The organism is Actinospineispora spinosispora DSM 44797 (genome assembly GCF_000429025.1).
Lineage (GTDB): Bacteria > Actinomycetota > Actinomycetes > Mycobacteriales > Pseudonocardiaceae > Pseudonocardia > Pseudonocardia spinosispora.
Genome location: NZ_AUBB01000017.1, coordinates 269,157 through 326,827 on the forward strand (window position 1 = coordinate 269,157; position 57,671 = coordinate 326,827).

41 protein-coding genes (1 of these 41 only partly in view) are annotated in these 57,671 nt (G+C 70.0%); 27 read left to right on the forward strand and 14 right to left on the reverse strand.

Annotated elements, in window-relative coordinates; translation table 11 throughout:
• Positions 1-417: 417 nt before the first annotated feature.
• Positions 418-987, reverse strand: a complete 570-nt coding sequence (locus tag G406_RS0107425) for a CGNR zinc finger domain-containing protein (RefSeq protein WP_156934712.1) — start codon at positions 985-987, stop codon at positions 418-420.
• 77 nt (positions 988-1,064) lie between these two features.
• Here G406_RS0107425 and G406_RS0107430 point away from each other — a divergent pair, with 77 nt between their 5' ends.
• From G406_RS0107430 to G406_RS0107450, 5 genes are all read left to right on the forward strand, one after another.
• Positions 1,065-1,472 carry a carboxymuconolactone decarboxylase family protein gene (locus G406_RS0107430; RefSeq protein ID WP_028933359.1) on the forward strand — a complete coding sequence of 136 codons (408 nt, stop codon included), beginning with the start codon at positions 1,065-1,067 and terminating at the stop codon, positions 1,470-1,472.
• Positions 1,469-2,389, forward strand: coding sequence for a phosphotriesterase family protein (locus G406_RS0107435; protein WP_028933360.1), 921 nt, complete (start codon positions 1,469-1,471; stop codon positions 2,387-2,389). The genes G406_RS0107430 and G406_RS0107435 overlap by 4 nt, the downstream gene beginning before the upstream one ends.
• 261 nt (positions 2,390-2,650) lie before the next feature.
• A complete protein-coding gene (locus tag G406_RS0107440; protein WP_028933361.1) occupies positions 2,651-8,299 on the forward strand; it encodes an ATP-binding protein in 5,649 nt (1,882 codons plus the stop codon).
• Between the two features lie 323 nt (positions 8,300-8,622).
• Complete coding sequence (locus G406_RS0107445) at positions 8,623-9,276, forward strand: GntR family transcriptional regulator (RefSeq protein WP_281172404.1); 654 nt, start codon at positions 8,623-8,625, stop codon at positions 9,274-9,276.
• Positions 9,273-10,475 (forward strand): MFS transporter, encoded by a 1,203-nt coding sequence (locus G406_RS0107450; RefSeq protein WP_028933363.1) that lies wholly within the window; start codon positions 9,273-9,275, stop codon positions 10,473-10,475. The genes G406_RS0107445 and G406_RS0107450 overlap by 4 nt, the downstream gene beginning before the upstream one ends.
• Here G406_RS0107450 and G406_RS0107455 read toward each other — a convergent pair.
• A complete protein-coding gene (locus tag G406_RS0107455; protein ID WP_028933364.1) occupies positions 10,453-11,487 on the reverse strand; it encodes a magnesium and cobalt transport protein CorA in 1,035 nt (344 codons plus the stop codon). The genes G406_RS0107450 and G406_RS0107455 overlap by 23 nt on opposite strands.
• A 156-nt stretch (positions 11,488-11,643) precedes the next feature.
• On the opposite strand from G406_RS0107455, the gene G406_RS0107460 reads away from it, so the two are divergent.
• The gene (locus G406_RS0107460; protein WP_028933365.1) at positions 11,644-12,114 is read left to right on the forward strand and encodes a hypothetical protein; all 471 of its coding nucleotides are present in this window, start codon (positions 11,644-11,646) and stop codon (positions 12,112-12,114) included.
• A 112-nt stretch (positions 12,115-12,226) separates the two neighbouring features.
• Here G406_RS0107460 and G406_RS0107465 read toward each other — a convergent pair whose 3' ends face one another.
• The 4 genes from G406_RS0107465 to G406_RS0107480 all read right to left on the reverse strand — a co-directional run bounded on the left by G406_RS0107465 (position 12,227) and on the right by G406_RS0107480 (position 16,447).
• Positions 12,227-12,943, reverse strand: a complete 717-nt coding sequence (locus G406_RS0107465) for an alpha/beta fold hydrolase (protein WP_028933366.1) — start codon at positions 12,941-12,943, stop codon at positions 12,227-12,229.
• Positions 12,944-13,001: 58 nt separating this feature from the next.
• Entirely contained in the window at positions 13,002-13,454 is a 453-nt protein-coding gene (locus tag G406_RS0107470) for a MarR family winged helix-turn-helix transcriptional regulator (RefSeq protein WP_245607039.1), read from the reverse strand.
• Positions 13,455-13,472: 18 nt separating this feature from the next.
• Positions 13,473-15,314: an asparagine synthase (glutamine-hydrolyzing) gene (gene asnB / locus G406_RS0107475; protein WP_028933368.1), complete on the reverse strand. Its 1,842-nt coding sequence runs from the start codon at positions 15,312-15,314 to the stop codon at positions 13,473-13,475.
• 332 nt (positions 15,315-15,646) lie between these two features.
• On the reverse strand, positions 15,647-16,447 hold the full coding sequence (locus tag G406_RS0107480) for a beta-barrel domain-containing protein (RefSeq protein WP_211241058.1): 801 nt from the start codon (positions 16,445-16,447) through the stop codon (positions 15,647-15,649).
• 263 nt (positions 16,448-16,710) lie between these two features.
• Here G406_RS0107480 and G406_RS45180 point away from each other — a divergent pair, with 263 nt between their 5' ends.
• Genes G406_RS45180 through G406_RS0107520 form a run of 8 tightly spaced genes read left to right on the forward strand, consistent with a single transcriptional unit; the run spans position 16,711 to position 26,612 of the window.
• Positions 16,711-17,526: a DeoR/GlpR family DNA-binding transcription regulator gene (locus tag G406_RS45180; protein ID WP_051341761.1), complete on the forward strand. Its 816-nt coding sequence runs from the start codon at positions 16,711-16,713 to the stop codon at positions 17,524-17,526.
• Positions 17,523-19,022 (forward strand): rhamnulokinase, encoded by a 1,500-nt coding sequence (locus G406_RS45185; protein ID WP_037075463.1) that lies wholly within the window; start codon positions 17,523-17,525, stop codon positions 19,020-19,022. Before G406_RS45180 ends, G406_RS45185 begins: the two co-directional genes overlap by 4 nt.
• Positions 19,019-20,065, forward strand: coding sequence for an autoinducer 2 ABC transporter substrate-binding protein (locus G406_RS0107495; protein ID WP_037075464.1), 1,047 nt, complete (start codon positions 19,019-19,021; stop codon positions 20,063-20,065). The genes G406_RS45185 and G406_RS0107495 overlap by 4 nt, the downstream gene beginning before the upstream one ends.
• Positions 20,066-20,076: 11 nt before the next feature.
• Entirely contained in the window at positions 20,077-21,600 is a 1,524-nt protein-coding gene (locus G406_RS0107500) for a sugar ABC transporter ATP-binding protein (protein ID WP_028933371.1), read from the forward strand.
• Positions 21,601-22,602 carry an ABC transporter permease gene (locus G406_RS0107505; RefSeq protein WP_028933372.1) on the forward strand — a complete coding sequence of 334 codons (1,002 nt, stop codon included), beginning with the start codon at positions 21,601-21,603 and terminating at the stop codon, positions 22,600-22,602.
• Complete coding sequence (locus G406_RS0107510) at positions 22,603-23,697, forward strand: ABC transporter permease (protein ID WP_028933373.1); 1,095 nt, start codon at positions 22,603-22,605, stop codon at positions 23,695-23,697.
• A complete protein-coding gene (gene rhaD / locus G406_RS0107515) occupies positions 23,694-25,739 on the forward strand; it encodes a bifunctional rhamnulose-1-phosphate aldolase/short-chain dehydrogenase (protein WP_037075467.1) in 2,046 nt (681 codons plus the stop codon). Before G406_RS0107510 ends, rhaD begins: the two co-directional genes overlap by 4 nt.
• Before the next feature lie 9 nt (positions 25,740-25,748).
• Positions 25,749-26,612 (forward strand): sugar phosphate isomerase/epimerase family protein, encoded by an 864-nt coding sequence (locus G406_RS0107520; protein ID WP_028933375.1) that lies wholly within the window; start codon positions 25,749-25,751, stop codon positions 26,610-26,612.
• Positions 26,613-26,835: 223 nt separating this feature from the next.
• Here the strand turns inward: G406_RS0107520 and G406_RS0107525 are convergent, their stop codons facing one another.
• Positions 26,836-27,411, reverse strand: a complete 576-nt coding sequence (locus G406_RS0107525) for an HD domain-containing protein (RefSeq protein WP_028933376.1) — start codon at positions 27,409-27,411, stop codon at positions 26,836-26,838.
• Positions 27,412-27,426: 15 nt separating this feature from the next.
• Positions 27,427-27,729, reverse strand: a complete 303-nt coding sequence (locus G406_RS45190) for a hypothetical protein (protein WP_051341762.1) — start codon at positions 27,727-27,729, stop codon at positions 27,427-27,429.
• A 1,072-nt stretch (positions 27,730-28,801) separates the two neighbouring features.
• Between G406_RS45190 and G406_RS0107535 the strand changes: the two genes are divergently transcribed.
• The 9 genes from G406_RS0107535 to G406_RS0107575 all read left to right on the forward strand — a co-directional run bounded on the left by G406_RS0107535 (position 28,802) and on the right by G406_RS0107575 (position 48,925).
• Positions 28,802-29,662: an NAD(+)/NADH kinase gene (locus G406_RS0107535; protein ID WP_028933377.1), complete on the forward strand. Its 861-nt coding sequence runs from the start codon at positions 28,802-28,804 to the stop codon at positions 29,660-29,662.
• A 159-nt stretch (positions 29,663-29,821) separates the two neighbouring features.
• Positions 29,822-36,343 (forward strand): type I polyketide synthase, encoded by a 6,522-nt coding sequence (locus tag G406_RS53715; protein ID WP_156934713.1) that lies wholly within the window; start codon positions 29,822-29,824, stop codon positions 36,341-36,343.
• Positions 36,336-41,660 (forward strand): type I polyketide synthase, encoded by a 5,325-nt coding sequence (locus tag G406_RS0107545; protein WP_028933378.1) that lies wholly within the window; start codon positions 36,336-36,338, stop codon positions 41,658-41,660. The genes G406_RS53715 and G406_RS0107545 overlap by 8 nt, the downstream gene beginning before the upstream one ends.
• Entirely contained in the window at positions 41,657-44,938 is a 3,282-nt protein-coding gene (locus G406_RS45200) for a type I polyketide synthase (RefSeq protein WP_051341764.1), read from the forward strand. Before G406_RS0107545 ends, G406_RS45200 begins: the two co-directional genes overlap by 4 nt.
• Entirely contained in the window at positions 44,935-45,594 is a 660-nt protein-coding gene (locus tag G406_RS0107555; RefSeq protein WP_028933379.1) for a glutathione S-transferase family protein, read from the forward strand. The genes G406_RS45200 and G406_RS0107555 overlap by 4 nt, the downstream gene beginning before the upstream one ends.
• Positions 45,591-46,784, forward strand: a complete 1,194-nt coding sequence (locus tag G406_RS0107560; protein ID WP_037075470.1) for a cytochrome P450 family protein — start codon at positions 45,591-45,593, stop codon at positions 46,782-46,784. Before G406_RS0107555 ends, G406_RS0107560 begins: the two co-directional genes overlap by 4 nt.
• Positions 46,781-47,404 carry a hypothetical protein gene (locus G406_RS0107565; RefSeq protein ID WP_028933381.1) on the forward strand — a complete coding sequence of 208 codons (624 nt, stop codon included), beginning with the start codon at positions 46,781-46,783 and terminating at the stop codon, positions 47,402-47,404. The genes G406_RS0107560 and G406_RS0107565 overlap by 4 nt, the downstream gene beginning before the upstream one ends.
• Positions 47,405-47,503: 99 nt before the next feature.
• Entirely contained in the window at positions 47,504-47,977 is a 474-nt protein-coding gene (locus G406_RS45205; RefSeq protein WP_342666195.1) for a histone-like nucleoid-structuring protein Lsr2, read from the forward strand.
• Positions 47,978-48,094: 117 nt separating this feature from the next.
• A complete protein-coding gene (locus tag G406_RS0107575; protein ID WP_156934714.1) occupies positions 48,095-48,925 on the forward strand; it encodes a hypothetical protein in 831 nt (276 codons plus the stop codon).
• 6 nt (positions 48,926-48,931) lie between these two features.
• Here the strand turns inward: G406_RS0107575 and G406_RS0107580 are convergent, their stop codons facing one another.
• The 3 genes from G406_RS0107580 to G406_RS0107590 all read right to left on the reverse strand — a co-directional run bounded on the left by G406_RS0107580 (position 48,932) and on the right by G406_RS0107590 (position 51,998).
• Positions 48,932-49,339, reverse strand: a complete 408-nt coding sequence (locus G406_RS0107580; RefSeq protein WP_028933383.1) for a hypothetical protein — start codon at positions 49,337-49,339, stop codon at positions 48,932-48,934.
• A gap of 105 nt (positions 49,340-49,444) precedes the next feature.
• The gene (locus G406_RS0107585; protein WP_028933384.1) at positions 49,445-50,434 is read right to left on the reverse strand and encodes a helix-turn-helix transcriptional regulator; all 990 of its coding nucleotides are present in this window, start codon (positions 50,432-50,434) and stop codon (positions 49,445-49,447) included.
• A gap of 40 nt (positions 50,435-50,474) precedes the next feature.
• Complete coding sequence (locus G406_RS0107590) at positions 50,475-51,998, reverse strand: HNH endonuclease signature motif containing protein (protein ID WP_156934715.1); 1,524 nt, start codon at positions 51,996-51,998, stop codon at positions 50,475-50,477.
• 530 nt (positions 51,999-52,528) lie between these two features.
• On the opposite strand from G406_RS0107590, the gene G406_RS59300 reads away from it, so the two are divergent.
• Positions 52,529-52,654: a hypothetical protein gene (locus G406_RS59300; RefSeq protein ID WP_281172405.1), complete on the forward strand. Its 126-nt coding sequence runs from the start codon at positions 52,529-52,531 to the stop codon at positions 52,652-52,654.
• 63 nt (positions 52,655-52,717) lie between these two features.
• Here the strand turns inward: G406_RS59300 and G406_RS0107600 are convergent, their stop codons facing one another.
• A complete protein-coding gene (locus G406_RS0107600) occupies positions 52,718-52,918 on the reverse strand; it encodes a hypothetical protein (RefSeq protein ID WP_028933386.1) in 201 nt (66 codons plus the stop codon).
• Positions 52,919-53,068: 150 nt separating this feature from the next.
• Here G406_RS0107600 and G406_RS45210 point away from each other — a divergent pair, with 150 nt between their 5' ends.
• The 3 genes from G406_RS45210 to G406_RS0107615 all read left to right on the forward strand — a co-directional run bounded on the left by G406_RS45210 (position 53,069) and on the right by G406_RS0107615 (position 55,986).
• Complete coding sequence (locus G406_RS45210) at positions 53,069-54,547, forward strand: xylulokinase (protein WP_084215836.1); 1,479 nt, start codon at positions 53,069-53,071, stop codon at positions 54,545-54,547.
• A 58-nt stretch (positions 54,548-54,605) separates the two neighbouring features.
• Positions 54,606-55,490, forward strand: coding sequence for an alpha/beta fold hydrolase (locus G406_RS0107610; protein WP_245607040.1), 885 nt, complete (start codon positions 54,606-54,608; stop codon positions 55,488-55,490).
• A gap of 220 nt (positions 55,491-55,710) precedes the next feature.
• Positions 55,711-55,986, forward strand: coding sequence for a zinc ribbon domain-containing protein (locus tag G406_RS0107615; RefSeq protein WP_245607041.1), 276 nt, complete (start codon positions 55,711-55,713; stop codon positions 55,984-55,986).
• Between the two features lie 4 nt (positions 55,987-55,990).
• Here G406_RS0107615 and rnhA read toward each other — a convergent pair whose 3' ends face one another.
• Together rnhA and G406_RS0107625 are read right to left on the reverse strand one after the other, a co-directional pair.
• Entirely contained in the window at positions 55,991-56,455 is a 465-nt protein-coding gene (rnhA, locus tag G406_RS0107620) for a ribonuclease HI (RefSeq protein WP_028933389.1), read from the reverse strand.
• A 680-nt stretch (positions 56,456-57,135) separates the two neighbouring features.
• Positions 57,136-57,671 carry the 3' portion of an MBL fold metallo-hydrolase gene (locus G406_RS0107625; RefSeq protein ID WP_028933390.1) on the reverse strand. It continues 139 nt past the right edge of the window, so the window shows 536 of its 675 coding nt (coding positions 140-675); its start codon lies off the right edge, out of view; the stop codon is at positions 57,136-57,138.

The window sequence follows — 57,671 nt, forward strand, 5'->3', positions numbered from 1 at the left end:
CTGTCACACGCGTAACGCCCGGGGTGACTTCGCAGAGGCTCATGTCGCGTCGCACATGTTCCAACATCTGCGACGCAACACGTAGCTCTGCGAGGCGTGACAGAAGTGACCGCAGAGACTCCTGGGACTACGTGCACGCGCGAGGGCGCAGCCCAATGCGCAACAACGGCGCCATCGGCCCGCCACCACCTACGGCATGCACGCACACCTGCCCCATCCCCGCGATCCTGGCTAAGCACTTGGCGTGGCCGCCCGCTGTCAACCCTGAAACCTCGCCCCCGAGCCCGTGCAACCAGGAACGAGCGCGAGGCCGGCGCCAGCCGGGGGTTGAGAGCGGGCGGCCACGCCAAGCACACTCAAAAGCCAGCGGGGATGACCACAGCAAGAATCAGCGGGAGTACGCCCTGCCGCCCCGAGTCACTCACCGGCACCGGCACCGGCCTGCTGACGTCGGGCCCGCAGCGCGCGAACCCGTCCCCGGCTGGCGCACGCCGGCGCCGGGCACCAGCGGCGTCGGCCGGTGGGGTCGATGAAGATCCCCTGGCAGTCGTGCTCGGCGCAGACGAGAAGGTCATGGCGCTCCACTCCGGTGAGATGTGAGACCGCCTGACGCACGATCCGTCCGAGCGCTTCAGCGGTGTCGACGGGTGGCCGCCGGAGCAGTGCGTCGCCGGGAGCGAGCCGGACGTCGGCGGGCAGGTCGCTCAACAGCTTGGCCAGTGCGCGGACGGCCACAGCGGGAACCGGCGTGCCGGTGGCTGTCGGGAGCGCCACGGCACGCACCGTCTCCCGAACCGAGACCGCCAGCTCCAGATCCGACGGACCGGGGGAGTGCTCCGGTGCCAGCTCGCAACGGGAGAGCCAGTCGGCCAGCCGCTCCGGTGTGTCGATGCGTTCGATCGGTCGCGCGCTGAAGGTCTGTCCGCTGGTCGCCAGCAGGTTGAGCCAGGTGGCGCCGCAGTCGAACCGGAAGTCCTTGGTGCTCACCAGAAAAGTGTAACGCTTCAGCCGTTACCTGTGTATGGTGTAACGGGTCAAGCGTTACATTGAACAGAGGAGTGAGCGTGGCCGAGAACAACGAGATCTCTCCGGCGGTACTGGACCGGGACGCCGGCTATCGACTGCTGGAGCAGCTGCAGGACGAACAGACCCGCGCCGGTTGGTCGAGCATGCTGGAGAGCCAGGTCCCCGGTTTCGCCGACTGGGTCATCACCGCCCTGTTCGGCGGGACCTACCAGCGTGACGGCCTGTCGCTGCGCGACCGGCAGCTGGTCAACCTCGCGGCACTGACCGCGCTCGGTGGTGTCGACCCTCAGCTCACCGGGCACGTCAGGACCAGCCTCCGGGTCGGGATGTCGAAGCAGGAGATTCTCGAGGTCTTCGTGCACCTCGCCCCCTACATCGGGATGCCGAAGACCCTCGCCGGACTGCGGGTGGCCACGGCGGCCCTGGACGACGAGGCCGGTCGATGAGCACCGTCCGCACGGTTCTCGGTGATGTCGCGCCGGAACAGCTGGGCGTCACCGACGCGCACGACCACCTGTTCCTGCGGATGCCGAGGCTGGCCGGTGAGGAGCTGGACGACCAGGACGCGGCGATCGCCGAACTGGCCGCCTTCCGCGACGCGGGCGGCGACACGGTGATCCACTGGACCCCGCACGGGCTGGGACGCAGGGCCGGTGATCTGGTGGCGGTCTCCGAGGCGGCCGGGGCGCACGTCGTCGCCGCGACCGGTCTTCACCAGGAAGCGCACTACGACCCCCAGCTGCTCGCCGGGCTGCGGTCCGGCCTGGCCGAGCTGTTCGTCACCGAGCTGACCGAGGGCATCGAAGGCGAAGGGCCCGCGACCCCCAGAGCGGGGATGATCAAGGTCGCCGGTGACTTCCACAGCCTCAGTCGGCACACCCGCTGGGTGATGACCGCGGCCGCCGAGGCGCACCGCGAGACGGGCGCGACGATCGGCGTGCACCTGGAACGCGGCACCGCCGCCGCGCTGGTGGTCGACCTGCTCTGCGTCCGGCTGGGCGTGCCCCCGGCCAAGGTCGTGCTCGGCCATCTGAACCGTTCACCCGATCTCGGCATGTACCACGAGGTCGCCGCGGCCGGCGTGTTCCTGGCGTTCGACGGACCGTCCCGGGCCAACCACGAGTCCGACTGGCGCCTGTTCGAGTCGCTGGTCGCGCTGGCCGAGTTCGGTTGCTCCGATCGGTTGTTGTTCGGCGGCGACACCACGACCGCATCGGCCAGGGCCGCCACGGACGGCGGGCCGGGAATGCCGTACCTGCTCAGCACGATGCGCCCGAGGCTGACCAGCGAACTCGGCGAGGACGTGGTGCGGCGGATGATGGTGACCAATCCGGCCAGGGCATTCGCGAACGACTGGAGGTGACCGCGAACTTCACACGCCCACAGTGCCTGCGCGGGGGTGGGGGCATGAGAGCCTTCTCCCCAGCCGGTGAGGGTTGTGGACGAAGGGAGTGACGGCGCTGGGTACCCCTGCGCAAAAACCGTCGTTCAGGGGTGGCCGTCGCCGCCGGATCCGTAGCAACATCACCGGTGACCAGGACAACGTCGACGAGCATCGTGTGCTCGACGGCGAACGAGTGGGCAGTTCAAGTGGGCCCGGCCGGCCAGCGAGGATGAGCACTACATGAGTCAAGGGACCCGATCCGTCTTCCGGCGGCTCGCCATCGTGAACCGGGGCGAGCCGGCGATGCGGCTGATCAACGCCGTGCGCGAGTGGAACGCCGAGGGGAGATCCCCGGTGCGGACCATCGCGGTCTACACGTCGGTCGACCGGGGAGCGATGTTCGTCAGGGAAGCCGACGAGGCGGTGTTGATCGGTCCGGCGGACACCGACGGCGCCACGTTCGGCGTCAACCCGTATCTCGACTACGCCGAGCTGGAGCGAGCGCTGCGTGCCTGCCGTGCGGACGCGGTGTGGCCGGGCTGGGGTTTCGTCTCGGAGAAGGCGGAGTTCGCCGAGCTGTGCGAGCGGCTCGGCATCACCTTCGTCGGCCCGTCCGCCGACGTCATGCGCAGGCTCGGTGACAAGATCGAGTCGAAGCGCCTCGCCGAGCAGGTCGGGGTGCCGCTCGCGGCGTGGAGCGGTGGCCCGGTCGCCGACGTCGCGCAGGCGCGGGAGCACGCGGCGACCATCGGCTATCCGCTGATGGTGAAGGCGACGGCCGGTGGCGGTGGCCGCGGCATCCGTCTGGTGAGGACGGCCGACGAGCTCGACGAGGCGTTCGAGCGGGCCAGCTCGGAGGCGGCCAAGACCGCGGGTGACGCGACCGTGTTCCTGGAGCGGGCGATCCGGGGTGGGCGCCACGTCGAGGTGCAGGTGGTCGCCGACGCCGACGGTGAGGTGTGGACGCTCGGCATCCGTGACTGCAGCGTGCAGCGCCGCAACCAGAAGGTGCTCGAGGAGTCCGCGTCGACCGCGTTGGACGCCGAGCAGGAGACGCTGCTGCGCAGCTCCGCGGCCGCTCTGGCGAAGGCCGCCGGTTACGTGAACGCGGGCACCGTCGAGTTCCTGTACGAGCCGAAGGAACGGCTGCTGTCGTTCCTGGAGGTCAACACCCGCCTGCAGGTCGAGCACCCGGTCACCGAGGTGACGACCGGTGTCGACATCGTCAAGCTGCAGCTGCACGTGGCGTCCGGTGGCACGCTCGCCGAGATCGCGCCGGAGACACCCTCGGCCTCGGGCCACGCGATCGAGGCGCGGCTGACCGCCGAGGACCCGGAGCGCGGGTTCGCGCCGGCGCCCGGGCTGATCGAGCACCTCGTGCTGCCCACCGGGCCGGGCATCCGGGTCGACACCGGCGTGGCGGCGGGCGACGTGATCCCGCCGCAGTACGACTCGATGATCGCCAAGGTCATCGCGTGGGGTCGGGACCGCAACGAGGCACGGGGCAGGCTGCGGCGCGCGCTGCGCCAGACCGCCGCGGTGATCGACGGCGGCACGACGAACAAGGCGTTCCTGCTCGACCTGCTGGACCGCCCCGAGGTGCGCTCCGGCGAGCTGGACACCACGTGGCTGGACACCATGATGGCCGACGGGTACACCCCGCCGCGCCGCCTGGACGTCGCGCTCCTGGCCACCGCCGTGGAGGCGCACGACGCGCACGTCCAGCGCCAGCGCGACCGGCTGTTCAGCTCGGCCGAACGTGGCCGCCCCGAGGTGGGGCACGAGACCTGGCACCAGGTCGACGTGCGTGCCGCGGGGCAGGCCTACCGGCTGCGGGTGGCCAGGACACGGGGCAACCGCTACCGCGTGGTGCTCGACGACCGTGCCGTCGACGTGGACGTCGAGAGCACCGGCCGGTTCGAGCGCAGGCTGACCGTCAACGGTCCCACCGGGGTCGGCGGCGTGCACACCTTCGGCGTGCTCTCGGTCGCGCAGGGCCCCGACTACCTCATCGAGGTGGACGGCGCGGTGCACCGCATCTCCGGTGGCGAGGTCGGACTCGTGCGCGCGCCCGCCCCGGCGATGGTCGTGGCGATTCCGGTCAGCGCGGGTGACCAGGTCGCCGAGGGCGACGTCGTGGCGATCGTCGAGTCGATGAAGCTGGAGACGGCGCTGCGTGCTCCGGTGGCCGGTCTGGTCGCCGAGGTGCTGGTCCCGGCGAATACACAGGTCGAAGGCGGGACGAAGCTCATCCGGCTGGAGCCTGCCCCCGAAGAGAGCGACGCGGATGCTCCCGCCGCCGACGTCGAGCGGGCCGACCTCAGCGCCCTGCTGGACGTGGCGGACAGTGGTGACGCGGCCGTGGACGCCCCGGCCGACGCGGTCGCGGACGACGCACTGGCCGCACTACGCGCGCTGGTACTCGGCTTCGACATCGACGAGCGTGAGGCGAGGCCGCTGCTGGCCGGGCTCGACGCCGCGCGCCGGGAACTGCCCGAGGACCACGCCGGGGTGCTGGCCGGCGAGGTCGCGGTCCTGCAGATCTTCGCCGACCTGTGCGCCCTGTCGCGCAACCGGCGGGTCGACCAGGCGGGCGAGGAGTCCGCCGTGGACGGGGACTCGGCACGCAACCCGCAGGAGTTCCTGTACGCCTACCTGCGCTCGCGCGACGCCGAGGCCGAGGGACTGCCGGAGTCGTTCCTGATCAAACTGCGGCGCGCGCTCGCGCACTACGGGATCACCGATCTCGAACCGTCCGCCGAGCTGGGTGCCGCGCTGTACCGCATGTTCCTGGCCCACCGCAGAGCCGGAGCGCACGCGCCGGTCGTCGCCAACCTGCTGCAATGGCGGCTGCGTCATCCCGACTCGCTGCCCGAGGACACAAGGCAGGGCTATCGCCAGGTGCTCGAACGCCTGGTGACCGCCACCCAGCTGAGGCACCCGATGGTGGGTGACCTGGCGAGGCAGGTCCGCTACCACTGCTTCGACGCGCCGATCGTCGCCGCCGAACGAGCCGAGGCACAACGCGAGGTGCGTGAGCAGCTCGATCACCTTGCCGCCGACCCGGCCGCGCGGGCCGCGCAGATCGACGCGCTGGTGGCGTCCGGCGAGCCGATCCTGAGCGCGTTCAGCGAGCGGCACCACGCCGCGATGCTGGAGGTGATGACCCGGCGCTACTACCGGATTCGTCCACTCGACCAGTTCCGGGTCGTCGAGCACGACGGACGGCCGCTGCTGACTGCCGCCTACCAGCACGGTGACCACCGGTTCACCGTGCTCGCCACGGTGGTCGACAGCACGACGAACGACGGGGCCGAGGGCCCGTCGGCCGTGGCCACCGACCTGCACCAGATGATCTCCGCGCTGCCCGAGGGCAACACCGCGCTGGTTGACCTCTACGTGACCTCGGACGACTCCGCCGGTGCCGACCCGGACGCACGCGCGGGCCGCATCCGGCAACGGCTGGGCACCATTCCGAGTGTCGTCGCCAGGGTCGCGGTCGCGGTGCGCCGCGCCGACGGCGAGCACAGCGGACCGACCTGGTTCACCTTCCACCGGGGCGCCGACGGCGAACCGGTGGAGGACGTGACGCTGCGCGGTCTGCACCCGCTGGTCGCTGAGCGTCTCGGCCTGCGCCGTTACGAGGGTTTCACCCTGACCCGGCTCGCGTCCGCGCCGGATGTGCATCTGTTCCACGCCCAGGGACGTGAGGTCGCCGACGACCGGCGGCTGGTGGCGTTGGCGGACGTCCGGGACATCACCATGGTGCGCGACGAGAAGGGCCGGATCCGTAGCATCCCGCAGTTCGAGCGCAGGCTGGACGCCTGCCTGAACAGCCTTCGGGCGGTGCGTTCCGCCGATCCGAGCCTGGCGAAGCTGGCCTGGAACCGGGTGCTGCTCTACGTGTGGCCGGAGATCGACGTGCCGTTGGCCGAGCTCGACGAGGTGGTGCGCAAGCTCGCACCGCGCTCCGACGGCCTCGGGCTGGACCAGGTGATCGTGCAGTTCCGGTCGGCCGAGCTTGGCCGCACCGACGCGGGTGAGCCGCGCGAGCTGACCCTGCGCATGTCCCGGCCACCGGGCGCCGGCCTGACGGTCCGGGTCACCGAGCCGCCGAACGCCCCGCTACGTGAGCTGGACTCGTACGCGCAGAAGGTGATCAGGGCACGTCAGCGTGGCACGGTCTACCCGTACGAGCTGGTGGCTCTGCTGACCCGGTCGCCGGACCGGGGCGGTGCGGCGGGCCGGTTCGTCGAGTACGACCTCGACGCGGACGGCGTCGCCAGGCCGGCTGATCGTGCCCCGGGCGGCAACACGGCCAACTTGGTGCTCGGTGTCGTGACCACGGCGACCGAACGTTATCCCGAGGGGATGACCAGGGTCGTGCTGCTGGGCGACCCGACGAAGGGACTCGGGTCGCTGGCCGAGGCCGAATGCGCCAGGGTGCTCGCCGCGCTGGCACTGGCCCGCGAGCTGGAGGCCCCGGTCGAATGGTTCGCGGTGTCCTCCGGCGCGCGGATCGCGATGGAGTCCGGCACCGAGAACATGGACTGGATCTCGCGGGTGCTGCGCGGGATCATCGAGTTCACCCAGGAGGGCCGCGAGATCAACATCGTGGTCACCGGCATCAACGTCGGCGCCCAGCCGTACTGGAACGCCGAGGCCACGATGCTCATGCACACCAAGGGCATCCTGGTCATGACGCCGGACTCGACCATGGTGCTGACCGGTAAGCACGCGCTCGACTACTCCGGTGGTGTGTCGGCCGAGGACAACTTCGGCATCGGCGGCTACGACCGGATCATGGGCCCGAACGGCCAGGCGCAGTACTGGGCGCCCGACCTGTCCGGCGCGGTCGACGTGCTGCTGGCGCACTACGAGCACACGTACATCCAGCAGGGGGAGCGGTTCCCGCGACCGGCGAAGTCGGTCGACCCGGCGGACCGCGACATCACCGTGTCGTCGCACTCGGGCCCGGGCTGTGATCTGGCCACCCTGGGGGAGATCTTCGCCAGGGAGACCAACGCCGAGCGGAAGAAGCCGTTCGACATGCGCTCGTTGATGCGCGGTGTGGCCGATGCCGACCACGCTCCACTCGAGCGGTGGGTCGACATGCACGACGCCGAGTCGGTCGTGGTGTTCGACGCGCACCTGGACGGCCAACCGGTGGCGCTGATCGGTATCGAGTCACGCCCGCTGCCCCGGCGAGGTCTGGCGCCGATCGACGGGCCGTCACAGTGGACGGCGGGCACGTTGTTCCCGCGTTCCTCGAAGAAGACCGCGCGGGCGATCAACGCGGCGAGCGGCAACCGCCCGCTGGTCGTGCTGGCGAACCTGTCCGGCTTCGACGGCTCACCGGAGTCGCTGCGCGGGCTGCAGCTGGAGTACGGCGCCGAGATCGGGAGGGCCGTGGTGAACTTCGACGGTCCCATCGTGTTCTGTGTCGTGTCCCGCTACCACGGCGGCGCGTTCGTGGTGTTCTCCGGGACGCTCAACGACAACATGGAGGTCGCGGCGGTCGAGGGCTCGTACGCCTCGGTCCTCGGTGGCGCGCCGGCGGCGGCGGTCGTGTTCGCCGGTGAGGTCAACAAGCGCACCGCCGCCGATCCCCGGGTGTCCGAGCTGGAGGCGCGGATCGCCGAGGCGGTGGAGGAACGCCGCGAGGCCGACACCGCGCGGCTGCGCACCGAGCTGGTCGGTGTCCGTGCGGGAGTGCGCTCGGAGAAGCTCGGTCAGGTCGCCGACGAGTTCGACACGAAGCACAGCATCGAACGCGCGCAGCGGGTCGGTTCGGTCGACCGGATCGTGCCGCCGACCGAGCTGCGGCCGTACCTGGTCGACGCGGTGCGCCGGGGCATGGCGCGCACCCTCGCGCAGACCGAACGCTGAGGGCAGCGGTTGCCGAACGGGCACGCCGTTCGGCAACCGCTTGTCATCTGTTCGTTGCCTTGTGTTCTCCCCAGGGCCGGTTCGATGCGTCCGTTCGGGTGGTCTAGCACGTGATCGTGGTTCCCATCCGGCAGGGCGGGCAACACTGTCACCAACGGACCCGCCACTTGTCGCTGGGGAGCGGATAGGTGGCCGCGGGGGCCGGAGTAGCCGTCTCGGGGGCGGCAGCTCCGGCCCCTTCTTATTTCCCACCTCACCGGCGTGAGACGGTGTGTCGACTGCCATAGATACAAGCTTGTATTGATGCTTGTACGCTTCGCGTCGTGAACAGCTCACCGGAGATCGAACCGGACGCGCTCCCGGCCGCGGAGCGCGCCTACGACCTGACCAAGGAGCTCGTGCTCACCGGCGAACTGCCCGGTGGGCACCTGTTCAGCGAGGGCGACATCGCCGGGCGCCTCGGCGTCAGCCGGACGCCGGTGCGTGAGGCGTTCCTACGGTTGCAGGCCGAGGACCTGCTGCGGCTCATCCCCAAACGCGGCGCGGTCGTGGTGCCGGTTCCGCCTGGCGAGGCGGAGGACGTGTTGGATGCACGGGAGGCGATCGAGACAGCCGCCGTCCGCCGGCTGTTGCGGCGCCCCGAGCTGGTCGCCGACGCGGTGGCCGGGCTCAGGACGGTGCTGCGGCTCCAGCGGGAGCACGCCGAGGCGCGCGATCTCGCCGCGTTCGCGGAGGCCGACGAGAAGTTCCACCGAACGATCGTGGCGGCCGGCCGCAACAACCTCACCATCCGCTTCTACGCGGGTCTCGCCGACCGGCAGCGGCGGATGAGCATGCTCGCGCTCGGCCCGGTGCCGGAGGAGCTCCTGCCGATCGTCACCGACCACGAGCGGCTGGTCGGCATCATCGAGGCTGGCGACGACGCGGAGTTCGCCTCGGCGCTGCGCTCGCACCTGGACAGGACACACCGGCGATGAGCGCGCGCAGGTCCGGGTACTGGAAGCCGGTTGCCGCCGCGATGTTCTGCTGCGGCTGGGGCGGCAACCAGTTCACCCCGCTATTGATCATGTACCGGCAGCACGGGTTGTCCGCGCTCGCGGTCGACTCGCTGCTCGGCGCGTACGTCTTCGGGCTCGTGCCCGGGCTGCTGATGGCCGGCGGACTGTCCGACCGCTACGGGCGGCGGCCGGTGATGATCGCCGGAACGGTGTTGTCGCTGGTGGCGAGCGTGTTCCTGGCGATGGGGGAGTGGGGCTCGACCTGGATCGCGCTCGGCAGGTTCCTCACCGGGATCGCGGTGGCGGTCGCCATGGCCGTCGGTTCCACCTGGATCAAGGAGCTGTCCGACCTCGACGAGTCCGGAGCCGACTCGGGGGCACGCCGGGCGACCCTGTGGCTGACACTGGGCTTCGGCGTCGGCCCCGGCGTCGCCGGAGTGCTGGCGCAGTGGGGGCCCCGGCCGATGGAGGTCCCCTACCTGGTGCACGTCCTGGTCGCGCTGGTCGTCGTGCCGGTCCTGGTGCTGGGGACCCGCGCGGCCCCGACGACGGTTCCGACCGGCGCGGAGGCCGGCTCGCGGTTCGGCGGGGCGCGTCACCCCAGGTTCCTCAGGGTGGTCATCCCGATGGCCCCGTGGATCTTCGGCTCGGCGGGGGTGGCCTACGCGATCATGCCGCAGCTCGTCGGCGAGCGTCTCGGCTCCTGGGGACTGCCGTACTCGACCCTGGTGACGGTCTGCACGCTCGGTGCGGGTGTGCTCATCCAACCGGTCGCCGGCTGGCTCGACCGGGAGACGAGCGCTCGCGCGGTGGTCGTCTCGATGATCGTGATGTCGATGGGGCTGGCGGTGAGCGCGATCGCCGCCACGATCGGGTCGCCGCTGGTGGCGCTCGGAGCCGCGATCGTGCTCGGTGCCGCGTACGGGATCGCGGTCGTGTCCGGTCTGCTGGAGCTGCAACGCATGTCGCGGCCCGACGAGCTCGCCGGCCTGACGGGCATCTACTACGCGCTGGCCTACGTCGGCTTCCTGGTGCCCTCGGTCCTGCAGCTGCTCAACGCGGTGGCCAGCTACCCGGTGTTGCTGAGCGGTCTGGCGGTCATCGCGCTGCTGGGCACGGCGGTCATCGCGCGGCACTCACGCGCGCACCTGCCGGTCACAGCCAGCTCCGCCTTTTGAACGCCAGATACAGGATCAGGCTCATCAGCAGCATCAAACCGATCGCCATCGGATAGCCGAGGACCCAGTTGATCTCCGGCATGTGCGTGAAGTTCATTCCGTAGATGCCGGCGATCAGGGTCGGGGCGAACAGGATGGCGGCCCAGGAGGAGATGCGTTTGACCTGCTCACCCTGCTTGTAGCTGGCCTCGGTCAACCGGGTCATCTCGTCGTTCTGCCGCTGGGCGACGAGCGTCGCGTTGACCGTCAGGATGTTCGCCAGCAGCTGGCGGAACGACTCGGTGCGCTCCACCACCCGGGTCACGTGGTCCGCGACGTCGCGCAACATCCGACGCAGCTCGAGATCGTCCTCGCTCGCGTGCTCCTTGAGCAGGTCACGCAGCATGATCAGGATGTCCGGCAGCGGGTCGACCGCGCGCTGGAACTCGATCACCTCGCGGGTCAGCTGGTAGATGCGCCGGGAGGCGCCCGGGTCGCCGTCGAAGACCTGGACCTCGATCTCGTCGATGTCGTTGCGCAGCCCGTCCAGCACCGGGCCGTAGTCGTCGACGATCTTGTCCAGCAGCGCGTAGAGCACCGAGTAGGGGCCTCGCCTGAGCAGCTCGGGCTCCTCCTCGAGGCGCTTGCGGACCTCCTTGATGTTCGGCTCCTCGGCGTGCCGGACACCGACCACGAAGCCGGGGCCGAGGAACAGGTGCAGCTCACCGATCTCGACGACCTCGACCGGGTCGACGTAGCGCGCCGGTCGCAGGACGACGAACAGGGTGTTGCCGTAGCGCTCCAGCTTGGGGCGCTGATGGGCGTCGATGGCGTCCTCGACCGCGAGCGGATGCAGGTCGAACTCCTTGGCAACGGACAGGATCTCGGCCTCGGTGGGGCGCAGCAGCCCGATCCAGCAGAAACTGTGACCCTGCTGAGGACAGTCCTGCAATTTGTCGTAGGTGTCCGCCAGTGACGAGGGCACAACGGCCCGCTCGCCGTCGATGTAGATCACGTTGTCGACCAGTGACATGCGGTTCCTCTGTTCTGCGAGCGCCTCTGCGATCAGCATGCCGCGGCGGGCGATTGTTCACGTGGTCAACGCCACCTCCGGCAGACGTCACTGTTGCTCGTAACTGTCGGTGCATACGCCTACCGTCGAGTACGTAGAGTCCGAGAGGGGGCGCTAATGATGGTTGATGCACAGAACGCGAGCGCCGGTACCCGAGCCGGCGCGGCGGTGGCGGCGCAGTTCGCGCTGGTGCGCGTGCCGGTGGTGCTGTGCCTCGGCGCGGGTGAGCTGACCGTGAGCAAGGTCAGCGAGACGGTGGCCGACGCGCGGGTGCGCGCGGTCAAGGTGATCGGCAAGGCTCACCAGACGTATCTGGACCTGGCCGAACGCGGCGAGGGCACGCTCCGGCGGATTCGGAGCCAGCCACGGGTCGCCGACGTGCTGCGCAATGTCGCCGACGCGACCGAGCGGCTGGACAACCAGGTCGAGTTCGTGGTCGACGAGATGCACGACGCGTCCGAGGAGGCGCTCGGCAGGATGAGCATCGAGACCTGGGCGGCGCGCGAGCGCGCGGCCCGTGCGACGCAGCGCTTCGCCCGCGAAGCGGTGGACACGGTGACCGGAAGGCACGAGCCCGAGTCCGCGTAGCCGCCGCGGTCCGGAAGAATGCCGTGAGTGGCGAGTGGTCCCAGAGGACCACTCGCCACTCACGGCATTGACCAGGAGATTTGCCGGCCGGGTAGGGCGTGGCGGAGAGGGGTCAGGCTCCCAGGAGCGCCTTGGCCAGGCCCTCGGGCTGGGTGAAGGGAGCTTCGTGGCTGCCGGGGGCGGTGATCGGGTCGACGCCGAGGCGCTTGGCGAAGCGGTCCCAGCCGAACTCTCCCGGCGGCAGCGCGATGTCGTCGATGCTGAGCACGTAGGAGACCGGCACGTCGAACGACTCGAGATCCAGCGGCTCGACGGTCTCGGTGAAGTACTGGAAGGGCTGCGGGGTGAGCAGCTGGTGGACGAGGTGTTGGACGTGCTCGTCGGCGTCCTGCATGAACCCGTGCTGCCACACCTCGTAGGGCAGGGTGATGGTGTTGTTGCCGGAGGCCTCGGCGGTGGCCTGGAACAGCTGGCGGTGTTCGTCGGGGACCTCGTCCTGCAGCCCTCGTCCGGCGGCCGGGACGAACGCGCTGTAGTAGACGAGCTTGGTCAGCCGATCGGCGAGACGCGGCGCGGCTCCGGTGATCACGTAGCCGCCCCAGCTGTGTCCCACGAGCGTCACATCGCGCAGGTCCTCGCGCTCGAACAGCTCGACGACGGCGTTCACGACGTCGGACAGTGACAGCTCAGTGGGGTCGTCGCCGTCGGCCAGCCCGGGAAGGGTGGGCGTGAGCACCCGGTGGCCCGCGGCGCGCAGGTGCTCGGCGACCGGACGCCAGGTCCATCCGCCGTGCCAGGCCCCGTGGATCAAAACGAACGTGTCGGACATGCTGCTCCTCGATGAGTTCGACATTGAACCTAATCGGGATTAAACAACATCCGGGAGCTCACACGAGGTCGGGGACCCGGCCTTCGGCTGCGGGGTGGCTGTCGGCGAGCGCGCCGATGACCGGCGTCGCGGCGAGGAACAGCCGTAGGTCGTCGTCGGAGAGCGTGGCCAGCAGCTCGGTCAGCACCTCGGCCTCACCCCGTGCGACGGACTGCAGCGCGGCGCGTCCGGCCGTGGTCACGACCACCTGGATGGCGCGGCCGTCCGTCGGGTCGGGCGCACGGTCGACGAAGCCGATGGCTGCGAGCCCAGCGACGGCGGTCGTGGCGGTCGGCTGCGAACAGGGCACCCGCTTGGCCAGCTCGCCGATGCGCTGAGCGCCGTGCTGGTTGAGCAGGGCGAGGACGATGAGCTGGGTGGGATGAACCGCACTGGTGTCGCTGGCCCGCCGCAGATTTCGCAGCAGCCGATGCATCGCGATCACCGTGCTCAGCGCATCCTCGGTGCTCACCGTCCTCGCCGTCATGGGTCAGGACAATTTCAGGTTCGGCTTGTACATGTCCAGCCACAGCGCGATATCCAAGGTCCTTTCGAGGCCTCGGCGTGACGCCTGGGTGATCTGCGGCGTGTCGATGTCGACCGCGCCGGCCAGCCAGTCGTGGCTCACGATGTCGAACACCGGGTGGTTCGGCGTCGCCAGGTACTCACGGGCGTTGCGCTGCAGCTTCACCGCATAGCGCGGGTCCTGGGTGGACGGGTAGGGCGACTTGACCCGGTCGACCACCGACTGCGGCAGCACGTCCGCGGTGGCGCCGCGCAGCAGTGACTTCTCCCTGCCGTCGTAGGTCTTGAGCGACCACGGCGTGTTGTACACGTACTCGACGAGGCGGTGGTCGCAGAACGGCACGCGCACCTCCAGGCCGACGGCCATCGACGCGCGGTCCTTGCGGTCGAGCAGGATGCGGACGAAGTGCGTCAGGTGCAGGTAGCAGACCTTGCGCATCTGCCATTCGAAGTCCGACTCGCCGGGGAGCCGCTCGATGGCCGAGATCGACGTGTCGTAGGCGTCGCGCACGTAGCCGGGCACGTCGAGTGCCGTGGACAGCTCCGGGACCAGCATCGTGTGGTCGTCGCCGAAGTGCCGGTCGTGGCGCACCAGCCACGGGAAGGTGCGGGCGCGACGGGCCTCGGGGTCGAAGAACTGCTTGTAGCCCCCGAACACCTCGTCGGCGGACTCGCCGGACAGCGCGACCGTCGAGTGCTCACGGATCGCCTTGAACAGCAGGTACAGCGAGGCGTCCATGTCGCCGAGGCCGATCGGGATGTCCCGTGCCTTGATGACCTTGGACCGCACCTCGGGGTCGGCGAGCTCGTCGGAGTCGAGCACGATGTCCTGGTGCTGGGTGTGTGACTTCTCCGCGACGTCGTGCACGTACGGCGTGTCCGGTGTGGCGCGCAGCTCGTCGGGGACGAAGTTCTCCGTCTGCCCGACGAAGTCCACCGCGAAGCTGCGGACCGTCTGGTTCTTCTCGGCGAGCTGGGCGGCGGCGATCGCGGTCATGGCCGAGGAGTCGAGCCCGCCGGACAGCAGGGTGCACCTCGGCACGTCGGCGACCAGCTGGCGGCGGACGATGTCCTCCAGCAGCTCGCGGACGTGGGCGACCGAGGCCTCCTGGCTGTCGGTGTGCTCGCGGGTCTGGAGGGTCCAGTAACGGGTGGTGCGGATGCCCTGGCTGCGCACCGTGACGACGGTGCCCGGCTCGACCTCGCGCATGCCCTCCCAGACGGCGTGGCCGGGGGTCTTGATGAATGCGAACAGCTCGCGCAGGCCGTCGAGGGTGACGGTGTGCTCGGCGAGCGGGTTGGCCAGGATGGCCTTCGGCTCCGAGCCGAACAGCACGCCGTCGGCGGTCTCGTAGTAGTAGAACGGCTTGATGCCCATCCGGTCGCGGATCATCACGAGCTTGTCCTCGCGGGAGTCCCAGATGGCGAACGCGTACATGCCGTTGAGTCGCTCCGCGACGGCGTCGCCCCACTCCAGATAGGCGTGCAGGACGACCTCGGTGTCGGAGTCGGTCTCGAACCGGTGGCCGCGCCCGGAGAGCTCCTCGCGCAGCTCGGAGAAGTTGTAGGCCTCGCCCGAGTAGACCATCGCCACGTCGCCGTTGGGTGTGCTGACGCTCATCGGCTGACGCCCGCCGGGCAGGTCGATGATGGCGAGCCTGCGGTGTCCGAGCGCGGCGTGCGTATCGACCCAGGTTCCCCGGTCGTCGGGTCCTCGGCACGACATGGTCTCGGTCATCGCGTCGACGGTCGCCTGCTCCGATCGCAGGTCACGCCCGTACGACACCCATCCGCTGATTCCACACATGTGCACCTCCACTGGTTGATGGCGCGGCACCTTTGTGGCCCTGAAATCGAGATCAGGGGTCACGCTGCGTCGATTTCCATTAGACGCCTATGTAAATCTCAGGTTTCAGACTTGTAACTCGGATGGGTCACGAGCGCAGGAAGTTAAGGACGTTATGAAAGAGAACCGTGCAGGTCGAGAGCCCGCAAGTTTTTGGAGTGACCTCAGTCACTACGCGCCAAAGTAGGCCCGCCGGCCGAGCGCGCTCTCAGGCGCACAGCGCGCACCTTGCGATCACGCCGCGCGGTGTGCACAGTGCGCGGCGTGATCGGGAGGTGCGCGGTGTCGGGTGGCTACTTCTTGTGGATGTAGACCGTGACGTTCATGCCGGGGACCAGGGCGAGGCCGTTGGTGTTGGTCAGCGCGATCTTGATCGGGATGACCTGGGTGACCTTCTGGAAGTTGCCGTTGGTGTTGCTCTCCGGGAAGAGTGAGAACACCCCGGCGGCCGAACCCTGGATCTCCTGGACGGTGCCGGTCACCGGTTGCCCGGAGAAGGCGTCGACCTTGATGTCGACCTGCGCTCCGAGGTGGACGTCCTCGACGTCGGTCTCGTCGACGCGCGCGGTCACGTAGATCTTGCTGAAGTCGTACGCCGTCGCCAGCTCGGTGCCCGCGTTGACGTACTGGCCGTTCACCACGCTGTTGACCGCCACGGTGCCGTTGCCGGGCGAGCGGATCGCCATCATCGGCTGCGCGCCGGAGCCCTGGATCGTGATCCGGCCGACGAGCTGGTTGGTCTTCACCGTGCTGCCCTGGTCGATCGACCAGTCGGTGAGGGTGCCGGTCGTCGGGGCGTTGATGTCGATCTTGTCGCCGTCGACCTGGGCGTTGTCGGTCGAGACGAACTGGCTCGAGTACAGGAAGTAGGCGACACCGCCACCGATCGCCAGGATGCCCACGATGACCCCGAGGACGATCAGCAGTCTGCGGCGCCCTCGCGGCATCTTCTTCTTCGCGGGAGGCGGCGGGGCCGCCTCCGGGCTCGGCGCGGTCGCGTCGGGAGACGAACCGTTGGTGCCGCTCGTCTCGGGCGGGGCACTCCGTTGGTCCTGTGCCGTCGTCTCCGATGCGGCGTCTGGGTTTTCCGCCACCGTGTCCTCCAAGGCCTACGTGCTGTGTCTGCCCGCGACGCGTCGGAACTCATTAGCAGACGTAAGGAAACGCTACCCCATCTACCGCGTGAAGGTCGTGTCGTCGAGGGCCGTCACGCAGGCAGAACGCGTGTTGAAGATCATAGACCAGCTTTGCGAAACCGCTGCACTTTCACTTCCTTTCATTTCGTTGACTCCGGATTTCGCCGGTGGCATGTTTCTAGCGCGGCCGAGCCGTATGCGGCCCAGCGCAGGGAGGTGACGTGCGACCACTCGGTGAGTTCGAGCGCGAGCAGGCGATCCTCCTGGACCTGGAGTCCGTCGGCAGGGTGACGGTCAGCGAGCTCACCGAGCGGTTCGGCGTGTCGGCCGTGACCGTTCGCAAGGACCTCAGCGCACTGGAGCACCGCGATCTGCTGGTGCGCGTCCGGGGCGGCGCGGTGAGCGCCGGCACGAGCGACGAGGGTGCGTGGGCGATGCGGGTCCGGCACGCGCGCCGGGCGAAACAGGCGATCGCCCGCGCCGCCGCTGAGCAGGTCAGACATGGTGACGTCGTCGCGTTGGACTCCTCGACGACCTGTTACCACCTCGCGACCGAACTGGTGGATCGGCGCAACCTGGTGGTGATCACCAACGGGCTACGGGTGGCCACACTGTTCATGGAGCGCACCAATTTCATGGTGCTGCTGCCCGGCGGTGTGCTGCGGCGGTCGGCCGAGTCGCTGGTCGGCCCGATCGGCGATCTGCTGACCGGGCGAGGCCGCATTCACAAGGGTTTCTTCGGCCTCGTCGGGCTGTCCCCGGAGCACGGTCTGATGGAGATCAGCGCCGAGGAGGCGCAGACGAAAGCGTTCATCGCGAGCGTGTGCGACGAGGTGTACGGCATGTTCGACGCATCGAAAGCGGACCGTTTCGCATTGCACCCGTTCGTCCGGCCTCAGCAGGTACATGCGCTCTATACCGACGACCGAATCTCACCCGAAGTGGTTGCCGGGTGGGCAGGCGTCGGCGTGCCGGTGCACCGCGCGCCGATCCTCGGCACCGAGCCGCTCGACCCGGACGACGAGGACACCGAATGAGCGCGGGGAGGACGGTCGCGGCCGTCGACCTCGGCGCGGAGAGCGGCCGGGTCGCCGCGATCGACTTCGACGGGTCCCGCCTCGGCGTGCGGGTGGCCCACCGGTTCAACCACGCTCCCTCGGTGAGCGACGGGATTCTGCGCTGGGACCTCGACACCCTGCGGGGCGGCGTGCTCGACGGACTCGCCGCGCTGGACGGGGGCCCCGGTCGGGTCGCCTCGGTCGGAGTGGACACCTGGGGCGTCGACTACGGCCTCTACCGCGACGACGAGAGCCTGGTGGACAACCCGACCTGCTACCGGGACCCGCGCCAGATCGACGCGATGGCGGCGGCGCTGCGCGAGGTCGGCTCCGACGAGCTGTACGACGCCACCGGCGTCCAGCTCATCCCGATCAACACCGTGTTCGGCCTGCTGTCCGACGTGCGCGAGCACCCGGAACGGCTCAGCGGCGCCCGTCGTCTGCTGATGATGCCGGACGTGTTCCACCACCTTCTCAGCGGCGCGGTCACCACCGAGTACACCGCCGCATCGACGAGCGGCGCTCTCGACATGCGCACCGGGCAGTGGGCGACCGGCCTGCTCGACCGGCTCGGCATCCCGACCGGCCTGCTGCCGGAGCTGGTGGCGCCCGGCACCGACGTCGGCGCCGTCCGTGGCGACTTCGGTGGTGCGTTGCGCGGCAGCCGGGTCATCGTGCCGCCCGCGCACGACACCGCGAGCGCGGTCGTCGCGGTGCCGTTCCGCGAGCCCGGTTCGGTGTTCATCTCCTCGGGCACCTGGTCGCTGGTGGGCGTGGAGACCGATCGCGCGTGGGTCGGGCCGGCCGCACGCGCGGCGAACCTGACCAACGAGGGCGGCTACGGCGGAACCATCCGGCTGCTGCGCAACGTCATGGGGCTGTGGCTGCTCCAGGAGTGCCGCAGGCAGTGGGCCGCCGAGGGGCACGACCTGAGCTACGGACAGATCGCCGAGCTCGCCGAGGCGCAGCCGGGCCTGGTGAGCGTCGTGAACCCGGATGCGCACGAGTTCCTCGCTCCCGGCGACATGCCCGAACGGGTCCGACAGCACTGCGCACGGAACGGAATGCCGGTTCCCTCGACGATCGGCGCCCTCGCGCGATGTGTCATCGACTCGCTCGCGCTGAGCTACCGGCTCGTCATCGAGAGCATCACCGAGGTCACCGGGACAGCGCCGCGGTCGGTGCACATCGTCGGCGGCGGCTCGCAGCACACGCTGTTGTGCCAGCTCACCGCGGATGCGACCGGTCTCCCGGTTCACGGCGGGCCGGTCGAGGCGACCGCGATGGGCAACGCCGCCGTCCAGCTGGCCGCGCTCGGCGAGCTGAGCGGGCTCGCCGACATCCGCGCCGCGATCGCCGCGTCGACACAGGTCACCGAGTACACCCCACGACCGGGGCGGGACTGGGCGTCGGCCGCCGCTGCCCTCACCGACACCAGCAGCACCGAATCGAAAACCAGGAGGTCATCTCAATGACGAGATCACTCAAGAAGCGGACAGTGCTCCCCGCCCTGATCGCCGCATTGACCGTCGCCATGGTCGCGACGGGCTGCACCCAGAAGAACAACAATGCGGGCTCGGGCGGCGCGGCCGGCGGTTCCGGTGGCAAGACCCAGGTCGCCTTCGTGCCGAAGCTGCAGGGCATCCCGTACTTCGAGGCGATGAACACCGGCGGCAAGAACGCCGAACAGGCGCTCGGCGACGTCACCTGGCTCTACCAGGGTCCGACGCAGGCGGACGCCGCCGCGCAGACCCAGATCGTGCGCTCGTTCATCCAGCGTGGTGTCTCGGTGATCGTGGTGGCCCCGAACGACCCCGACTCGATGGCTCCGGTTCTCAAGGAGGCGCAGGCCAAGGGCATCAAGGTCATGACGTCGGACACCGACGCGCCCAACTCGGTGCGGGACGTGTTCGTGAGCCAGGCCTCGACCGAGAAGATCGGCCAGGCGCTCACCGACAGCCTCATGACGGCCATGGGCGGCAAGGGCAAGTACGCGATCGTCTCCTGCGGGGAGACCGCCGAGAACCTCAACGGCTGGATCGCGGTGCAGAAGCAGTACACCGCGCAGAAGTACCCGGGCGCACAGATCGTCGACATCGTGTACGCGGGTGAGGACCAGGCCAAGGCCACCCAGATGGCCGCCGACCTGATGAACGCGCACCCGGACCTGACCGGGCTGGTCGGTGAGTGCACCTCGTCGGCACCGGGTGTCGCGCAGGCGGTGAAGGACGCCAACAAGATCGGCAAGGTGTTCACCGTCGGCCTCGGTACGCCCAAGTCCATGCAGCCGTACCTGGCGGACGGTTCGTCGTCCAGCTCGATCCTGTGGAACGTGGAGCAGCTCGGCTACCTGACCGCGTGGGCGGGCGACCAGCTCGCCCAGGGCAAGGCGTTGCAGCCGACCAACCACGTCAGCGACGCGCTGCCGAACGTCACCTGGGACGCCGCGTCCAAGACTCTGCTGCTCGGTGATCCGTTGGTGATCACCAAGGACAACGCGGGCCAGTTCAACTACTGAGCGGATCGACGATGACCGAGACGACCCAGCGCGCGCTCCGGCTGTCCATGACCGACGTGTCGAAGCGCTACGGCGCCGTGCGCGCGATCCGGCACGCCGACATCGAGGTGGCGGCCGGCAGCGTGCACGCGCTGGTCGGTGAGAACGGCGCCGGCAAGTCGACACTGATCAAGATCCTGTCCGGAGCGGTCACCCCCGACACCGGAACGGTCGTGTTCGACGGCTCGCCCGCACAGATCACCAGCACGACCGACGCGCTGGCGCTCGGCATCGCGACCGTGTACCAAGAACCGCAGCTGTTTGCCGAGCTGACTGTCTCGGAGAACATCTTCCTGGGGCGTGAGCTGCGGTCCGGCCCTCGCATCGACTGGGCGGCGCAGCACGCCAAGGTCGTCGAGCTGCTCGACCTGTTGGGTATCCCGGCCGCAGCGGCGACCGCCGCGGTCGGGACCCTCTCCATCGCGGAACAACAGCAGGTGTCGATCGCCAAGGCCCTCGCGGGTGACGCGAAGCTGCTGATCCTCGACGAGCCGTCGGCGATCCTGACCGACTCGGAGATCGAGGTCCTGTTCCGCGTCATCCGGCGACTCGCCGCCTCCGGCGTGGCGATCATCTACATCTCGCACCGGCTGGACGAGCTGTTCCGCATCGCCGACGAGGTGACGGTCATGCGGGACGGCGCCACGTTGGGCACCTATCCGATGCGGGACCTGTCCGTCCGGGAGATCGCCGAGCTCATGGTCGGCGGAATCCTGAACGACGACACCACTCCGAGAGCGGTCGCGGACGGCCCGCCGGTGCTCGAGCTCGACTCGGTCGGCTTGGCGGGGCGGTTCCACGACGTCAGCGTCTCGGTGCGCGGCGGCGAGATCGTCGGGCTGTACGGCCTCGTCGGGTCCGGGGTCTCGGAGATCGCCAACACGATCTACGGGATCGACCCGGCCACCGAGGGCGAGCTGCGGCTCGGCGGAGAACCTGTGCGCCCGACGTCACCGCGTCAGGCCCAGAAGCTGGGCATCGCGCTGCTGCCCGCCGACCGTAAGAAACAGGGCATGTTCGTCTTCCAGCCGATCTCGTTCAACATCTCGATCGGTCACCTGGCGCTGCTGTCGAAGTTCGCGGTGTGGATGGACCGGGCACGGGAACGGACGGTCGCGCGGGACCTGATCGAGCGGCTGGCGGTCAAGACACCCAGCGAACGGCAACCCATCGGCGCGATGTCCGGCGGCAACGCGCAGAAGGTCGTGCTCGCCCGCCAGCTGGTCGAACGGCCGGACGTACTGGTCCTCGCCGAGCCCACTCAGGGCGTGGACGTGGGTGCGAAGGAGGAGATCCACCGCATCATCACCGCGCTCGCCGACGAGGGCACCGCGGTGCTGGTGGTGACCTCGGACCTGCCCGAGGCACTGCGCATCGCGGACCGCCTGCTGGTGGTCCGTGACGGCACGATCGTCGCCGAGTTCCACGGCGACGCCTCCCAGGTGGATGTACTCGCGGCCGCCGCCGGTGCGCGCGACGAGAGCGAGGTGTCCTGAGTGACGACCACGACCAAGCCCTCCCGGGTGCGGGTCATCGCTCCGCTGGTCACCGGCCAGGAGGTCGTGCTGATCAGCGTCATCGCGGCGCTGTGGCTGGTGCTCTGGTGGGCGACACCCGCCTTCCTCACCGCCGGCTCGATCAGGCCGCTGCTGATCGAGGTCGCGCCGATCGCTCTCATCGGTGTCGGTATGACGCTGGTGATCGTGGCCGCCGGCATCGACGTCTCGGTCGGCGCCGGCCTGATGGTGTGCGGCGTGATCACCGCGAAACTGCTGGTCGACGCCCAGGTGTCGCTCGTCGTGGCGCTGCTCGCGGCGATCGTCGTCGGCGCTGTGCTCGGCGCGGTCAACGGCGTGCTGATCGCTTGGGGGCGCGTGCACGCCATCATCATCACGTTCGGCACGCTCAACCTGTTCCAGTTCGTCGGCCGGCAGATCTTCGGGTCGCAGACGGTCAACGGCATACCCGGAACCCTGGACGTGTTCGGCCGGGGCAGTGCCGGGCAGACACTCGGCGTCCCGCACAGCTTCGTGCTCACCGCTGTCGTGGCGGGCGCGGTCTGGTGGTACCTGCGCCAGACCCCGGGCGGTCGGCACTTCTACGCGATCGGCGGTGACCCGGTCGCCGCCGAGCTGGCCGGGATCCGGGTGCGGCGCAGGGCGCTGATCGCCTACGTGGTGACCGGTGCGCTGGTCGGGGTCAGCGCGCTGTTCACGATCGCCAAGGGGACCTCGACGCTCGACCAGAGCATCGGGGCGGGCAAGGAGCTCGCGGTGATCGCCGCGGTCGTCATCGGCGGAACCTCGATCATCGGCGGCCGAGGCTCGGTGCTCGGCACGATCCTGGGCGCGCTGCTCGTGCAGACCGTGTCCTCCGGCGTCACCCAGCTCGGCTGGCCGAGCGACCTGTCCGACCTGTTCGTCGGCATCTTCGTGATCGTCGCGGTCGGCGCGGACCTGCTCCGGCAGCGCACCCGGACCCGTCAGAGGGAGCTCTAGATGACGTCGACTCCCCAGCGAACCACGGAACCGGCACCGTCTCCGGAGAACGGGGCAGGCTCGATCTGGTCCCGCTCACTGCGGGCGGTGCTGACCAGGCGCGAGATCCTGCTGGTCATCCTCCTGATCGCGGTGCTGATCTGGATGACCTCGCTCAGCTACGGCGGCTACCTGACCGGCCCGTACGACCCCGACTACCTGGCCGGCTCTCTCGTGGACGCCGTACCGCTGGCGATCCTGGCACTCGCCGAGCTGGTGGTGATCGTGTCAGGACGGGGCGGCATCGACCTGTCCATCGGCGCGATCGTCTCGCTGACCGGCATGGTCTTCGGACTCGCCTACGGCTCGTGGGGCTGGTCGCTCCCGGTGGCGGTGTTGCTCGCGCTCGTCGTGGGCACCGTGCTCGGCGCGGTCAACGGGGTGCTGATCGCCTGGCTCGGGTTCCCCGCGCTCATCACGACACTGGCGACCTACTACGCGTACAAGTCGCTCGCCGTGGTGATCAACGCGCAGAAGCCGATCAGCACGCCGGACATCCAGAGCCTGTACTCGCTCACCGGCGCGGTGGAGATCCCGCTGATCGGCCGGAACATCCCGAACGTCCCGCTCGGGGTGTTCACCTTCCTGGTGCCGGCGGTCGTGCTGCTGTGGCTGCTGCTGCAACGCACCACCTACGGACGGCGGCTGTTCGCGATCGGCACCAACGACGTCGCCGCGACCTGGGCCGGTGTGCACGTCGCCGGGACCCGGTTGCGTGCCTACGCACTGGCCGGGCTGCTCGCCGGAGTCGTCGCCGTGTACGTCACCGGGCAGTTCGCCTCGGCTCGCCCCGACGCCGGTACCAGCGGGAACGGGCTCGCGCTGCCGGCGATCACGATCGCCGTCCTCGGCGGTGTCGCGATCACCGGCGGCATCGGACGGGTGTCCGGTGTGCTGCTCGCCGCCGTCCTCATCACCTGGCTCAACGCCGGAATCCTGCTGCTGTTCGAAGGCAACGAGGGCACCCAGTTCCAGCTTCTCGCGCTCGGCGCGGTGCTGGTCTTCTGCGCGCTGCTCAACGCGTACACGACGAGGAAATACGGGGGTACCCGATGACCGACCCGACTCGACCCGATGCCGTGCGCCAGCTGTTGGAACGATCCAATCGCCTCGGCTCCGACCCGGCCGTCACCAACTACGGCGGTGGGAACACCTCGGTCAAGGTGACCGTCGACAGCCCGGCCACCGGGAAACCCGTCGAGCTGCTGTACGTCAAGGGCTCCGGCGGCGACCTCGGCACGCTGCGTGCCGAGGGGCTCGCGGTGCTCGAACGGGACCGGCTCGTCGCGTTGGACTCGGTGTACCGCGGCGTCGAGCACGAGGACGAGATGGTCGAGCTGTTCTCGTTCTGTGGCCACGGCCGGGGCGGTGCGACACCCTCGATCGACACCCCGATGCACGGTCTCGTGGACCTGGACCACGTCGACCACCTGCACCCGGACTCGGTCATCGCATTGGCCTGCGCCGCCGACGGCGAGCGGCTGGTGCGCGAGATCTGGGGCGGCCGGGTCGCCTGGGTCCCGTGGAAACGTCCCGGCTGGGAGCTGGGCAAGGCCATGGCGGAGCTGTCCGCCGACCCCTCCGTGATCGGCGCCGTCCTCGGTGGGCACGGGCTGACCAGCTGGGGCGCCACGAGCGACGAGGTCGAGCAGCGTTCGCTGCGGATCATCGCGGAGGCCGCGGCGTACCTGGAGGAGCATTCGGTGGCCGAGCCGTTCGGTGCCGAGGTTCCGGGTCGGGCGGCGCTGCCGGCCGAGGACCGCCGACGGCGCGCGGCCGAGCTGTTCCCGCACCTGCGCGCGGTCGCGTCGATGGACCGGCGCCAGGTCGGACACTTCACCGACAGCGACGTCGTGCTGGACTTCCTGACCAGGGAGAAGCTGGCACACCTGGTCAGCCTCGGCACGTCCTGCCCCGACCACTTCCTGCGGACCAAGGTGCGTCCGCTGCTCCTGGACACCGCGCCGGACACGCCGCTCGACGAGGTCGTGAAGCGGCTCGGCGAGCTGCACGCCGAGTACCGCGAGGAGTACAGCGCCTACTACCGGCGCCACGCCACGCCCGACTCGCCCGCGATGCGTGGTGCCGACCCGGCGATCATCCTCGTGCCCGGGGTCGGGATGTTCTCGTTCGGCGCGGACAAGCAGACCGCGCGGGTGGCCGGCGAGTTCTACGTCAACGCGATCAACGTGATGCGCGGCGCCGAGGGCGTCTCGACCTACGAGCCGGTGACCGAGGCCGACAAGTTCGCCGTCGAGTACTGGCTGCTGGAGGAGAAGAAGCTCCAGCTGCGTCCGAAGCCCAAGGCACTGGCAGGCCGGATCGCCGTCGTGACCGGGGGCGCGTCCGGTATCGGGCTGGCGACGGCGACGATGCTCGCGGAGCACGGTGCGAACGTGGTGGTCGCGGATCTGGACGAGGCGAAGTCGTCGGCGGTGGCCGATGAGCTGGGCGGACCGGACCGTGCGGCCGGCATCGCGATGGACGTGACCGACCCGGACGCGATCACCGCCGGTATGGATGCCGCCGTGCTCGCCTTCGGCGGGGCGGATCTGATCGTCAACAACGCCGGCATCAGCCGCGCTGGCTCACTGGCCGAGACCTCGACCCAGGACTGGGATCTGCTCTACGACATCCTGGCGCGTGGCTCGTTCCTGGTGGCCAAGGCGGCCGAACCGGTTCTGCGGGCGCAGCGGCTCGGCGGGGACATCATCAACATCTGCTCGAAGAACGCGGTGTTCGCCGGTCCCAACAACGTCGCCTACTCGTCGGCGAAGGCGGCGCAGGCGCACATGGTCCGGCTGCTCGCGGCGGAGCTGGGTGAGATCGGCGTCCGGGTCAACGGCATCAACCCGGACGGAGTGGTGCGCGGCTCCGGGATCTTCTCCAGCGGCTGGGGTGCGTCGCGCGCCGCGACGTACGGCATCGACGAGTCCGAGCTGGGCAAGTACTACGCCAACCGCACCGTGCTCAAGGTCGAGGTGCTGCCCGAGCACGTCGCGTCCGCGGTGCTGGCGCTGACCAACGGGACGTTGCCGATCACCACCGGGCTGATCGTTCCGGTCGACTCCGGGGTGCCCCAGGCATTCCTGCGATAGGGGAGAACCTTGTCCAACAAGATCGGAATCCACGCACTGGTGTGGGTCGGCGGCTGGAGCGAGCGCGAGGCACGCCACGCGATCAGCTCGTCAGCGGCGGCAGGCTACGACCTGATCGAGCTCGCGGCGATCCAGCCCGAGCTGTTCGACGCCGACCTGACCGCCCGGCTGCTCGCCGAACACGGCCTGTCCGCCGGGGTGAGCCTCGGCCTGGACGACACGACCGACGTGTCCAGCGACGACCCGGACATCGTGGCGGCGGGCCGGAAGCGTCTGGACCTCGCGCTCGACCTGGTGCGTGACGTCGGCGGCGACTATCTGGGCGGTGTCATCTTCGGCAAGCTCGGCCGCTACACCACGCCGCTGACCGAACGCGGCAGGGCGCATTCCGTCGAGACGATCGCGCGGCTCGCCGACCGCGCCGCGGAGTCCGGCATCACGCTCGGGCTGGAGTTCTGCAACCGGTACGAGACCAACGTGCTCAACACGACCGAGCAGACCCTCGCGTTCATCGCCGAGACCGGCCGGGACAACGTCGTCGCGCACCTGGACACGTACCACATGAACATCGAGGAGACGTCGTTCCGCGAGCCCGTCCTCGCGGCGGCCGCGGCGGGCAAGCTCGGCTACGTGCACGTCGGCGAGTCGCACCGAGGGCAGCTGGGCACGGGCTCGGTGCCGTGGGCCGAGTTCTTCGAGGCGCTGCACGAGGTCGACTACCGCGGCACGATCACGTTCGAGTCGTTCTCCTCCGAGGTGGTCCACCCGACCCTGTCCTCGGCGTTGTCGATCTGGCGCAACCTGTGGACCGACGGCATGGACCTGGCAACCGGAGCCCGAGCGTTCCTGAAGCAGAACTACGAAACCCGCTGAGCGCAGTTCGTGTTCACCACGGTTCACCACGAGCATCTTCAGTCTCGCTGATCACTTCAGTATCGGCTCGCAGAGCGTCATGTCGCGTCGCAGACGCCGCAATGTCTGCGACGCGACATCAGCGTCTGCGAAGTCGTCCGAGCGCGCCGCACACATGCCGCGCGTGTTGTTCATCTGCTCACCCCCGGGCCGTGGTGATCATGGTTCGTGGGTTGTCGGACGCTCAGCGGCCGCGCCAGGCCAGGGGTGATGTGGTGAGCGCGGCATCGGCGATCCGCGCCGCCGTGTCAGTGGTGAGTGCGGCCCGGGAGCTGTCGATCCAGCCCTGCACGGTGGAGTAGCCGGCCTCGCGGTATTCGACGGCTTGGATGAGGCACTCGAGTTTGTCGGCGTCCTTGGCGCAGCGAACTTCGACTGTGCGCTGCTCCTCGTATTCGTCGACGATGGCTCGTACGGTCTTGCTAGTGGTGTCCGGCAGGCTCTGGGTCTGGTCAGCTGTGATCGCGGCCGGGACAGGTTTGTCGAGGTAGGGCCTTGCGGTATGTGGAATGTCGCCGGTCCTGGTCTCTTGCGAGTCGTGCCAGACGGCGAGGAGGGCCGCGCGGGCCGGGTCGGCGCCTTCCTCTGCTGCGATGATCGTCGCAAGTTGGGCGACGCGCAGGCTGTGCTCGGCGACCGACTCGGGATCACGGAGGCCGACCTGCCACCAGCCGGAGCGGCGGATTCTCTTGAGCAGTCCGAGCTCGAAGGCGAAACTGGCGATGGCTTCGGATTGGAGGTCCGCTGCGTGCTCTTCCACGACCGGTGACACTACCTATCGTTGAGCTGCTCGGGCGGCATAGCTCACATCCGAGAGCTCGCGTCTGGTCAGCGGCGAGAGATCATTGTGGTCCATGAGTACCGCGACGGCTGTCTGCAGTCGCTCGCCGAATAGGGGTCGATTTCCGAGCAGCTCGGGGTGGGTGAGTAGCAGCGCCCACAACGTGTGGACGTTGAGCTGTTCCTGGTCGGTGCGGGGGATCAGACGATCGAGGAGGTGCTCCATCAGTATGGTCCCGTCCCAGGAGCGAGGCTGGGTATCGATCATGAATTCGTCGTTGAGATGCACGGTGGTCATCTCACCGACCCAGTACGCCCAGTAGTTCAGATTCGCTTGTTCTTGCTGCTGAGACGTTCGTACGCCATGGACGAATCGTTCCAGAGGTTCGCGGTCGCCGCCGGAGGCCAGTGCTACCGCTGAGGACCGCACCGTGACCCACGTGTCGGCCTTTTTGGCACCGGCCCGCGTCTCACTGAGGTTGCATGGACAGGGAATCTCAGTTCTGCGGGCGTGTTGCCGGTGAACGGCCAAGTTATCAAAGCAGTAAGCCTGCGCTGATGTGCCGTACTTCCGAGAAGGTTCATCTCGGGTTCGATCGGTTTCATGCCTGCTTCTACTGCGTCCCCTATGAGTAGGTCGGCATCGATGGCGTCCCTCAAAGCGCGCACGGCCACCGATGTCGTACCTCGCTGGAGGAGCCTGGTCCGCAGCCGCGTGAGGTCGCGGACCCGCAACGATGCCAACGGTCGGCGGCCACTTTCCCACCCCTGCACGGTGGCGACATCGACATCGTGCTCGTGGGCAAGTTGAGACTGAGTCATCGCTATGGACTCACGGATCAGTTTGAGTGCGAACCCAGACACCACTCCTGGATCTCTTAGCGAACCCTGACTGGCATGTCGGGTTCCAGTGGTACCGGCCATCGAACCCAACCTCACTCCCAGCATTGAGCTGCGCTAATTCGTACTCGCGGTCCGTTCTGCGCCAGTCCGGATCAGCTTAGCGTTTGACGATCGGAATAGGGGAATGGGCCTTGTTTCATGGTGACTTCGAGAGGTTCGCCCGTGGTCTCGCGGAATCTTTGCGATTGCAATCTGTTCGTGGTGATTGGCTGATGGTCTGGAAGCTCTGCCTAGGTGCGACTGATCACTGGGTGACGGGTGAAGACGCCGAGCCCGGATGCGGAACCGTCACGGGGATATGTGGGGCACACGCCTACGCGATCGGCGTGGGGGGAACGCCTGATCGAAGGTGCGGCCGTTGCAGGGCACGTCTCGCAGACCGTGGTGTCGCGTCGCAGACACTGCAGTGTCTGTGATGCGACATGAAGCTCCGCGAAGTGCCGGTTCCGGAGCCGTAGGCTGACGGGGTGGGTCACTTCGGGGTCATCGGGCTCGTTCTGCATCCGGCTCGTGACTGCGGGCCCGCTGTTCGGACCATCGCGGCGTGGGCGGCGGCCCGCGGGGTTCGGGTGCTCGGCATCGCGGGGGAGCCGGATGACGTGCCTGGTGTCGAGGTGTGTCCCCAGGAGCAGCTGGCGAAGCAGGCCGACCTGCTGGTGAGCCTCGGTGGGGACGGCACCATGTTGCGCACCCTGCGGCTCGCCGTCGAGCACCAGATCCCGGTGCTGGGCGTCAACCTCGGCAAGCTCGGTTTCCTTGCCGAGATCGACGTGCCGGACCTCGAGTCGGCGTTGGGTGCGATCGCGGCACAGCAGTACGAGGTGGAACCTCGGGTCGCGGTGGAAGCCACCGTGGTGGGTGACGGCAGCCGGATCGCGTTCAACGACGTCGTCCTGATCCGCATGCCGGGCCAGCGCCAGGCCGCGATCGGGCTGCACATCGACGGGCAGCCGTTCGTCCGGTACGTCGCCGACGCGGTGGTCGTGTCGACGCCCACCGGATCGACGGCCTACAGCTTCTCGGCGGGCGGGCCGATCGTGTCGCCGAGGGCGCAGGGGCTCGTGGTGATCCCGGTCGCGCCGCACTCGGCGTTCAACCGTGCGTTGGTGCTGGCCTGCAGTGAGCCGCTCGCACTGGAGTTGCTGCCCAGCAGCGGGCCGCTCGGCCTCGAGGTGGACGGTGAACTGGCCCGCACGGTCCATCCGGGGGAGCGCGTCGAGCTGACCACGAAGGTCGCGGCCGGGTCTGTCGTACGGCTGGGGAGCACGACCTTCTACCAGCGGGCGCAGCGGAAGCTCAAGCTGTCCGACCCGGGTGAGCTCGGCTAGCTACTCGTCCATTTGAGTGTTCTCAATACGATCACGTCCAATCACGCTTGTGATGCAGGTCACAGTGTGATGCGGTCAGAGCTGCCTTTCTAAAATCCAAGCAAGTGGTTAAGTATCCTCTTAACCTGCTGGGGGTTGCAGCCGGAGGTGAGTTCGCTCGTGCGTCCTTGGGCGAAGAACACGGTGTACGAGTGGCTCGTCGCGCGACTGGCCGAGCTCAGCGGACTACCGGCCGAGGCCATCGACGGACGTGAGCCCTTCACCCGGTTCGGGCTCGACTCCGTCAGCGTGACAGCACTGGCCGCCGAGCTGAGCGAAGCATCCGGGCACCGCGTCCCGCCGACGGCGCTGTGGGCCCACCCGACCCCGCGAGCGCTCGCGGCGGCGCTGGACGGCGAGGACGGGACGCCGGTCGCGGAGGCGGCTCGGCGAACGGACGACCCGATCGCCGTCGTCGGGCTGTCCTGCCGGTTCCCTGGCGCGCCCGACGCCGACCGGTTCTGGGAGCTGCTGAGCACCGGGGCCGACGCGATCGGAGACATGCCGGCTGACCGGTGGACCGGTGGGCGGCGAGCCCGCGGCGGTTTCCTCGACCAGGTCGACGGGTTCGACCCGGAATTCTTCGACATCTCACCGCGCGAGGCCCCGCACATCGACCCACAGCAGCGGCTCGTGCTCGAACTGGCCTGGGAGGCGCTCGAAGACGCCGGCATCGGTCCGAGGAGCCTCGGTGGAAGCCGGACCGGTGTCTTCATCGGCGCCATGTGGAACGAGTACGGCGCCGGCATCCAGGCCGATCCCGACCTGGTCACCCAACACTCGCTTTCCGGCGGTGACCCGAGCATCATCCCGGCGCGCGTCTCCTACCACCTGGGGCTGCGCGGCCCGAGCCTGCAGGTCAACACCGCGTGCTCGTCGTCGCTGGTGGCGGTGCACCTCGCGGCGCGCAGCATCAGGGACGGCGAGTGCGAGCTGGCGCTCGCCGGCGGAGTCAGCCTCATGCTCGGCAAGGACACGATGACCGCGCTGGAAGGCCTCGGTGCGCTCTCGCCGAACGGTCGGACGAAGGCCTTCGACGCGAGCGCCGACGGCTACGGCCGCGGCGAGGGCGCCGGCCTCGTCGTACTGAAACCACTGGGCAGGGCTGTCGCCGACGGCGACCCGATCTACTGCGTGATCAAGGGCAGCGCGGTGAACCACGACGGGTTCTCCAACGGGCTGACCGCGCCGAGCCCGGCCGCGCAGGAGGCGATGCTGCGCGACGCCTACGCGCGAGCCGGCGTGGCGCCCCACGACGTCCAGTACGTCGAGGCGCACGGAACCGGCACCGTCCTGGGCGACCCGATCGAGGCCGGTGCGCTGAGCGCCGTCCTCGGCGCGGACCGGCCGTCCGACCGGCCGCTGGCGATCGGATCGGTGAAGAGCAACATCGGGCACCTGGAGCCCGCCGCCGGCGTTGCCGGACTGATCAAGGTGGCGTTGTCGATGCGTCACCGTGCTCTGCCCCCGACCGTGGCCGTGAGCGAGCCGAACCCCCACATCCCGTTCGCCGAGTGGCGGTTGCGATTACCACGCCAGCTGGAGCACTGGCCGGCGGACGAGCACGGCCGGCTCGTCGCGGGTGTGAGTGCGTTCGGGTTCGGCGGCACGAACTGCCACGTCGTGCTGGAAGGGGACGCCACGACGCCGACGCGGGCGGTCACGCTGTCGGCCGACAGCGACGAAGGACTGCGGGACATCGTCCGGAGGCTGGCGAACACCGAGGACGGTCAGGATCTCGACCGGCTGACGTCCTCGATGCGCGACACCGGCGGTTCCCACCGGCTGGCGCTGTCCGCCCACGACCGGGCCGAGCTCGCTTCTCGCGCGCGGAGCCACCTGGCGGGTCACGAGGTTCCCGGGGTGTCGGCCGGACGAGCGACCGGACAGCGGCCGAGGGTCGTCTTCGTGTTCGGCGGCCAGGGCTCGCAGTGGGCCGGGATGGGCGCACGGCTGATGCGGGTCGAGCCGGCGTTCCGCGCGGCTCTCGCGCGGTGCGACGCGGCGCTGCGACCGCACACCGGCTGGTCCCTCGTCGAGCTGCTGACCTCGGACGACGACGACTGGAACGAACGGACCGACCTGGCCCAGCCGGCGATCTTCGGGATGCAGGTCGCGCTCGCCGAGATGTGGCGCCACCGGGGCGTGGAGCCGGACGCAGTCGCCGGGATGAGCATGGGAGAGGTCGCCGCGGCACACGTCGCCGGTGCGTTGAGCCTCGACGACGCCGCGCTGATCATGGCTCGGCGCAGCCGTCTCGCGGCGTCGCTGAGCGGTCGTGGCGCGATGGCGGTCCTGGAACTCTCACCCGACGACACGGCACAGCGCCTGCGGTCTCACCCCGACCAGGTGTGGATCGCGGGTCTCGCGGGCCCCCGGTCGACGATCATCTCCGGTGACCGCGCCGCCGTGGAGTCGATCCTGCGTGGGCTCCACGACGACGGTATTCGCGGCGGGTTGATCCGCGTCGACTACGCGTCGCACTGCCCGGTCGTCGACGGCGTACTGCCGGACCTGCGCGTGGCGCTCGCCGGCGTGCGGCCCGCGCAGCCGAGGCTGCCGTTCCATTCCTGCGCCACCGGGCGACGGATGGCGGGCACCGAGCTGACCGCCGAACACTGGGCGCGCACCGAACGGGACCCGTGGCGGTTCGCGCCGGTCGTCGAGGAGCTGGCCGCCCAGGGAAACTGCGTCTTTCTCGACGTCAACCCGCATCCGGTGCTGACCCCGGTGCTGGCGCAACACGGTGTGGACGGGTTCGGTTCGTTGAGCCGAGCTGACGACGGCCGCACCACGATGATCGATTCATGGGGCGCCCTGTACGTCCGGGGGGTGACTCGCCCGGCGTCGGACGACGACCGTCAGCGGCTGCTCCTGCTGTCGGCCCGTTCCCACGAGTCGTTGCTCACCGCCGCGGACCGGATGGCGGATCATCTGCTCGCCGAGCCGCCCCCGTCCCTCCTGGACGTGTGCCACACGGCGGGAGCGCGGCGGGACCACCACGAGCACCGGCTCGCCGTGGTCACGGGCACCCGGGGGCACACGGTCGAGCTGCTCCGCTCCGTCGCCGAGGGACTGTTCCCCGGTGGCGTCGAGCTGGGGCGCGCCGAACCCGACGAGCAGCCCGGCCCCGTTCTGGTCTTCTCCGGCCAGGGTTCCCAGTGGGCGGGCATGGGACGTCGGCTGATGGCCGACGAACCGGTGTTCCGCGCGGTGATCGACGACTGTGACGAGCTGCTGCGTCCGCTGTCCGGATGGTCGTTGGTCGACGAGCTGTGCGAGGACCCCGACGACAGCAGGCTCGCGCGCACCGACGTGGCACAACCGGCGCTGTTCGCCGTGCAGGTCGCGCTGACCCGGCTGTGGCGTCACTGGGGCGTGGAGCCGGCCGCGGTGATCGGCCACAGCGTCGGCGAGGTCGCGGCCGCGCACGTCGCGGGTGTGCTGCCGCTCGACGAGGCGATCCGGGTCGTCTGGCACCGGGGCAGGCTGATGCGCGAGGCAGCAGGCGCCGGCCGGATGGCGCAGGTCGAGCTGCCGGTCGGTCGCCTCGCCTCCCAGCTGGGCGAATGGGCTGATCGGGTCGCGGTGGCGGCGGTCAACGACCCCGATTCCACCGTCCTGTCCGGTGACGCCGAGGCGGTCGCCCAGGTGCTCGCGCGGCTGGGCAGAGCCGGCGTGGCCTCCCGTGAGCTGAGGGTCGAGTACGCCTTTCACAGCCCGGCCATGGAACCGGCGCGAGCGGCGCTGACCGGTGCACTCGGCGAGGTCGCATGTGGGCCGGGCACGGTGCCGATCGCCAGCACCGTGACCGGAACCTGGCGGGACGGCAGCGACTTCGGCGCCGGACACTGGGCAGCCACGGTCCGCGACACCGTGCGATTCGCCGACGCGGTGGGCGCGGCGATCGCGGCGGGCCACCGGAGTTTCGTGGAGATCGGGCCGCACCCAGTACTGCTGGAGAACGTCCGCCGATGCCTCGCCTCGGCGGCCGTGCGGGGACGTGTGGTCGGCTCGTTGCAACGCGACCGGGACGACCGGGACGCGATGCTGCGCGCAGCGGGTGCGCTGCACGTGCAAGGCCTCACGCTCGACCTCGACCGCGTGGGTGGTTCCGCCGAGGGCACGGTCGTGCCGTTACCCGCGCCGGTCTGGCGGCGCGAACGGTACTGGCTCGCGGCGGACCGGCATGCGGTGGTCGACGGCCACCCGCTGCTGGGCCCCGGTCTGACGTCGTCGATCGAGCCCGGAACCCGGTACTGGCAGCGGAAGCTCGACCCGGCGCGGCTGCCGTACCTGACGGACCTGCGAGTCCACGGGGAACCTGTCGTGTCCGCCGCCGTGTTCGCCGAGCTGGCGGTCGCGGCCGCGACCGACGCCCAGGGGCCCGTGACACTGACAGGCCTGCGTTTCGAGCGCATGTTGCCGCTCGACGGTGTTCCGCCGCTCGTCCAGGTCGTCCACACCCTCGGGGACGGGGCGTTGTCGATGTCGAGCAGCCCGGGTGACCCGGGCAGCGACTGGGTCCGGCACGCGGTCGCGACCGCCACCGTGCCGGCGGCCCGGCGCGAGCCGGCTGAGACACCGGACGACATCCGGCGGCGGTGCACCCGGGCGCGGTCCGGCACGGAGCACTATCGGCTGCTCGCCGACGCCGGGCTCGACATCACCGGCGACTCGGCCGCCGTGCGTGACCTGTGGTTCGGGCCGGACGAGGTGCTCGCGCGGATCGTGCTCCCCGAGTCGGCCGGACACGTGGCCGGCTACCACGTCCATCCCGCGCTGCTCGACGCCGCGCTCCAGAGCCTGATCGCACTGCGCGCCGAGCGGGCCGGCGTGCAGGTCGTGACCGGGATCGACCGGCTCACCACGTGGGCCCGGCTCGGTGGGTCCGTCTGGGTACACGCCCGCGCCGACGGTGACCTGCTGGTGTTCGACGACGCGGGTGTGGTCGTGGCCGAGGTCGGTGGTGTGCGGCTGCGGCCACTGGCGCCCCCGGGCGACCGCGATCCGCTGCACGACCGGATGTACACGCTGACCTGGCACCGCCACGAGCACCTCCCGGCCCCCGCGCCGGTGGACCCCGCTTCCTGGCTGGTGCTCACGGACCCGGACGGCCCCGGGCACGCGCTCGCGCGAGAGCTGCGCGACCACGGCCAGCTCAGCACCGTCGTGACCACGGCGGACATCGAGCCGAACGAGCCGGACCCGCACCTGGCCGGTGATCCGCCCTCGGGCATCGTCGTTGCCTGGGACCAGCCGGTCGCCTCGGTCGAGGCGCTCGTCGCGGCGGTCGCGCGACGAGGCTGGCGGGATTCGCCTCGACTGTGGCTGGTGACCCGGAACTCCAGAATCGTCGGCTCGGACAGCCACCAGACGCCGCCCCGGCAGGCCGCGCTCTGGGGCCGGGGCGCAACGATCGCGCTGGAGCACCACGACCTGTACTGCACACGGATCGATCTGGCGTCCGAGCCGGATGCCGAGGACGTCAGGCGGCTGGCGAACGAGCTGCTCACCGACGCGGCGGACCGTGAACCAGAGGTGGCGCTGCGCCGGGACGGCCGATATCTCGCGCGGCTCGAACGGTTCCCCGCCGGGCAGCTCCGGGATGTCTCGCTGTCCCGGGACGGAGCCCACCTCGTCGTGACCGACGACCGGGAGCTCGCCGGAGTACTCGCAGAGTGGCTGGTCGGACTGGGCGTCCGGGAGGTGGTGGTCGCGGACCGGTCGGGCACGGTCGGTCACCTCACGGTGGCGGGCGCCCAGGTCTCGACCGTGCACTGTGATGTCTCCGACGAGGGCCGGCTCACCGAGCTGCCGGGTCACCTGCGCGGCGTGGTGTACGCCCAGAGCGGCAGTGCCGGCGCGTGGAACCTGCATCGGCACAGTCCCGGCCTGGAGCTCTTCATGCTGTTCTCGTCGGTCGCCTCGCTGCTCGGCTACCCGGGCGGCGCCGCCGACGCGGCCGTCCTCGACGCGATCGCGGCCTCCCGCCGCGCTCAGGGCCGGACCGCACTGAGTATCAACGTCGTCCCCGCCGGCACCCCGGCACTGGGCGTCGGCGGTGTGCCGATGGCCGACGTGACCGGGGCGATGACGCGCGCGCTGGGTACCGGCCTCGGCCAGCTGGCGGTCATGACGTTCGATCCCCGGCAGTGGGCGGAGTCGTTCCCCGGCGCCGCCGGGTCACCGCTGCTGGCCGTGACCTCGGCCCGGGCCGGAACGACGCCGCTCGGCGACCGGATCGCCTCGGCGACCCCGGGGGAGCGGCTCGACCTGGTCGAGGCGCACCTGATCGAACAGCTCGCCCTGACCGTGGGCCGGCGGCGGGACAGCCTGGACCGGTCGACGACGTTCCGCAACCTGGGGCTCGAATCGTTGATGGCGGTGGAGCTGCGCAACCGGCTGGAAGCCACGCTCGGTGTCGAGCTGTCGGTGGCGGCCCTGTTCAGCCACGCCACGATCGCGGCGCTCGCCGGGCACGTCCTCGGCGAGCTGGGACAACCGGCCCCGGCCGTCGAGGAGGAACCGGAGGACTGGGCGGACCTGGAACACGACATCGCGGAGATGTCCGACGCGGAGGCCGAAGCCGTGTTGCTGGCGAGCCTCGCCCTGGTCGAGGAAGGACTCCGAGGTGAGTGAGCAGGCATCGGTCGTCAAGCAGGCCCTGTTCGCGGTCAAGAAGCTGCAGGCCCAGCTCGACGAGGAGACCCGGAAGAGGAACGAGCCGATCGCCATCGTGGGGATGGGCTGCCGGATCCCGGGCGGGGCACAGAACCCCGAACAGTTCTGGCGGTCCCTCGACGCCGGTGAGGACCTGATCACCGAGGTGCCGAGGGGCCGCTGGACCGACCAGCGGGAGGTGAACGGCGCGGTCCGCTGGGGCGGGTTCGTGCCCGAGGTGGACCGGTTCGACCCGGCGTTCTTCGGTATCTCGCCGCGTGAGGCCGCCGCGATGGACCCGCAGCAGCGCATGCTGCTCGAGGTCGGCTGGGAGGCGCTGGAACGGGCCGGACTGCCGCCGGACTCGTTGGTCGGGTCGAGGACCGGGGTGTTCGCCGGTGTCGTGGTCACCGACTACGACAAGATCAGTGGCGGCGAACGGGACATCTACACGGTCACCGGCAACGGGCACTCGTTCCCCGCCGGCCGGCTGTCCTACGCGTTCGGCTTCGAGGGCCCGAGCATGACCGTCGACACGGCGTGCTCGTCCTCGCTGGTCGCGGTGCACCTGGCCTGCCAGAGCCTGCGGTCCGGCGAGAGCACCACGGCGCTGGCCGGCGGGGTCAGCCTGATGCTGGCCAGGGACATGACCGACATGATGGCCAGCTCCGGCGCGCTGTCCGCCGATGGGCGCTGCAAGACCTTCGACGCCCGCGCGAACGGCTACGTGCGCAGCGAGGGCTGCGGTGTCCTGGTGCTCAAGCGGCTCGCCGACGCGCTCGCCGACCAGGACCCGGTACTCGCGGTGATCCGGGGTTCGGCGGTGAACTCCGACGGCCGCTCCGCCGGCCTGACCGCGCCCAACGGGACGGCCCAGCGGGCTCTGCTGCGGCAGGCGTTGCGCGCCGCCGGCGTGGCGGCGTCCGACGTCGGCTACATCGAGACCCACGGGACCGGCACGCCGTTGGGTGATCCGATCGAGGTGGACGCACTCGCCGACGTGTTCGGCGCGCCCCGGCCCGACGGGGAGCCCTGCGTGCTGGGCGCGGTGAAGACCAACATCGGGCACCTGGAGGCGGCCGCCGGCGTCGTCGGCCTGATCAAGGCAGTGCTGGCGCTGCGCCACGAGACGATCCCGGCGAACCTGCATCTGCGCACCCTCAACCCGAGGATCGACCTCGCCGGCACCCGCCTGACGTTGCCGACCGCGCCGGTCGACTGGTCCCGACGGCCGGAGAGGCCGAGGATCGCCGGGGTCAGCTCGTTCGGAATCAGCGGCACGAACGCGCACGTCATCGTCGCGGAGGCCCCTGAACCGGCGGCGTCGGAACAGCTGGCCGGCCCGGTGGTCGTACCGGTCTCCGCACGCACCGGGACGGCGTTGACGGAACTGACGGCGGACTTCCAGGAGCTGCTCCGGAGTAACCCCGCCGAGCTGGACGCGATCGCCTACACCGCGTCGGTGCGGCGTCAGCACCACGAGCACCGGGCCGTCCTCGTGGCGGACCGGGACGGTTCGTCCCGACTCGTCACCGGCCCGGGCGGCACCGACGCACCGAAGGTGGTGTTCGTCTTCCCCGGGCAGGGTTCGCAGTGGGCCGGTATGGGGCGTGATCTGTACGAGGCCGAACCGGCCTTCCGGGACGCTCTGGACACGTGTGACGCCGCGATCCGGGCCGAGACCGGATGGTCGGTGGTGGCCGAGCTGCACGCGCCGCGGTCCCGGTTGGAGCCGTCGACCGAACGGATCGACGTGGTGCAGCCGGTGCTGTTCGCCATCCAGGTCGCGCTGGCGCACTGGTGGCGGTCGGCGGGCGTGCGGCCGGACACCGTGCTCGGCCACAGCATGGGCGAGATCGCGGCCGCGCACGTGGCCGGCGCGCTGACCTTGGCGGACGCGGTCCGCGTCGTGTGCCGGCGCAGCCGGTTGCTGCTGCGGCTGGCGGGCAAGGGGGCGATGGCGCTGGTCGAGCTGCCCGTCGACGAGGTCCGTCCCCGGCTGTTGCCCGCGCGCGACCTGGTGTCCGTCGCGGCCAGCAACAGCCCCCGGTCGACGGTCCTGTCCGGCGATCCCGACGCGCTCGACCGGATATTGGCCGAGCTGACCGACGAGGGGGTGTTCTGCAGGCGGATCAAGGTGTCGGTCGCCTCGCACAGCCCGCAGGTGGACGCACTGACCGGTGAGCTGCTGGCGGAGCTGGAGGGGATCTCCCCGGTGCCGACCACGATCTCCATGCGCTCGACCGTGACCGCGGGGCTCTGCGACGGCGCATCACTCGGTCCGGAGTACTGGGTGCGCAACCTCCGTGAACCCGTGCTGTTCGCCCCCGCCGTCGCCGCGTCCGGCCCGAGGATGGTGTTCGTCGAGCTGAGCCCGCATCCCATCCTGTTGCCCGCGATCGAGGAGGCGGGCCACGTCGCGCTTGCGTCGCTGCACCGGGACCGGCCCGCGCGCACAACGCTGAGGGAGTCACTGGCCGCGCTGTACGCACACGGATATCCGGTGGACTGGGCGGCTCAGCACCCCGACGGTGCGCGCCGGGTCGTCGAGCTGCCGACCTACCGGTGGCAGCGGGAACGGTTCTGGGTCGACGAGCCCGTCCGGGGCCCGGCCCGGGTGGGGCATCCGCTGCTGGGCGAGCCGATCAGCCCGGCCGCGCTGCCCGGGGTGCGGATCTGGGAACGTGCGGTCGCCGAGCCGTACCTCGCCGAGCATCGCGTGGACGGCGCGAGTGTGCTCCCGGCGTCCGCGTACCTGGAGATGGCGTTCGCCGCATCCGGGCGGGACTGTCTGCTGGACGTGTCGTTCGAACGCATGGCGGAGCTCGACGAGACCGGCACACGCACCATGCAGGTCATGCTGGACGGCGAGCGGCTGGAGATCGTCGGCCGGGCCGGCGACGAGGACTCATGGGTCCGGCATGCGAGCGCCCGGATACCCGCCGCCGACCAGGCCCGATCCACCTCCGCCGAGCAACCGCAGGCGATCCGTCACCGGTGCACCGCCGAAACCCCGGGAGCCGAGCACTACCGGCGACACGGCGAGCGTGGTATCGAGTACGGCCCGGCGTTCCGAGGCGTCGAGCGCGTGTGGACGGGTGTCGGGGAGGCCCTCGGCCAGGTCCGGTCACCGGCCGGTGGCGGCTACCGTTGCCATCCCGCTCTGCTCGACGCCTGCCTCCAGGTGCTCGGTGGGCTGATCGCCGAACAGCGCGCCGTGCCTCCTGATGTCGCGGTGGTCCCGGTGAGCGCCCGGCGCGTGCGCATGCGCCGATCGCCGGACCGCGCGGTGTGGGTCCACGCGCGGCTCGAAGCCGGACGCGATGGCGGCGACCTGACCGTGTTCGACGAACAGGGCACGCCGCTCATCGAGGTGGAGGGCCTGACCGTGGCCCGGCTCGCCTCCGCGACGCCGTACGCGCGGTGGTTGTACGACGTCGAGTGGCGGGCGGCGGAGCTTCCTCGCCCACCCGGAGCGGAGGCCGCGACCTCGCCGTGGCTCGTGCTCGGAGACTCCTCGGGGGTCGGAGCCGAGGTGGTCAGGACCCTGGAGCGGCGCGGTCACCCCTGTGTACTGGTCGCCGCGAGCGAGCTGGACCGGCATCCCGGGCTGGGCGACGGCGCGGAACAGGCGTGGGAGGAGCTGCTCGCCCGGTCGTTCGGCGAGGGACGTGACTGCGCGGGCATCGTCCACCTGTGGAGCCTCGACGCCACGGCGGCCGACCACACGACGTCGGAGTCACTCGAATCCGACCAACGCGTCGTGGGCCTGAGCACGCTGGGACTCGCCCGCGCGGTCCTGCGCCGGCGGTGGCGCGAACAGCCTCGCCTGTGGCTGGTCACCGAGGGCGCGCAGTGCATCGACCCCGAGGACGGACTGTCGGCGCTCTCGGCGTCCACGATGTGGGGCTTCGCCAGGACGCTGGGCATGGAGCATCCCGAGCTCGGTTGTGTGCGGGTGGACCTGAGCCGCCGGTGGACAGCGGGCGAGTCGGCACAGCGGCTGGTACCGGAGCTGCTCGCACCGGACGACGAGGACGAGATCGCGCTGCGTCCGGGCGGTCGCCACCTGGCACGCCTGGTGCGCACGTCGTTCCCGCCCGGCGAGCCCGATCCCGTCACGTGCCCCGACGCGACCTACCTCGTCACCGGTGGGCTCGGCGGGCTCGGTCTCGGGCTGGCCGAGTGGCTGGCCGACCGCGGCGCCGGTCACCTGGTGCTGCTCGGCAGACGTGCGGCGTCCCCCGAGGCCCTGGCCCGGCTCGACGAGCTGCGTGCCAGGGGAGTGGAGGTCGTGGTCGCCGCCGCCGATGTCACGAAGCGAGCCGAGCTGGCCTCGGTACTCGCCCACGTCGACGAGCACATGCCGCCGCTGCGGGGCGTTCTGCACGCGGCGATGGTGCTCGACGACCGGACCGTGCTGGAGCTGGACGCGGCCCGGTACAGCCGGGTGCTCGCACCCAAGGTGCAGGGCGCCTGGAACCTGCACGAGCTGACGCTCGGCCGCAAACTCGACTTCTTCGTGCTGTACTCCTCGGCCGCCGTGCTGCTCGGCTCACCCGGGCAGGCCAACTACGCGGCGGCGAACGCGTTCCTCGGCGCGCTGGCCAGGTACCGGGCCGGCAGAGGCGAACCGGCGCTGTGCATCGACTGGGGCCTGTACGCGCGGGCGGGCATCATGGCCGGCCGCGACGACGACGGCGCTCGGCTGGCCGGCAGGGGTGTCGGCACCCTCACCCCGGAGCAGGGCACCGAGATCCTCGGCAGGCTGCTCGCCGGTGCCGCTCCCCAGGTCGCCGCGGTCAAGGTCAACCTGCGTCAGTGGCTGGAGTTCTATCCGGCGGCGGCCGGCTCCTCACTGTTCCGTGAGCTGCGCGGCACCGAGGAACACGAGCCGGCGGACGCGGGTGTCGTCGACCGGCTGAGCGCGGCCGGTCCGCACGAGCGTGGCGCGCTCGTCACGGCGTTGATCACGGAGAACCTCGGTCGCGTTCTGCGGCTGGACCCCGAGCGCATCGACCGGTCGCGGAGCATCCCGGCGATGGGGGCGGACTCGTTGATGGCGCTGGAGCTACGCAACCGGCTCGAGGCCGCTCTGGGCGTCCGCCTGCCGGTGACGTTGTTGTTCACCGCGCCGACCGTCACCGCGCTGGGCGACCAGGTGCTGGAGCGGCTCGGACTGGCGGACGAGCCCCGCGACGAGCCCGATGGGTCGGACCTCGACGACCTGAGCATGGACGAGCTGCTCGCCGAGATCGACGGCGCCGTGGACAGGGTCGAAGGAGACCGACAGTGAGTGGTGCGTCCCCCGACGTCGAGGCCCGCTACCGGTCGCGGCTGGTCAGCGCGGCGTCCGCGCTGCGCGAGCTGCAAGGCCAGGTCGACCGCCTGCGCCGGGAGAAGACCGAACCCATCGCGGTCGTCGGCATGGGGTGCCGGTTCCCCGGCGGCGGCGACGACCCGGAGTCGTACTGGTCCATGCTGCTCGACGGAACCGACGCGGTGTCCGAGCGCTACCCGGACGCGCCGGTCACCGAGGCGCGGTGGGGCGCCTTCCTGGAGGGCACGGACACCTTCGACGCCGCGTTCTTCGGCATCTCACCGCGCGAGGCCGCCCGGCTCGACCCGCAGCAGCGGCTGCTGCTGGAGGTGTCCTGGGAAGCGCTCGACGACGCCGGGGTGGTGCCGTCGAGGCTCGCCGGCACCGACACCGGAGTGTTCGTCGGGATCAGCGGCAACGACTACCTGCTGCTGGGGTCGAACGAACGGGACGGCTACATCGGCACCGGGACCGCGCACTGCTTCGCACCCGGACGCCTGTCCTACCTGCTCGGCGTGCACGGACCGAGCCTCGCGGTGGACACCGCCTGCTCGTCCTCGCTGGTCGCGGTGCACCTGGCGATGCAGAGCCTGCGCAGCGGGGAGAGCGCGCTCGCGGTGGCCGGTGGGGTCAACCTGATCCTGGACCAGGCCGGGACACAGATCGTGGCCGACCTCAAGGCCTTGTCGCCCGACGGCCGGTGCCGCACGTTCGATGCGCGCGCCAACGGGTTCGTGCGGGGCGAAGGGTGCGGGGTGGTCGTGCTGAAACGGCTGTCCGACGCCGAGGCGGACGGCGACCGGGTGCTCGCGGTGCTGCGCGGTTCGGCTGTCAACTCGGACGGTCGCTCGGCGGGACTCACCGCGCCGAACCTCGTCGCCCAGCGGGCCATGCTCGTCGGCGCACTGGAGTCATCGGGTCTGCCCGCCGAGCGGATCGGCTACATCGAGACACACGGAACCGGGACCGCGCTCGGCGATCCGATCGAGTACGAGGCACTGACAGAGGTGTTCGGGACGCCCCGGGCGGACGGCACGCCGTGCGTGCTCGGCGCGGTCAAGAGCAACATCGGCCATCTCGAGGCGGCCGCCGGGATCGCCGGGCTGATCAAAGCGGTACTGGCACTGCGGCACGGGCGGATTCCGGGCAACCTGCACTTCCGCACGCTCAACCCGAGGATCTCGCTGGACGGCACGCCGTTCGTGATCCCCACCGTGGCACGCGACTGGCCGGCGACCGACACACCGCGCGCCGCCGGGATCAGCTCGTTCGGCATGAGCGGCACCAACGCGCACCTCGTGCTGACCGAGGCCGCGCCGCAACCCGAGTCGCCCACGAGCGCCGGGCCGGTTCTGGTGCCGTTGTCGGCCCGTGACCCGCACGCGCTGACCGAACTCGCCGTCAGGTATGCGGACCTGCTGGATCGCGACGAGCACGCCCTGGCGGACCTCGCGTACACGGCCGGTGTCCGGCGCGGCCATCACAGCAGGCGCACGGCGGTGGTCGGGGAGTCGGCCACCGAGGTCGCCGAAGGACTGCGGGTGTTCGCCCGACGTCCGGTGGAACCGACCCCGGCGCCGGACGTACCGACGGTCGGGTTCGTGTTCTCCGGGCAGGGCAGCCAGTGGATCGGTATGGGCCGGGAGTTGCTGGCGACCGAGCCGGTCTTCGCCGAGGCCGTGTCCCGGTGCGACGTGCTGATCGCGAAGTACGGCTCGTTCTCCCTGCTGGAGGAGCTGACCGAGGGCTCGGCTCTGCACCGGACGCGGATCGCCCAGCCCGCCATCTTCGCCGTCCAGGTCGCGCTCGCCGCGTGGCTCGCCCATCAGGGCATCCGGCCGGACGCGGTGATCGGCCACAGCGTCGGTGAGATCGCCGCCGCGCACGTCGCCGGGGCGCTGAGCCTGGAGGAAGCCACCCGCCTGGTCGTCACCCGGGGACGGATCATGGCCCGCGCCGAGGGTTCCGGCGCGATGGCGGCAGCCGCGGCGAGCCCGGAGGTGGCGACGGAGGCGCTGTCCGGCACCGGCGTGGTGATCGCCGCGGTCAACGACGCCCGGTCCGTCGTCCTGTCCGGGCCGGCCGAGCAGCTGGCCGAGGTGACGCGGAGGCTGACCGCCGGCGGCGTGCGCTGCCGGCCGCTGCAGGTGGACTACGCGTTCCACTCGCCGGCGATGGCGCCGCTGGCCGAGGAACTCGCGCGAGACCTCGGACCGGTCGAGACGGGCAGGACCGGCTGTTCCTTCTACAGCACCGTTCTCGGCGAACGAGTCGACGGCACGCACCTGACCACCCGGTACTGGGCGCGCAACGTCGCCGATCCGGTGCGGTTCGCCGACGCGCTGAGCGCCGCGGCCGCCGACGGCCACCAGGTCTTCCTCGAACTGGCACCGCACGCGGTCCTGTCCGCGAACATCCGGGAGAGCGGTGTGACGTCGGTGCCGACGTTGCGCCGGGAGCGTCCGGAGAGACGCGCGCTGCTCGAGGCACTCGGCGCTCTCTACACGGCCGGATACCCGGTCGACTTCGCTCGGCTGTACCCGGCGGGCGGCACCGTCCGCTCATTGCCGAACTACCCGTGGCGCCGGGTCCGCCACTGGCTCGACGAGCCGGGACGGCGGTCACCCTCGGCGGCCACCCCGGACCCGGTACTGGGCACCAGGCTCGACGTCGCCGGCACCCTGGCCGTCTTCGAGAACGAATGGGCTCCGGGCCGCACCCCACCGGCGATACCGGACCTGGTGCACGCCGGAGCGGTCCGGGTGCTGGGTACCCAGCGGATCGCGGTGACGGAACTGTCGGTCGAGCGGATGCTCACCGCGCCGTGCCGAGCGCAGCTCGTCCTGCGCGCCGACGACGAGACCGTCACGGCGACGGTCTACAGCAGGACCGGGGACGGACCGTGGACGGCGCATGCGCGCGGGCGGGTCGATGCCGCCGGGTCCGCCCCATGGCCGGACGAGGTACGTGCGCTGCCCGCCACCGAACGGGAGACCGTGGTGGGGGACGCGGTGCGTACCGACGTGTGTGCCGTGCTGCAGCTGCCCCCGGACTTCCAGCTGCCCCTCGACGAGCCGCTGACCGAGCTGGGCATGGACTCGCTCATGGCCGTGCAGGTGCGACACGAGCTCGCCGCGCGGACCGGCTGGGAGCTGCCGTCCACCCTGGTCTTCGACCATCCGACCCCCCGGGCCGTCACCGGGTACTTGTTGCGGCTTCTCGCCGGGGAACCCTTGGAGGAAATGGCTTCATGAAGGTCTACGGAACCGCCACCAGCGCGGCCACCCATCCGGTGCTGATGGTGCTCGCGGAGAAGGAGCACGAGGCGGAGCTGGTCCACGTCAGCATCCTGAAGGGCGAGGACAAGCTGCCCGAGCATCGACGGCTCCAGCCGTTCGGCGAGGTCCCGGTGCTGGAGGACGACGGTTTCCTGCTGTACGAGTCCCGGGCGATCATGCGCTACCTCGACCGGCGGCTGCCCGGCATCCAGCTGAGCCCCGCCGATCCCCAGGCCTGGGCGTTGATGGAGCAGTGGATCAGCATCGAGCAGTGCTACGTCAGCTCGCCGGTCTGGGAGATGGTCCGCTCCGGCCCGGTGTACGACATCATCCGGCGCAGTGTCGGCATGGAGCTGCCCCCGCCGCCCGACGCCGCCGGGGTCGCGGCCGCCCGTTCCACGCTCGCCACGGCGTTCGACGTCGCCGACACGACACTCGGCGGGCAGCAGTACCTGGCCGGGGACACCTTCTCCCTCGCGGAGGTGTCCTGGCTGCCGTACCTGCAGTACCTGGTCGCGTCGAACGGCGGTGACCTGATCACCGAGCGCCCCAACCTCGCCAGGTGGTGGGCGGCGATCAGCACCCGCCCGAGCTGGGCCCGCGTCGGCCACGTACTGGAGGAAGCTGAGTGAACCGGTTCGACCTGTGGGCCGAACAGATGAGTGTCGACCCGCTGCCGACGCTCGCCAGAATGCGCGCCGAAGCACCCTTGGTGCGCCTGCACAACCCGAACCAGGACGCGCCGGAATGGCACGTGACCCGGTACGCCGACGTCGTGGCGCTGCTGCGTGACCCTCGGTTCAGCAAGGACAAGCGCAAGCTGTCCGACGAGGCCAGGGGCCGGTACTTCAGGGTCACGGAGTTCGATGGTCTCGACAAGCACATGCTCTTCGCCGACCCACCCGAGCACACGAGGTTGCGCTCGCTCGTGGCGAAGGCCTTCACCCCGCGCAGGATCGCGGACCTGCGGCCCTCGGTCGAGAAGGCGACCGAGCGGCTGCTCGACGAGGTCGCCGAGCACACGGAGGTCGACCTGCTCGACGCGTTGGCCTTCCGGCTGCCGATCACGGTGCTCGCCGAGCTGATCGGGATCCCGGTGACCGACCAGGATCGGTTCCGGGAATGGACCGGCATCCTCGTCGCGCCCGCCGACTTCGACCAGCTGCGCCGGATGGTGATCGAGCTGGAGGAGTATCTGGGGCAGTTCCTGGCGATGCGCAGGCGTCACCCGGGTGACGACCTCACCAGCGCGCTGCTCGCCGCCGAGCAGGATGGTGACCGGCTGTCCCCGGTCGAGCTGATGAGCATGACGTTCCTGCTGGTGGCGGCCGGGTTCGAGACGACGGGCAACGTCATCGGCAACGGGGTGTGGGCTCTGTTGCGTCATCCCGAGCAGCTGCGGCGGCTGCGCGGCGAGCCGGAGCTGATCGGGTCCGCGATCGAGGAGATCCTCCGGTGGTGCCCCTCGGTGAAGAACACCACCGGCGTCTTCCCGCTCACCGACGTCGAGTTCCTCGACACGGTGATCCCCGCCGAGGAGATGGTGATCGGCTCGATCCTGTCCGCACACCACGATCCCGAGGCGTTCGACCGGCCGGAGCTCTTCGACATCGCGCGGACGCCGAACAAGCACCTGGCGTTCGGGCTGGGCACGCACTTCTGCCTGGGGTCCTCGCTGGCCCGCGTGGAGGCGTCGGTGGCGGTCGGCGCGGTGGTGCGACGGTTCCCGGCACTGCGCTGCGCCGCCGACCCCGACGCGCTCGCCTGGAAGGACGGCGTGTTCATCCGAGGTCTCGAACGACTTCCCGTGGAGGTGCGATGACACTCGAGGTGCGTCAGGCGAGCCTGGCCGACCTGGACGACATCATGTCGGTCGAGGCCGACTGGGAGGAGTCGCAGCGGGCGAGCCGGGAGCAGATGGCGACCCGGTTGGAGAAGTTCGCGGCCGGGTTCTGGCTGTACGAGCAGGACGGCGAGGTCGTCGGCACGCTGATGAGCTTCCCGCTGCGGTACGCCCCCGAGGAGGTCTCCCAGCTCAGCAGCTGGGACCGGGTGACCAATGAGGGCGACTATCCGGACATCGACCTGGCTTCGGCCAACGGGCTGTACCTGGCGTCCGGTTCGATCAAGAAACGGGCGCGGGGCAGCACCGTGTACGTGGCGATGATGGAGACCCCGGTCGATGCGGCCAGGGACATGGGCTTGAGGTACGTGCTGGCCGGCGCGAAGATCCCCGGTTACGACGCCTACTGCCGCCGCTTCGGCGACGTCGACGCCGCGGACTACGCGTTCCGCCGTCTCGGCGGTGCCCTGGTCGACCCGTTGCTGGAGATGTACCGAGGTCATGACTACCACGTCCCCGACCGCGCGCACATCGTGAAGGACTACTATCCCGATCCGCCGAGCCGCGATTACGGAGCCCTGGTGGTCCGAACGCTCTAGCCGGACACAGCGTATTCGCCGTATCGGCTTCCGGTATATTGATGTAGTTATGATTCGCGGGACGTTGCCCGTGATACGTGTCAATTCAATGTGAAGAAAGTGGGCTACCCGATGGCGCAAAAGGTCTTCGTCGAGATGGTGGATGATCTTGATGGCTCCACCGGCGAAGATGTCGCTACGATAGCTTTCTCGCTCGACGGTGCCAGTTACGAAATTGATCTGAACAGCAAGAACGCCGAAAACCTCCGGTCGAGCCTCGACGAGTTCATCGGCGCCGCACGGCGCCAGCGAGGTACTCGTGGTGGCGCCCGCACGCGGCCGACCGCGGTGTCCGATTCGGCGAGTAGGGAACGTTCGCAGGAAATCCGGGAATGGGCGCGTAAGGCCGGCCACGAGGTTTCCGAGCGGGGTCGTATCCCGTCCGCCGTCGCGGAGGCATATGAGGCGGCGCATCGCCCGTCGACAGCCTCGAACTCGGAGCCCTCAGCGGCTGCGAAGGAGGATTCGGCCGCCGCGAATTCGGCGCCCGCCACGCGCGCTCCGGAGCCGAAGCTGCCGTCGTTCTCTGGCTGACGGCGGCGGAGGGCCGCATCGTCGGAGGCCCCCGGGTTCGTCGGCGTATCGGGAACAGCGAAGATATGCCGACGAACCGCGCTGTGCGCACCACGTTGTGAAGGGGGCCCTCTGATCGTGCTCCCTGGCTTGGTGTTCGCCCTGATCGGAATGCTGCTCAACAGCGTGGCCGGTCTGTTGCAGTCGGCCGCGTCGCAGAAGTCCACCAAACGCCAGCCGTTGATCGTGCAGCCCGGTTATCTCGCCGGGCTGGTGATGGACGGCCTGGGCTGGGCCGCCACCGTCGTGGCGTTGAGGCACCTGCCGGTGTTCGCGGTTCAGGCCATTCTCGGCGGCTCGATCGCGGTCACCGTGCTGGCCACGAAGGTCCTGTACGGCGCGACGCTGCGCACGCTCGACCGTGTCGCGATCGGATGCTGTCTCGCCGGGCTGGTACTGGTCGCGGCGAGCGCGGGCAGCGAACGACCGACCGCCGCGACGACCACCGCGCTGTGGGTCCTGTTCGTCGCGTCGCTGCTCATGGCTGTGGCGGTGCTCGGACTCTGGAACGGTGGACGTGCCTGGCCGTTGGCTCTGATCGCGGGACTGGGCTTCGGCGGCACGTCGCTGGCCGTCCACGCGGTGCGGGTGCCGGACGTCGGATCGAACGGCGGCTTGATCGCCCTGCTCACCCAGCCCGCCGTGTACCTCGTGGTGTTCTTCTGGCTGGTCGGTCTGTCCAGTTTCACCCGGGCACTGCAGGTGGGCACCCTGGCGAGGGTGACGGCGGTGTTCCAGGTGACCGAGGTCGTGGTGCCGGGAATCGTGGGCATCGTGCTGCTCGGCGACCCGGTGCGATCCGGCTGGTGGGTGCCGATGGCGCTGGGCCTGATCCTGGCCGTAATCGGCGTGATGGTGCTCGCCCGGCTGCCGGTCAACCAGCCGAAGGAACCGTCCCGGGTGTGTTGAGCCTGCTCAGCGAGCGGCCGGGGCAGGCGATGGCTTCTTCCACAGCACGGACAGCCGAGCCGACTGCGATCCGATCAGGTCGAGCAGCAGGTCGGCGTCGAAGCCAGGCAGCTCGCGCAACCGGGTGATCAGTCCGCAGGCGGCGGGTTCGCTGAACCCGACCTCGTGCCAGCGGCCGTCCGACGTGCAGAGCAGGAATGACGCGTGTTCCTGCCAGCAGCCGTCCTGGCTCGTCCACGCCGCCACCTCGACCAGGTCCTGGCACACGCGCTCCAGGTGAGCGTTCGGTGAGGTGTCGGCCTTGGGCAGCAACCGGCGCAGCGAGTCGCACAGCGGTGACCGCGGCTTCGGGACGACACTCAACATCTCGATGGGCAGCGCCGTCCGCCGGCTTTCGCGCCGCGATGTGGCCATGGCGACCTCCCGTTCGATGTCGTGTCGCCACCTTAGGGCCTCAGAACCTCCTATGGCGGATTGACGAGGCGAGGCATAGCAAACACATAGGAAGCACACAGTGGGTCAGGCACCCGAACGGCCGCGTCCATACAGGTCTGCCATCTCGTTCGCGGTACGGGTAAGCCGCTCCCGAAGCGCGGGCGGGCCGAGAACCTCCAAATCGGCGCCGAGGCGCAGCAGCTCGGGGATCGTCTGTTCGGTCGATTCGATCGGGATGGTGACCTGAACCCACCCGTGCTCGTCCGGCGCTCCGGCAGCCTGGCGGGCGGCCTGGGCGAGAGCGGGTTCCCACAGGTAGGGGAGCCGTTCGAGGGCGTGCGGGGAGAGCCGCACGGTCGCCTCACCCTGATGTCGACGTGCGTCGAACTGAGCCAGGTAGCCCTGCCAGTGACCGACGAGGTCGAAATCGTCCGGCCGGTCGAACGTCTCGTCGAGCACTTCCACCCGCACGATGCGGGACACCCGGTAGGTGCGCAGCTGCTCGGAGTGCCGGGCGACGAGATACCAGCGCCCCGCTTTCAGGACCAACCCGAACGGCTGCACCGTCCGATCGACCTCCCGCGGCTCGGCCCACCGGACGTAACGCATCCGCAGGGTGCGCTGGTTCCACACGGCGTCCGCGACGAAGGTCAGGTGCGGCGTGTGGTCGCGGTCGCCGTACCAGGACGGCGCGTCGAGGTGGAACCGCTGCGCGATACGCCCCGCCCGGTCCCGCAGTTCCTCCGGCAGCGCCGCCATGAGCTTGAGCTGCGCGGCGGTCACCACCGCGCTGAGACCGAGATCGGTGGCGGCGGCAGGCAGCCCGGTCAGGAACAGCGACTCGGCCTCACCGGAGGTCAGCCCGGTGAGCCGGGTGCGATACCCGCCGAGCAGCTGGTAGCCGCCGTCATGCCCCGCCTCGCCGTACAGCGGGACACCTGCGGCCCCGAGCGCCTCCATGTCGCGGTACACGGTGCGGACCGAGACCTCCAGGACGTCCGCGAGCTCGTGAGCCGTCATGCGTCCCCTGGTCTGCAGGAGCATGAGGGCGGACACCAACCGGCTCGCTCGCATGTCCACCAGCATCCCGCGGGGCACCGACAGTTCCGCATGCTCAGAAGGGCGGTGGATCATCACCTGGTGTGGAGGGTGGTGGGGTGATGATCGGGTCGCCTCGGGTGTGGTGGGTCTGGCCGAATGGGCTGGTCCAGCGGAATTGGCCTGGTGTGGGTTGTTGGAGGCGCCATCGGCCTCGGGTTTTGAGGTCGTGGTCGTGGGTGCAGAGTTGGCCGCCGTTGGTGTCGGTGGTGGGGCCGCCGTGGTGGAAGTCGATGGTGTGGTCGAACTCCGATTCCCGGGCTGGGCGTCGGCAGCCTGGGCCGAGGCAGTAGCGGTCGCGGATTTGGCTGTAGAGCCGGAGTGCTGCGGTGGGGAAGCGTCGGTTCGGGCGGGCGTTGATCGCATTCCGGTTGTCTGGCCAGGCGGCGCACTGGTTTGCGATGTCGGCGATGACTCGTTCCCAGCCTGGTGGCGGGTTCTGCACCAGCTGTGCCAGCAGGCTGGCGGTGAGTTGTAGTTCGACCGCGCCGCCGGCACGCCCTCGGGCGGCGTGGGTCGGGCGGGAGCGCAGCACACCGGGTACGAGGAGGTGGCCGTGTTCGTCGCAGACGGCGAAAGTCCACGACCCGCCCCGCTGCTGCAGAACGGTCCGGCGGGTGTTGCCGGCCAGGATCGGCCCCCAGCCCGGTAGATCGCCCGGACGTTCGCTGAGGTCGAGCAGGGTGGCGAGTTCAGCGCGGACCTCGACACCTTGCGGCCTGCCCGCTGGGGCTTCATCACGGAAGTGGGCGACGATTCCAGCGCGGTCCAGGCCGTGCAGGGTGCCATCCAGCAGCCCGCAGAACACATCCGCGCGAATCTGATCCACCCGCGCCGGGTACCCGGCCCGTTTGATCGCCCGGGCCAGAGCATTGACTCGGGTGCACGCGGCGGCCATGTCCTCCGGGGCGATGCCCGAGGCGGAGAGGGTGGCGGTGCCGTCCTCGTTCAGATAGCCGACCACGCTGCGGCGCTCGAACGCCTTCTCGTACAGGTCCTGGGCGCGGTCGGGGTCGGAGCCGATGACCAGCTTGCGTAGATAAGCGGCCAGCTTCCCAGTCGTCCACGGCGGGGTCTTGGGCAACACCGTCGCGCAGATTCCGGTGCGCCGATCCTCGGGGAGGTCGGCGAGGTAGGTGGCGAAGATGCGGGCTTTGGGCAGATCGATCAGGCCAGAGTCCAGGGCGTCGAACACCAGCGGCAGGCGGGAGAGCAGCAGCCATGAGAAGTCCAGCTCCGCATCCGACTTACGCCGGGTCCAGGACAACGCCACCCGCAGCTCATCCGCGACGTACCGACCCGGCTCGGCCACAAAGGCGATCTCACGCGGATCGGCTTCGGGGTCACGCCCACCCAACGCCGCGATGTCCGCGGCGAGCTGGGCAGCCACATGGGCCTGCAGGCGATACCGAGCTTTCAGCACCTCCACGAGGTCACCGTTGGACACCGAGGCCCGGTCGATCTGGGCCAGGGCAGCGGCGAGTTCCGGGCCTGGCGCCATCGACGCCAACCCTTCAGGAACCACACCAGCCGCTGCCATAACCCAGACGCTACGGCCGACCCCCGACAAAAACCGGCGCCGGAGACTAGGCCAAAAGGGTGATATATCCAGGCCAGCAAGCCACAACACGAAACAGGCCGTGCACACCGTCTACGGCGTGCACGCACACCACCCCCATCCCCGCGATCCTGGCTAGCACTTGGCGTGGCCGCCCGCTGTCAACCCTGAAACCTCGCCCCCGAACTATGCGCAACCAGGAACCCGGGCGAGGCCGGCGAAGCCGGGGGTTGAGAGCGGGCGGCCACGCCAAGACAATTCGAGCCAGCGGGGATGACGCCCCGGAGGCCAGCGGGGACGCCCCCCAAGAGACACCACATGAACCAGCGGGGACGAGAGCCACCACAAACCAAGATCCCGCGTACTGTCGAGTAGATACGGTCGTCCGGGGCCACTCGATGTGCCTCGTACGTCGCATCCGGGAGTCGGAGGGACAGGGCACTGCCCGGCGTCGACCCACGGCGGCCGTTTGTGCGTGCACCCGGGCCGTTGAACGGCCCGCGAGGAGAGTCATGTCAGACAAGTCCCCACGCCAGGCGTTGAGCAAGAAGTCCGGTAAGTCGCTGAAGGAGAAGCGCGCGATCAAAAAGCAGAAGAAGGGCGACGGATCGGGCGGCTCGACCCCGTTCAACCGCTGAACACAGTTCCGCCCCGCTCTCCGACGACGGGATGAGCGGGGCGGAACGTTCAGCTGAGCAGGTTCACGAGACGTAGGGCGGCAGCAGCTGACCTTCCGGCGTCTGGGTGAGACCGAGCATCGCGAGCAGCTCGATGCAGTCCTCGGTGCCGGTCGAGTGGCCCGCGACGACGAGGGTTGCCTGGCGGCCGCGGAACTCGTCGGCCATCTTGGCCGCTTCCCGGGTCTGGTCGTCGGTGATGCCTGCTCTACCTTCGAACTTCATTCGCGGTCTCCTCAGGCACTGAGCGCAACGGTGACGTCGCTGTATGACGCGGCCGGGGAACTCATCGTTCCAGCGCAGGGGGCCGCGTCGACCCCGCCTGATATCAACAGTCTACCCCAGTCGCGTGAACGGCACCGTTAGTCTCGACGGGTGCCGGATGCCGCCGCAGCACGATGTGTGCTGGTCGTGGACGCGGGAACGAGCGCGGTCAAGGCCGCGTCGTTCACCTTCTCGGGCAGAGTGCTCGCCTCGGACAGTGCGCCGCTGACGATCGACCATCCGGCGCCGGGACGGGCGGAACAGCAGCCCGACGACTGGTGGAGAGCGTTCGTCGCGGCGGTCGCCGGGTGCCGGGTACCGGGCCGCGGACCCGAAGCCCTGGTCGTCACCGGGCAGATGCAGGACCTCGTGGTGGTGGGTGCGGACGGTGCCGCGCTGGCGCCCGCACTGCTCTACTCGGACGGACGGGCGTCCGCTGAGCTGGCGCAGCTGAACGCCCGGTTGGGCGAGTCGTGGCGGCACGCCGCCGGCAACACGCAAGACGCATCGAGCACGGCCGCGCAGCTGCGCTGGACCAGTGGGCATCGGCCTGACGTGTGGCGGCGTGCGCACCGGCTGCTCTTCGGCGCGCCCGGTTACCTCGTGCACCGCGCCGGCGGCGGCGCGTGGTGCGACCTGACCACAGCGTCCACGACCGGGCTGCTCGACAGCCGCACACATGGCTGGTGGCGGCCGGTCCTGGACGAACTGGATCTCTCGGACGAGCTCCTGCCCGCGCTGGTGGACGGTGTGACGGTGACCGGCTCGCTGGCGCGGGGGCCGGCGGCGCAACTCGGCCTGACCGCTGGACTGCCGATCATTCACGTGGCGGGCGACGCCGGGGCCGTCACCGAAGGACTTGTCGGTGACCAGGTCGGGATGCCGACGATCTCTCTCGGCACGAGCGGCTGGGTCGCCGCGCTGTCGGAGTCGAGCGGTGCGCTGGACGAGGCGGTCCACCGGCTGGTGGGTCCCGAGGGGCACGGCCTGATCCTGATCGCCGCGTTGCTCTCGGCGGGTGCGACCGTGGACTGGGCCCGCACGACGTATCTGCCCGGCGAGAGCCACGGGCACGCCGAACGGGCGATCGCCGACCTCGGGCCCACCGGGCTGTTGATGCTGCCCAGCCTCGCGGGTGAGCGATCCCCGGTACGTAACCCCGACGCACTGGGTGCCGTGGTCGGGTTGCGGCCGACGACGACGGCGGCGCACCTGTACCGGGCGTCGATGGAAGGCGTCGCCTACTCACTGCACCATGCGATGACCCTGGTGGGCGCGGATTCCGACCAGCCGGTGCCGCTGTCCGGGGGCGCGGCCAGGTCGGGCACGTTCCGGCGGATCCTCGCCGACGTACTGCAGCGGCCGGTGCTCCCGGTGGACGCCGAAGGAGCCGGTCTGCACGGCGCACTGCGCGCGGCGACGCGCGCGCTCGGGGAACCGGCGCCCGCACCGCTGCGCGACCTGGCCGATCCCTCCACCGCGCTGCACCCGGGGAAGGACCGATACGAGGTCCTCCGCGGCGCGCACCGGGAGCTGTGGGCGGCGCTGGACCCGGCGTTCACCGGAATCGCCCGATGGGCGGGCGGATGAACATACCGGTCGGTGTGCCGGTAAGAGTCGGCGCTCGGGCACGCCGTACGGTGCATCCATGGGAGAGCGCACGGAGATGCCCGGGACGGACACCGCGAACCGCGTCGAGTACCACAGCGACGGTCTGACCCTGGTCGGCGATCTCTGGCGCACCGACGAGCCGCGGGGCACCGTGGTGCTGCTGCACGGCGGCGGCCAGACCCGTCATTCGTGGTCCCGGACCGGCCAGCGACTCGGATCGCACGGGTGGAACGCGCTGAGCCTGGACTGCCGGGGACACGGTGAATCCGGCTGGGCCCCCGACCACGACTACAGCCTCGACGCGCTGGTGGCCGACCTGCGTGCGGTCGTCGCCCAGCTCGGCACCCGACCGGTGCTGGTCGGCGCCTCGATGGGCGGCAACACCTCGCTCGTCGCGCAGGGCGAACACCCAGGGTTGGCGCGGGCGCTCGTACTGGTGGACATCGTGCCGAGGATCGAGCCGAAGGGGGTCGCCCGGATCGCGGCCTTCATGACGGCTCGCCCTGACGGCTTCGAGTCACTGGACGAGGTCGCCGAGGCGGTGCACGCGTACAACCCGCACCGTGCTCGCCCCGCGAGCCCCGAGGGCCTGCGCAAGAACGTCCGGCAGCACAGCGACGGGCGCTGGTACTGGCACTGGGACCCGGCGTTCGTGCTGGGCGGCGACGAGCCCGCGCGTGCCGAACGGTTCGAACGGGTCGCCTCGGCCGCGCGCGCGATCACCGTACCGACCATGCTGGTGCGCGGTCGTCAGTCGGACATCGTGAGCGACGAGGGCGTCGCCGAACTCCTCGAGATGATCCCGCACGCCCGCTCGGTCGACGTCGGCAACGCCGGGCACATGGTGGCCGGGGACGACAACGACCTGTTCACCGGAAGCCTCGCGGACTTCCTGGCGGGCCTGCCCGACGACGCGGTCTGACAACACACAACGGGTCGCGCGGCCGCCCCAGTGCTCGGGGGTCCTTTGCACTGGCGCTGGAGCGACGCCTCGGGGGGTTCGACACCGCTCCAACAGGCCGACCGCGCGACCCACTGATGACATCGGCGCAAAACCCCGATGTGTTGCACCTTGTGGGTTACGGAATGGTCTCGCTTGGTGCCGAGGTAGATCACGGCAATCCGGCAGCGGGACGGCTACCGTGCTGGGTGTGATTATCTTCGGCTTCCGTCGCTACCTGAGCCAGCTGGCGATGCTCACCCTCGTGTGCGGGCACTGCAACAACCCGTGCGCGCACCCGCTGCGCAAGGCCGTCACGAAGTTCACGCTGTTCTTCGTGCCGCTGTTCCCGGTCCGCGTCGTCTACTCCGTGCAGTGCACGTTCTGCGGGACCACCGCGCAGTTCGGCAGGCAACGCGCGGACGAGCTGATGAAACAGGCCCCGTCAGGCGGGGGATCGCTGCCGCTGCCCCGGTAGCGAGTCAGTCACGACCGCTCGCCTCGCGCACACCCCGGACGGCGAGCTGGTCAGCGCGCTCGTTCTCCGGATGCCCCGCGTGGCCCTTGACCCATTCCCAGCGCACCTGATGTGCGCTGGTCGCCGCGTCGAGGCGTTGCCACAGGTCGGCGTTCTTGACCGGCTCCTTGGCCTGGGTACGCCAGCCGTTGTTCTTCCACCTGGGCAGCCACTGCATGATGCCGTTCCGCACGTAGGTGCTGTCCGTGTAGATGCACACCGTCGACGGCCGGGTCAGGCTCTCCAACGCCCGGATCGGCGCGGTCAGCTCCATCCGGTTGTTGGTCGTCGTGCCGGCTTCGCCGCCGTACAACTCCTTCTCGTGCTTCCCGTACCGAAGCACGGCCCCCCAGCCGCCCGGGCCCGGATTACCGCTGCACGCGCCATCGGTGAAGATCTCCACGACCGGTCCGCCCTCTTGCTCCACCACGGCGAAGAACATATCCGGTCTGGCTCTGGCTCTGGCTGGGGCTGCTGTGGCTGGGTTTTGTAGGTCGGGCTGTGGGGTTTTAGCGGTGGGTGGAGGTGCAGGCTGTGTTGCTTGGGCCTGTTTCGCGCGCGGTATTTTTCTGTGACCACCCCGGCTCGCGTAAACGCTCGCTGGGGTACTCCCAGAAAAAAAGGCTCGGGGACTCGCCCGGGCGCGCGCTTGGGGCCACTTCGGGAGCCGCCCTGGCAGCTGGGTGGGTGGTCGCTGACATTCACTACGCCGGCCTTCGCCGGAACTCCTTCGGAGACTTGCGGAGCCGGTTTTACAGACGTATGGGCACGCGCAGCGGGATGGGGAGCCGTGAGTGTTTTGGGTTGCTGGGGCAGCCCAAAACACTCACGGGTCCTTATGGCGAACGCACGTTTCACGGGTGGCCCCGCAGAGGCGCCCGGAGGGGTTCCGCCGAAGGCGGGTAGTGCATGAGGGGCGGCTCCCAGGCCGGGGCACCAAGCGCGCGCGTCGCCGGAGGCGACATTTTTCCGAGTGGGCCCCTCAGCCCGAAGGGTTGAGGGGCCCGGGAGGAAAAAGCCCAGGCAGCGGCCCCGAAGGGGTTGCCGCCTGGATCGTTCCCGGTCGGCCCGGAGGGCCTTCCGGGAACGATGGCGCGCGGAACAGGCCGACTACCAGCCCCGAGAGCGCCACTCCGGCAAAGACTGGCGCTGCGCGCCCAGGGTGGAGTCGTCGCCGTGACCGGGGTAGAACCAGGTGTCGTCCGGCAGGGTCTCGAAGACGCGCTCCTGGACGTCGTCGATCAGCGACGTGAAGTCCTCGGGCGAACCGGTCTTCCCGATACCTCCGGGGAACAGCGAATCCCCGGTGAACAGGTGTGGCCGGTCGGGGCCTCGGTAGACGAGCGCGATCGAGCCGGGGGTGTGGCCTCGGAGGTGGATCACCTCGAGCTCGGCGTCACCGACCCGGATGGTGTCGCCGTGCTCGACCAGGGTGTCGGCGGGGATGGGCAGCTCGGGGGCGTCGAGCGGGTGCGCCACCGTCACCGGCTCGCACATGCCGGCCACAGCGCCCAGTGCCTGCCAGTGGTCCCAGTGCTGGTGTGTCGTGACGATCGTGCGCAGCTGCGGGCGGTCGTCACCGTGGCCGATCACGTCCATCAGGCGGTCCGGCTCGTTCGCCGCGTCGATCAACAGCGCGTCCCGGG

Bases quoted from the DNA above. Each gene is read 5' to 3' on its own strand.
- G406_RS0107435 (WP_028933360.1), top strand. From the start codon at position 1,469: ATGAGCACCGTCCGCACGGTTCTCGGTGATGTCGCGCCGGAACAGCTG.
- G406_RS0107440 (WP_028933361.1), top strand. From the start codon at position 2,651: ATGAGTCAAGGGACCCGATCCGTCTTCCGGCGGCTCGCCATCGTGAAC.
- G406_RS0107450 (WP_028933363.1), top strand. From the start codon at position 9,273: ATGAGCGCGCGCAGGTCCGGGTACTGGAAGCCGGTTGCCGCCGCGATG.
- G406_RS0107455 (WP_028933364.1), bottom strand. From the start codon at position 11,487: ATGTCACTGGTCGACAACGTGATCTACATCGACGGCGAGCGGGCCGTT.
- G406_RS0107460 (WP_028933365.1), top strand. From the start codon at position 11,644: ATGATGGTTGATGCACAGAACGCGAGCGCCGGTACCCGAGCCGGCGCG.
- G406_RS0107465 (WP_028933366.1), bottom strand. From the start codon at position 12,943: ATGTCCGACACGTTCGTTTTGATCCACGGGGCCTGGCACGGCGGATGG.
- asnB (WP_028933368.1), bottom strand. From the start codon at position 15,314: ATGTGTGGAATCAGCGGATGGGTGTCGTACGGGCGTGACCTGCGATCG.
- G406_RS45185 (WP_037075463.1), top strand. From the start codon at position 17,523: ATGAGCGCGGGGAGGACGGTCGCGGCCGTCGACCTCGGCGCGGAGAGC.
- G406_RS0107495 (WP_037075464.1), top strand. From the start codon at position 19,019: ATGACGAGATCACTCAAGAAGCGGACAGTGCTCCCCGCCCTGATCGCC.
- G406_RS0107500 (WP_028933371.1), top strand. From the start codon at position 20,077: ATGACCGAGACGACCCAGCGCGCGCTCCGGCTGTCCATGACCGACGTG.
- G406_RS0107510 (WP_028933373.1), top strand. From the start codon at position 22,603: ATGACGTCGACTCCCCAGCGAACCACGGAACCGGCACCGTCTCCGGAG.
- rhaD (WP_037075467.1), top strand. From the start codon at position 23,694: ATGACCGACCCGACTCGACCCGATGCCGTGCGCCAGCTGTTGGAACGA.
- G406_RS45190 (WP_051341762.1), bottom strand. From the start codon at position 27,729: ATGACCACCGTGCATCTCAACGACGAATTCATGATCGATACCCAGCCT.
- G406_RS0107555 (WP_028933379.1), top strand. From the start codon at position 44,935: ATGAAGGTCTACGGAACCGCCACCAGCGCGGCCACCCATCCGGTGCTG.
- G406_RS0107565 (WP_028933381.1), top strand. From the start codon at position 46,781: ATGACACTCGAGGTGCGTCAGGCGAGCCTGGCCGACCTGGACGACATC.
- G406_RS0107580 (WP_028933383.1), bottom strand. From the start codon at position 49,339: ATGGCCACATCGCGGCGCGAAAGCCGGCGGACGGCGCTGCCCATCGAG.
- G406_RS0107585 (WP_028933384.1), bottom strand. From the start codon at position 50,434: ATGCGAGCGAGCCGGTTGGTGTCCGCCCTCATGCTCCTGCAGACCAGG.
- G406_RS0107590 (WP_156934715.1), bottom strand. From the start codon at position 51,998: ATGGCAGCGGCTGGTGTGGTTCCTGAAGGGTTGGCGTCGATGGCGCCA.
- G406_RS59300 (WP_281172405.1), top strand. From the start codon at position 52,529: ATGTCAGACAAGTCCCCACGCCAGGCGTTGAGCAAGAAGTCCGGTAAG.
- G406_RS0107600 (WP_028933386.1), bottom strand. From the start codon at position 52,918: ATGAAGTTCGAAGGTAGAGCAGGCATCACCGACGACCAGACCCGGGAA.
- G406_RS0107610 (WP_245607040.1), top strand. From the start codon at position 54,606: ATGGGAGAGCGCACGGAGATGCCCGGGACGGACACCGCGAACCGCGTC.